Annotated in this window: 42 protein-coding genes and 1 pseudogene (1 of these 43 cut by a window edge); 30 read left to right on the top strand and 13 right to left on the bottom strand. The window is 63.5% G+C overall.

Translation table 11 applies throughout. The annotated features are described in order from the left end of the window. Positions 1-238 carry the final stretch of a dicarboxylate/amino acid:cation symporter gene (locus UP10_RS19860; protein ID WP_044588977.1) on the top strand. The gene continues 1,028 nt to the left of window position 1, outside the view, so the window shows 238 of its 1,266 coding nt (coding positions 1,029-1,266); its start codon lies off the left edge, out of view; it ends in the stop codon at positions 236-238. Then, complete coding sequence (locus tag UP10_RS19865; RefSeq protein ID WP_245321793.1) at positions 235-1,308, top strand: GntG family PLP-dependent aldolase; 1,074 nt, start codon at positions 235-237, stop codon at positions 1,306-1,308. Before UP10_RS19860 ends, UP10_RS19865 begins: the two co-directional genes overlap by 4 nt. A gap of 209 nt (positions 1,309-1,517) precedes the next feature. Here UP10_RS19865 and UP10_RS19870 read toward each other — a convergent pair whose 3' ends face one another. Together UP10_RS19870 and UP10_RS19875 are read right to left on the bottom strand one after the other, a co-directional pair. Further along, a complete protein-coding gene (locus UP10_RS19870; RefSeq protein ID WP_044588979.1) occupies positions 1,518-2,609 on the bottom strand; it encodes an AbrB family transcriptional regulator in 1,092 nt (363 codons plus the stop codon). Between the two features lie 14 nt (positions 2,610-2,623). Continuing rightward, positions 2,624-3,196 carry a hydrolase gene (locus tag UP10_RS19875; protein WP_044588980.1) on the bottom strand — a complete coding sequence of 191 codons (573 nt, stop codon included), beginning with the start codon at positions 3,194-3,196 and terminating at the stop codon, positions 2,624-2,626. Positions 3,197-3,320: 124 nt separating this feature from the next. On the opposite strand from UP10_RS19875, the gene UP10_RS19880 reads away from it, so the two are divergent. From UP10_RS19880 to UP10_RS19895, 4 genes are all read left to right on the top strand, one after another. Then, the gene (locus tag UP10_RS19880) at positions 3,321-3,914 is read left to right on the top strand and encodes a TetR/AcrR family transcriptional regulator (RefSeq protein WP_050043750.1); all 594 of its coding nucleotides are present in this window, start codon (positions 3,321-3,323) and stop codon (positions 3,912-3,914) included. Positions 3,915-3,985: 71 nt separating this feature from the next. Beyond that, complete coding sequence (locus UP10_RS19885; RefSeq protein ID WP_156180175.1) at positions 3,986-4,870, top strand: helix-turn-helix domain-containing protein; 885 nt, start codon at positions 3,986-3,988, stop codon at positions 4,868-4,870. 135 nt (positions 4,871-5,005) lie between these two features. Beyond that, on the top strand, positions 5,006-5,440 hold the full coding sequence (locus UP10_RS43165) for a winged helix-turn-helix domain-containing protein (protein ID WP_082077186.1): 435 nt from the start codon (positions 5,006-5,008) through the stop codon (positions 5,438-5,440). 631 nt (positions 5,441-6,071) lie between these two features. Further along, positions 6,072-6,416 (top strand): Lin0512 family protein, encoded by a 345-nt coding sequence (locus UP10_RS19895; protein ID WP_044588983.1) that lies wholly within the window; start codon positions 6,072-6,074, stop codon positions 6,414-6,416. A 108-nt stretch (positions 6,417-6,524) separates the two neighbouring features. Here the strand turns inward: UP10_RS19895 and UP10_RS19900 are convergent, their stop codons facing one another. After that, positions 6,525-7,373, bottom strand: coding sequence for an SDR family oxidoreductase (locus UP10_RS19900; RefSeq protein ID WP_044588984.1), 849 nt, complete (start codon positions 7,371-7,373; stop codon positions 6,525-6,527). A 366-nt stretch (positions 7,374-7,739) separates the two neighbouring features. Here UP10_RS19900 and UP10_RS19905 point away from each other — a divergent pair, with 366 nt between their 5' ends. The 3 genes from UP10_RS19905 to UP10_RS19915 all read left to right on the top strand — a co-directional run bounded on the left by UP10_RS19905 (position 7,740) and on the right by UP10_RS19915 (position 12,012). Further along, positions 7,740-9,785 (top strand): phospholipase D-like domain-containing protein, encoded by a 2,046-nt coding sequence (locus tag UP10_RS19905; RefSeq protein ID WP_044588985.1) that lies wholly within the window; start codon positions 7,740-7,742, stop codon positions 9,783-9,785. Between the two features lie 152 nt (positions 9,786-9,937). Beyond that, positions 9,938-10,642: a glutathione S-transferase family protein gene (locus UP10_RS19910; RefSeq protein ID WP_044589022.1), complete on the top strand. Its 705-nt coding sequence runs from the start codon at positions 9,938-9,940 to the stop codon at positions 10,640-10,642. 44 nt (positions 10,643-10,686) lie between these two features. Further along, positions 10,687-12,012 (top strand): dicarboxylate/amino acid:cation symporter, encoded by a 1,326-nt coding sequence (locus UP10_RS19915; RefSeq protein ID WP_044536498.1) that lies wholly within the window; start codon positions 10,687-10,689, stop codon positions 12,010-12,012. A gap of 1 nt (position 12,013) precedes the next feature. Here the strand turns inward: UP10_RS19915 and UP10_RS19920 are convergent, their stop codons facing one another. After that, on the bottom strand, positions 12,014-13,564 hold the full coding sequence (locus tag UP10_RS19920; protein WP_044588986.1) for a winged helix-turn-helix domain-containing protein: 1,551 nt from the start codon (positions 13,562-13,564) through the stop codon (positions 12,014-12,016). Between the two features lie 164 nt (positions 13,565-13,728). Here UP10_RS19920 and UP10_RS19925 point away from each other — a divergent pair, with 164 nt between their 5' ends. The 3 genes from UP10_RS19925 (at position 13,729) to UP10_RS19935 (ending at position 15,769) form a co-directional block, all read left to right on the top strand. After that, on the top strand, positions 13,729-14,775 hold the full coding sequence (locus UP10_RS19925; RefSeq protein ID WP_044589023.1) for an alpha/beta fold hydrolase: 1,047 nt from the start codon (positions 13,729-13,731) through the stop codon (positions 14,773-14,775). 25 nt (positions 14,776-14,800) lie between these two features. Continuing rightward, a complete protein-coding gene (locus UP10_RS19930; RefSeq protein ID WP_044588987.1) occupies positions 14,801-15,304 on the top strand; it encodes a cytochrome P460 family protein in 504 nt (167 codons plus the stop codon). Positions 15,305-15,403: 99 nt separating this feature from the next. Next, positions 15,404-15,769 carry an ArsC family reductase gene (locus tag UP10_RS19935; RefSeq protein WP_156180177.1) on the top strand — a complete coding sequence of 122 codons (366 nt, stop codon included), beginning with the start codon at positions 15,404-15,406 and terminating at the stop codon, positions 15,767-15,769. Between the two features lie 61 nt (positions 15,770-15,830). Here the strand turns inward: UP10_RS19935 and UP10_RS19940 are convergent, their stop codons facing one another. Further along, complete coding sequence (locus UP10_RS19940; protein WP_044588989.1) at positions 15,831-16,445, bottom strand: hypothetical protein; 615 nt, start codon at positions 16,443-16,445, stop codon at positions 15,831-15,833. Positions 16,446-16,448: 3 nt separating this feature from the next. Beyond that, positions 16,449-17,051, bottom strand: coding sequence for a PAS domain-containing protein (locus UP10_RS19945; RefSeq protein WP_044588990.1), 603 nt, complete (start codon positions 17,049-17,051; stop codon positions 16,449-16,451). A gap of 339 nt (positions 17,052-17,390) precedes the next feature. Between UP10_RS19945 and UP10_RS19950 the strand changes: the two genes are divergently transcribed. The 7 genes from UP10_RS19950 (at position 17,391) to UP10_RS19980 (ending at position 23,858) form a co-directional block, all read left to right on the top strand. After that, on the top strand, positions 17,391-18,146 hold the full coding sequence (locus tag UP10_RS19950) for an ABC transporter ATP-binding protein (protein WP_044589024.1): 756 nt from the start codon (positions 17,391-17,393) through the stop codon (positions 18,144-18,146). Further along, on the top strand, positions 18,139-18,882 hold the full coding sequence (locus tag UP10_RS19955; protein WP_044588991.1) for an ABC transporter ATP-binding protein: 744 nt from the start codon (positions 18,139-18,141) through the stop codon (positions 18,880-18,882). The genes UP10_RS19950 and UP10_RS19955 overlap by 8 nt, the downstream gene beginning before the upstream one ends. A 40-nt stretch (positions 18,883-18,922) precedes the next feature. Further along, positions 18,923-20,143: an ABC transporter substrate-binding protein gene (locus UP10_RS19960; RefSeq protein ID WP_044588992.1), complete on the top strand. Its 1,221-nt coding sequence runs from the start codon at positions 18,923-18,925 to the stop codon at positions 20,141-20,143. A 64-nt stretch (positions 20,144-20,207) separates the two neighbouring features. Beyond that, a complete protein-coding gene (locus tag UP10_RS19965; protein WP_044536489.1) occupies positions 20,208-21,071 on the top strand; it encodes a branched-chain amino acid ABC transporter permease in 864 nt (287 codons plus the stop codon). A 1-nt stretch (position 21,072) separates the two neighbouring features. Then, positions 21,073-22,041: a branched-chain amino acid ABC transporter permease gene (locus tag UP10_RS19970; RefSeq protein ID WP_044536488.1), complete on the top strand. Its 969-nt coding sequence runs from the start codon at positions 21,073-21,075 to the stop codon at positions 22,039-22,041. Between the two features lie 153 nt (positions 22,042-22,194). Further along, a complete protein-coding gene (locus UP10_RS19975; protein ID WP_044589025.1) occupies positions 22,195-22,839 on the top strand; it encodes a DUF47 domain-containing protein in 645 nt (214 codons plus the stop codon). A 14-nt stretch (positions 22,840-22,853) separates the two neighbouring features. Then, positions 22,854-23,858 carry an inorganic phosphate transporter gene (locus UP10_RS19980; RefSeq protein WP_044588993.1) on the top strand — a complete coding sequence of 335 codons (1,005 nt, stop codon included), beginning with the start codon at positions 22,854-22,856 and terminating at the stop codon, positions 23,856-23,858. 62 nt (positions 23,859-23,920) lie between these two features. On the opposite strand, the gene sugE is transcribed toward UP10_RS19980, so the two are convergent. Further along, the gene (sugE, locus tag UP10_RS19985; protein ID WP_044588994.1) at positions 23,921-24,235 is read right to left on the bottom strand and encodes a quaternary ammonium compound efflux SMR transporter SugE; all 315 of its coding nucleotides are present in this window, start codon (positions 24,233-24,235) and stop codon (positions 23,921-23,923) included. A 155-nt stretch (positions 24,236-24,390) separates the two neighbouring features. Here sugE and UP10_RS19990 point away from each other — a divergent pair, with 155 nt between their 5' ends. The 9 genes from UP10_RS19990 (at position 24,391) to UP10_RS20030 (ending at position 34,160) form a co-directional block, all read left to right on the top strand. Next, entirely contained in the window at positions 24,391-26,010 is a 1,620-nt protein-coding gene (locus tag UP10_RS19990) for a peptide chain release factor 3 (RefSeq protein ID WP_044588995.1), read from the top strand. A gap of 225 nt (positions 26,011-26,235) precedes the next feature. Further along, positions 26,236-26,844: a UCP034077 family protein gene (locus tag UP10_RS19995; RefSeq protein ID WP_044588996.1), complete on the top strand. Its 609-nt coding sequence runs from the start codon at positions 26,236-26,238 to the stop codon at positions 26,842-26,844. Positions 26,845-26,924: 80 nt separating this feature from the next. Further along, entirely contained in the window at positions 26,925-27,509 is a 585-nt protein-coding gene (locus tag UP10_RS20000; RefSeq protein ID WP_044588997.1) for an NnrU family protein, read from the top strand. A gap of 1 nt (position 27,510) precedes the next feature. Then, complete coding sequence (gene panB / locus UP10_RS20005) at positions 27,511-28,332, top strand: 3-methyl-2-oxobutanoate hydroxymethyltransferase (protein WP_044588998.1); 822 nt, start codon at positions 27,511-27,513, stop codon at positions 28,330-28,332. 33 nt (positions 28,333-28,365) lie between these two features. Further along, complete coding sequence (locus UP10_RS20010; RefSeq protein WP_044588999.1) at positions 28,366-29,964, top strand: class I adenylate-forming enzyme family protein; 1,599 nt, start codon at positions 28,366-28,368, stop codon at positions 29,962-29,964. A gap of 154 nt (positions 29,965-30,118) precedes the next feature. After that, entirely contained in the window at positions 30,119-30,772 is a 654-nt protein-coding gene (locus tag UP10_RS20015) for a tetratricopeptide repeat protein (RefSeq protein ID WP_044536481.1), read from the top strand. A gap of 33 nt (positions 30,773-30,805) precedes the next feature. Continuing rightward, the gene (locus tag UP10_RS20020) at positions 30,806-31,375 is read left to right on the top strand and encodes a hypothetical protein (protein ID WP_044589000.1); all 570 of its coding nucleotides are present in this window, start codon (positions 30,806-30,808) and stop codon (positions 31,373-31,375) included. Between the two features lie 155 nt (positions 31,376-31,530). Then, positions 31,531-32,919, top strand: coding sequence for a ribosome biogenesis GTPase Der (der, locus tag UP10_RS20025; RefSeq protein ID WP_044589001.1), 1,389 nt, complete (start codon positions 31,531-31,533; stop codon positions 32,917-32,919). Continuing rightward, complete coding sequence (locus UP10_RS20030; RefSeq protein WP_044589002.1) at positions 32,916-34,160, top strand: TCR/Tet family MFS transporter; 1,245 nt, start codon at positions 32,916-32,918, stop codon at positions 34,158-34,160. Before der ends, UP10_RS20030 begins: the two co-directional genes overlap by 4 nt. A gap of 102 nt (positions 34,161-34,262) precedes the next feature. Here the strand turns inward: UP10_RS20030 and UP10_RS20035 are convergent, their stop codons facing one another. Then, positions 34,263-34,652 (bottom strand): YybH family protein, encoded by a 390-nt coding sequence (locus UP10_RS20035; protein WP_044589003.1) that lies wholly within the window; start codon positions 34,650-34,652, stop codon positions 34,263-34,265. 264 nt (positions 34,653-34,916) lie between these two features. On the opposite strand from UP10_RS20035, the gene UP10_RS20040 reads away from it, so the two are divergent. Both UP10_RS20040 and UP10_RS20045 read left to right on the top strand, forming a co-directional pair. Further along, entirely contained in the window at positions 34,917-35,576 is a 660-nt protein-coding gene (locus UP10_RS20040; RefSeq protein WP_044589004.1) for an outer membrane protein, read from the top strand. Between the two features lie 72 nt (positions 35,577-35,648). Continuing rightward, entirely contained in the window at positions 35,649-36,242 is a 594-nt protein-coding gene (locus UP10_RS20045; RefSeq protein WP_044589005.1) for a TetR/AcrR family transcriptional regulator, read from the top strand. A 153-nt stretch (positions 36,243-36,395) separates the two neighbouring features. Here the strand turns inward: UP10_RS20045 and UP10_RS20050 are convergent, their stop codons facing one another. The 5 genes and pseudogenes from UP10_RS20050 to UP10_RS20070 all read right to left on the bottom strand — a co-directional run. Then, the gene (locus UP10_RS20050) at positions 36,396-37,631 is read right to left on the bottom strand and encodes an ABC transporter substrate-binding protein (protein ID WP_044589006.1); all 1,236 of its coding nucleotides are present in this window, start codon (positions 37,629-37,631) and stop codon (positions 36,396-36,398) included. Positions 37,632-37,773: 142 nt separating this feature from the next. Further along, positions 37,774-38,730: a helix-turn-helix transcriptional regulator gene (locus UP10_RS20055; protein ID WP_197086858.1), complete on the bottom strand. Its 957-nt coding sequence runs from the start codon at positions 38,728-38,730 to the stop codon at positions 37,774-37,776. Between the two features lie 252 nt (positions 38,731-38,982). After that, on the bottom strand, positions 38,983-39,807 hold the full coding sequence (locus UP10_RS20060) for an outer membrane protein (RefSeq protein ID WP_044589008.1): 825 nt from the start codon (positions 39,805-39,807) through the stop codon (positions 38,983-38,985). Between the two features lie 156 nt (positions 39,808-39,963). Next, a pseudogene (locus UP10_RS20065) lies at positions 39,964-41,102 on the bottom strand (NHL repeat-containing protein). Between the two features lie 141 nt (positions 41,103-41,243). After that, positions 41,244-42,343, bottom strand: a 1,100-nt coding sequence (locus tag UP10_RS20070; protein ID WP_044585443.1) for an IS4 family transposase, incomplete at its 5' end; no start/stop codon positions are given.

Raw genomic sequence — 42,343 nt, forward strand, 5'->3', positions numbered from 1 at the left:
CGCCAATGTTCCCTCCGGCGGGCTCGTCGCCATCGCCATGGTGCTGTCGGCGATCGGGCTGCCGGTCGAGGCGCTGGCGATCATCGCCGGTGTCGACGCCTTCCTCGACATGGGTCGCACCGCGATCAACGTGTTCGGCAACACGGTTGCGGTGAAGCTGGTCCAGCGTTTTGGCGGCGAGTTTGCGGCGGCGGCGCCGGAGACCGCCGCGCTCGCACTGAAGACCCAGGACGCATGATGGACGCCAGACAGACCCCACCGGCCGCGACCGACATCGTCGATCTGCGCAGCGACACCGTGACGTTGCCGACCGAGGCGATGTATGAGGCGATGCGTAGCGCGCCGCTCGGTGACGACAGCCGTGACGGCGACCCGACCGTGCGCGCGCTGGAGGCGCGGGCGGCGTCGCTGACCGGCAAGGCGGCGGCACTGTTCGTGCCGAGCGGCACGATGGGCAATCTCTTGGCGATGCTTGCGCATGGCGAGCGGGGCGGCGAGGTCTTCGCCGACGGCGGCGCGCATCTGTTCAATTCGGAGATCGGCAGCATGGTGACGGTGGCGGGTCTGGTGCCGCGATCGGTCCCGAGCCGCCGCGGCGCGATGGATGAAGCGGCGCTCGAGCAGGCGATCCGCGCGACGCTTGGGGCGGGACGGCCGCGGCCGGCGCTGATCTGGATGGAGACCAGTCACAACGGCGCCGGCGGCACCGTGCTGCCATTGGCGCATATGGCGTGCATCCACGCGATCGGCCGCGACAACGGCATTGCCGTGCATGTCGACGGCGCGCGTCTGTTCAATGCCGCCGTGGCGCTCGGCGTCAGCGCGCGCGAGATTGCCGCGCACGCCGACAGCCTGATGTTCTGCGTCTCCAAGGGACTCAGTGCGCCGGTCGGCAGCCTGCTGGTCGGCGACGATGCTTTCATCGCGCGGGCGCGGGCGTTCCGGCGCATCGTCGGCGGCAATATGCGGCAGGCCGGCGTGATCGCCGCCGCCGGCCTGGTCGCGCTCGACACCATGATCGAGCGTCTGCGCGAGGATCACGATGCCGCGCAGCACCTGGCACACGGGCTGGCATGGCTGGATCCGGCGCTTGCCGAGCCGGATCATGTGCAAACCAACATCCTGCGCATCGATGTCGCGAATAGCACGCATGATGCCGCCGGCTGGGCGTCCGCGCTGAAGGCAAGCGGAATTCTGGTGCAGGCCAGCGGAGCAGGGCAGCTTCGCCTGGTCACGCATCGCCATATCGATCGTGCCACGGTCGAGCGGACGCTCGCGGCGTTTTCGGCGGTAGCCCCGGCGGCGTGACGCAGCGCCACGAAGATCCTCAGGGGAAAGCAAAATCCGGCGTGAACCCGAACAAGTGGTCTACCGGCAACGGAAATGTCGGTGTCGGTTGATGGCACTTTTCCGGAAGCGCCGAAATGCCCACCAAAGCTGACGTTCGCCGACGCCCCTGAATTTATCGGTTCACGCTCTAAATGGAGTCACGTTCTAATCTTCTGCGACCAACTCACTCAGGTGGGAGTTTTGTCGGAAATATTTGGAACATTCATGGCTATTTGATCCGCAACGAATCGGGACAAAGCCGGACCAACGATAAGGACGAGCATAAAACGAGCGATCTGCTGCGCCATAACAAACCCGACATCGACGTTGGTGGATGCCGCAATAATGGCGACCGAGTCTGCCCCGCCCGGGCTGGTGGCAAGATAGGCCGTCAGAGGATCGATATCGAAAATTTCGACGAGAGCGAAGGCCAAGCCGCCGCAAAATGCGATCAGCATCAGAATTGATACCATCATTTTCGGCAAAGCCCGGATGGCATACACAAGAATGTCTCGGGTAAACCGCAACCCAATCGTCCAGCCAAGAAGCAGATAGCTGAGCGCCAGCAGCCAGCTTGGCAATTCGATTTCGACAAGACCGTTGGATTGCAGAACCGCACCGAGGAACATGGGTATCAGCAATATTCCCGCCGGAATGCTGGAAACAGGCCCTAGAATGACTCCTCCAAGAACGAGGACCAGCGTTTCAAGAAAAGGCAGTGCGTGGATCGGCGCAAACCAGACCGCAGGCGCTGCGGCCGCAACCGCCGGTGCGTGAACCCAGAAACGGGCAATGATGGAGGCGACGAGAGCGACCATGACGACACGCACATATTGCATGAAGACAACCAGCCGGGCATCGGCGCCGTAAGCATCGGCCATCAGCATCATGGCTGACGCCGCGCCAGGCAATAATCCCCAAATGGCCGTCGTCTCGGGCAAAATGCGCAACTTGCTGATGATCCAGCCCAACACGCAACTGGCAGCGATGACCAGCAGACTGATGCCGAGAAACAGCGGCCACTGATGCAGAAAGGAATGAAGAATGGTGGAGGTAAGAACGCGTGCTATCATGCAGCCGACGACCGCTTGCGCGAAGCCAAAAGGCAGTTGTGGCACGAGGATGCCGGCTCCGCCATTTTCGACGAGGATGCCGGCCAACATCGCGCCAAGCAGCAGGGCTGCCGGCAGCCGGGCCCATGTCAGCAAGGCGGCAAACAGAACCGAAAGAGCGATCAGAACTCCCCAACGAGCGACGACTGGCAGCGTGGATAAAGACATCGACGGCTACACGGTCAGGCTTGAGAGAGCGTGAGATCAGAACTTTTGACGACTCGGCTGATCCTTGGAAAGATGTTGCCGAAAGTAAAGTCGTGCATTTGGGCGGACAAGCCGCTCGTGGCATCTTCGGCAAGAACGACGGCATAGCCGTGTTCCCATGCCTGTCGTGCCGTCGACTCGACGCCGATGTTCGTTGCGACGCCTCCCAGGACGATTGTCTGGATACCGCGGCGGCGCAGTTGCAGGTCCAGTTCCGTGCCGTGGAAGGCGCCCCATTGGTGCTTGGTGACGAGAATGTCGCCAGGCTTTGCCAATCCATCGATCAACTCGCTGAAATTTTCGGGAAAGCCGCCCGGCGGTGCGGCGAAGGGCTGATCGACAGGCTGCCTCAAGGCGTCTTTGAAATCCTTGGCGAAGCCTACATTCACGAGAACGACCGGCGCGCCTGCTTTGCGGAAGGTGTCCGCGAGCGTGCCGCCGGCCTTCGCGACCCGGTCTGCCGGGTGAGGCTTCAGTTCGTGCCCCAGGATGCCTTTTTGGAGATCGATGAGGACCAGAGCGGTCGTCTTGGGATCGAGTTCAAGCATGCGTTTTCGCCTGTTGGATTGACGTTCGGTGTTTCACCGCGTTAATTGAGTTCATACTCACATAACGCGATAATTGAGCATGTCCTCAACTATGTCAAGACCCGGCGAAGTTCCACAAGCGAGGATGCCGCAACGGCGCAACGGAAAGCTGCGGGTCGCCGCCATATTGAAGGCGGGCGAAGCCGTCATCGCCGAGAAGGGCTATGAGGCGGCGACGATGGCCGAGATCGCGGCGAGATCGAACACCAAGATAGGTTCGCTCTATCGCTTCTTTCCCAGCAAGGAAGTCCTGGCAAACGCGCTGATCGCGCACTACCACGAAGGCGTTCACAACGCCTTCGACGAACTTGATTCCAAAATCCAATCGCTATCCATCGCGTCGCTCGCTGATTTCCTGCTGGATCTGATGGTCGATCTCCATAAGGGCGCCGGGCCGACGATGAAACGATTGTTGGAAATCCCTGAAGTTTTGTCGGTGAAGCGCGGTGAATTCAGCAGATCCATCCACAAGCACATCGTCCGGACATTGACGCTGCGCAGCCCGAGCCTGACCGCCAACAAGGCGCAGGACATGGCCGTCGTGATCCTCGGCAACATGAAGACGATGGCCGCCTTCTCGGACGCCGCTGACCAAAGCGTTCGTCCGGGCGCCATCGAGGAGTTGCGCGAGATGACCCGGATTTATCTGAAAAGCAGGCTGAAGACGAAGCCAATTTGATTGGTCTCGTGATCTCCTTACTAGACCGCGGAAATTACGATAGTCGTCTGCGATGGTCGCGGAGGAACAGCGTGCAAAAAGCGCAAGATCAGCGATACGACGTGCTGCAGTCGTCGTCTGAGTTGGGTTGGTCGAATCTTTTCGCCGAGGTCCGTTCCTATGGTCGCGGAGGAGGGACGCACCCCGCTGACCCGGAGACCAAAATCGCAATCTTGCTTGATGGATCGGAAGGCATCTCCGTCTGCAGAATCGGTGGAAGCTGGCGGTTGTCGGAGCACATACCGGGCAACGTCTGGGTCAAACCAATGGGCGGCAAGTATGATGAGGGCTACACCGCTACTGCCACAACGATTCGAGTCTTGAACTTACACTTGACCGCCAGCGTCTTTACGCAACTTGGCGATTACTACGGTCTTCCTGCAGCGCTCGCTCGGTCTGTTCGCTACGTGTGCGGCGAGCAGGACGAAGTCGTTAATCAGGTTGGCTTGTCGGTGCTGTCAGAGATGATCACCCCTACGGCTGCTGGACGCATGTTCGCGGAAACGGCCTCTCTGCTGCTTGCTGCAAGATTGCTACACGCGCATTGGGATGCTGGTTCCGTCCGCTTGCCGATTGAACGACGTCACCGGCTCGATGAGCGACGCCTGAGGCGTGTTCTTGATTATGTCGAGGAGCATCTTGCTGACGATATCGCGGTTGCCGATCTCGCCAACGTCGCGTCTCTCAGCATCTTTTACTTCACGCGCGCGTTTTCTGCCGCAGTAGGCATGCCTCCGCATCGCTACGTCAGCCAAAGGCGGCTGGAGTGGGCAAAGACAATGATCGCGGCGGGGGGCACATCGATTGCAGAAATGGCCTTCGTGTGCGGATTTTCCTCGCAATCGAGCTTTACCCGTGCGTTCCGGCGGGCCACGGGTTTGACCCCCGCGATGTATCGCCGCGAGTTCGGTTCGTAGTTGTCAGCCCAGCCAAGGGGGTTGAGCAAAAGCGGTCTAAACAACGGCAGACACGGTGCATACGGCGCAATTACTTGACATTATAGTGCGCTATAGAGGATGGAAGTTGCGATGCCCGGTTGCTCTAGACTAGCCATGGTCCATAGAACGCTGAGATTTGGTCCGTTTGAGCTTTCGGGTAGCAAGAGGGTGCTATGGTGCAACGGTGTCACGCTTCCCCTTGGTGGTCGCGCGTTCGATATTTTGGTCTATCTCGCCGAACGTCCAGGCGAGGTCATCGGTAAGAACGAGCTCATTAATCATGTCTGGTCGAACGTCACCGTGGAGGAGGGCAGCCTCCGGGTCCACGTGGCCGCCATCCGCAAGGCGCTCAGGGACGGCGAGTGCGGCAACAGATATATCGCCAACGTTAAAGGACGAGGCTACTCGTTCGTAGGATCGGTCGTTCGTCTCGAAGACAGCACGGAACACGTCAGCGACTGGCACATGAAAGCCAGACTGCGCTATGCGCCTGTTTCGCCGAACATCCATCGACGGTCGTCAAAGCTTCGGAGCGTGGGTTTGCGCTGAACATGCGACGCCGCGATTCGGGCGATCACAGCCTTCGACCCATCCTGAAGGGCTCCGTTATCGCTGTGTGACTGACTATGTGACTGCCCGACGGCGCAAGCCCCTCGCGCAAAATATTTCGCTTTATCAGAAGGGTAACTCAGTGTATGAATCCCCCGTCCCACCCGATTGAGGGGCGAGCGCACGTCACGAACGCGCGGTGGGATGCGGTGGACGCCGATGTCACGACTGACGAGCGTGGCAGAGGCGGACGGTGAAATCGTGTGTTCCCGACGCCCCAGTGGCAGGCAAAAGTTTGCGAGACGCATCCGCGTCTGGCGGACGACGGTGACAAACAAGCCCGGTCCTCGCCGGGGAGAGCACGTATAAGCCGTAAGCCATCGCGCAGGGAAAGCCGGAGTGCCTCCGCTGAACCTGTATGCTCGTGTGCGTTTCTATTCCACCCTTGCACACGAGACCGCGGGTGCAGCGTGCACCCGGCTTTCCCTGCGCCCTTGTTCCAAGAGAGGGCAAACGAAATGCAAACCTCGGGCTCACACTGCCGCGAGATCGCGAGCGCATGACTTGACGACGTGGCCGCCACGGACGATTGAAGTTGATATCTCCGCGCCAACGACGACAGGGAATTTTCATGACACGCGTGCGCTGTATCACCGAAATGGGCATGGGCGTCGACGTCCACGGCCGCGACGCTACCAAGGCCGCCAAGCGTGCGGTTTCGGATGCGATCCGCCACTCCAGTCTCGGCTTCTTCCGCATGCTCGGCAAGACCGCGAACGACATGTTCGTCGATGTCACTATCGCCGTGCCGAATCCGCAGGACGTGGATACCGATGCGGTTGCAAAAGAACTGCCCTACGGCACCAAGACGGTGAAGGCGATCGCGGGCGGGCTCGAAATCCCGTCGGACCTCGGCAATGACCCGATCCTTATCGCGAATGCCGCGGTGATTGTCAGCTTCGATGATGGGAAATGATCCGTAGGGTGGGCAAAGCGAGGCGTGCCCACCACTTCTTGCGCTGCTTGTGATGGTGGGCACGGCGCGAAGGGCGCCTTTGCCCACCCTTGCGCACGGTGCGAGAACCTAGTCGCCGCCTTTGAAATAATCCGGCTTCCCCGTCGTCCAGGTCTCGCCCCAATGCTGGCCGCCGCCGTCGACGGTCAGCGTTTCGCCGGTGACGAACTTGCCGGAGGGGCCGGCGAGATAGACGCTGGCTTCCGCGATATCCCAGGGCGAACCCGGCCGCATCATCGGGTTGGAGCGCGGATAGGCGGCGCGCGCCTGCTCGGTATAGACGTTCCAGCCCTCGGTTTCGATCGCGCCGGGGGCGATGCAGTTGACCCGGATGTTGAGCGGCGCCCACTCGACCGCAAGCGCGCGCGACAGCCCGATCACGCCGGACCGCGCCGCGATCGTGTGTGCGATGCCGTAAAGGCCATGGGTCGTGACGACGACGATGTTGACGATGCTGCCGGGATGTTTGCGGTCGCGCCAGCGCTGCGCTGCAGCCTGCATCATGTACCAGGTGCCGTTGAGGTTGGTGTTGATGACCGCGTTCCAGCCCTTGCTGGAAAAATCGATCGCGGGCTGCGGGAACTGGCCGCCGGCGCTGTTGACGAGGATATCGACACGGCCATGTGCGGCCCAGACCGCATCGAACATTGCGTTGACGGCGTCGACGTCCTTGATGTCGGCGACAAGGGCGGATGCTTTCAAGCCGCGGCGTCCGAGAGTGTCGATGAGAGCATCGAGCCTGTCGTTGTTGCGGCCGACCGCGACGACATGGGCGCCGAGCCGCGCGAACAGAAAGGCGATCGCGCGTCCGATGCCGCCGGCGGCGCCGGAGACGACGACCACCTGACCGGCCAGCGCATCGGCCGCGAACACGGTCTTGTGGGTTGCGAGCTCGTCGTCAGAGAGACCGAGGGGCATGTGTTGTCCAAGTTCGTTGTCCAATTCCGATAAGACGCCGTGGGCCGCCAATCTGTCCTACACAGCGCCGAGCGACAAGGGCAGGTGCGGTGCTGCGCCACCGGGGCAATGTGAATCAGTTCACATCTTTTGGTAGCAAAATCAGGCAATATCGCGTGCGGGGCGGCCCGTTTACGTGTATAACTTCAAGTCGCTCGACACGTTTATTGCAACTTTTAACTGATTTTAATCACCAATCGTGGCGGCCTTCTTCGCCACATCCTGCAGCTCATCATTTTCGATCCGTATTTTCGAACCGTTTTTTCGATCCTGCGTCACATCCGAGATTTATCGTCCCATCCGGGATTCAAGATTTAAGGAGGCGTCATGAAAGCCGTCGCATTCTCCAACAACGATATGGCAGTGGTCGCCTGGACCTTCGGCGGCAAGCTCGCGAATTGTCTCGGATTCGCTGTCCATCGGATCGACGTCAAGGCGGGAACCGAAACCGTGCTGCCGGCGCTGGCGACGTTCAAGGGCGAGACGGCGACGCCGGGCCGCACCACCGCCAACGACCCCGTGCAGAAGTTTTTCTGGAAGGATGTCTACGGCAAGCGCGGCGGCACCTACAAATACAAGATCGTGCCGATGAGCGGCACGCCCGGCGCCCTGCAGCCGATGCCGTTTGGGCCGCTGATCTCGAATCAGGTGCAGCTCAGCCCGAACTACGGCACGCTGTCGGCTTATTTCAACCGCGGCATCCTGGCCACGCAGGCGACCGCGCACAAGCTCACCGACGGCTCGCCGGCGGGCGGGATGGTCGACGTCTTGAAGGCGCGGATCGTCACGATCGGCGATCAACTGCGGATGGATCTCGCCGGAGAGATGATCGAGGCGCTCACCACGCTTCCCGACGAAGCCTTGAGCTCCAACGGCGAATTGCTGCTCGCGCTTTACGAATTCCAGGATCCGGAGCTGATCCAGCACTTTGCCGCGCTGCGCAGCCGGGGCAGCCTGATTCTATCAAACATGCCAGGTGGCACCAAGAAGGGCGGCGATTTCACCAACGACACCTATGCCCAGGAGCGCCAGCAGATCAAGGCGGCCGGGTTGACCGTGATCGACCGCTTCATGCCGAGCAACAGCATCGGCCACAACAAGTTCCAGGTGCTGGTCAACGGCACGCCGCAGGCGGTGCTGTTCGGGTCGACCAATTGCACGTCGAACGCGCTGTGTGCACAGACCAACAACACGATCATCGCGCGTTCGCCGACGATGGCGCAGGCCTATGCCGACTACTGGCAGCGGCTGAAGGACGATACCGTGCCGCCGGGCAACAACGGCAAGGCGGAGCAGGGCCCGGCGCTTCGCGAGGCCGATAACAAGGGACTTCCGACGATCACGCTGGAGGACAACAGCGGTACGGTCGACCTCTGGTTCTCGCCGAATACGTCGAAGCGCAGGGCCGCCAAGCCCGGACCCGGCGAGGAGACGCCGCCCGACCTGAAGATGGTGTTCGACGCGATCGCGGGCGCAAAGCAGGCGATCCTGTTCCTTGTGTTCGAGCCGGGCTCGCCGAGCATCATCGACGCGATTACGGACGCCCTCAAGGCGAAGCCCTCGTTGTTCGTGCGCGGCGCAGTCACCGCGCCTCAGGCGTCAGGCGCGTTCGCCGTCGGAATCACCGGGGGCGACTCCAGCGCCAAGCAGCCGAAGCGCCAGAAGGGCGACCCGCCGCTGCCGGAGGATTTCCGTGTCATCCATACCCGCGGCGTGACCAAGGACGACGCGTTCGGTCAGTGGGAGGCCGAGCTGAACCAGGCGGGCCATGCCGTGATCCACGACAAGATCGTGGTGATCGATCCTTTCGCCGACGATTGCATCGTGATCACCGGCAGTCACAATCTCGGTTACAAGGCGTCCTACAACAACGACGAGAACCTGGTGATCATCCGCGCCCACCGGGCGGTCGCGGAGGCCTATGCCGCGCATTGTCTCGACGTCTATGATCACTACGCCTGGCGCTACTGGTTGCAGACCAACCCCAACACGGCCTGGCATTCCCTTGCGAGCGACGACAGCTGGCAGAACAGCTATTTCTCGGCCGACAACCAGGTCAAATCAGCCGAACTGGCGTTCTGGCTGTCCGCGACATCAGCGGCCGACGCGTTGCCGACGCCGGTCGGTCAGGCCAGCGCCAGCACGCGGGCGCGCCCGGGCCTGCAGAGTGCAGTCGGCGGAGTTGCGCCCGCGGTTGGTCCGCACTCGCTGGTTCCAACAGGACAAACAGGTACGAGCAAGAAAGCGACTGCGAAGAAGAGGGCTGCGAAGACCGGGATGACAAAAGCCAAGGCGGCTAAAACCAAGGCGCGGCCGGCGAAAGCTCGTCCTGCCAAGAAGGCAAAGGCAGCACGCGTGAAGAAGGCCAAGTGAACTGCGAGAAGTGAACTGCGGGAGGTGCGGTGCGGGAGGCACAAGGCGAATAGCAGGTTGAACGTTGGATGATCGCAGAGGGCTTCAATCGGCGCGTCGGATCGCCTAAGTTCAGACCGACCGCCACCGCCCGCCTGCTGATGAGCCAATCCATGCCCGACCTGTCTGCCTTTCCGATCACCCGCCGCTGGCCTGCCCAGCACCCCGACCGCCTGCAGCTCTATTCGCTGCCGACGCCGAACGGGGTCAAGGTCTCGATCATGCTCGAGGAGATCGGGCTGCCCTACGAGGTGCATCTTGTCGACTTCAACAAGGACGACCAGAAAACGCCGGAGTTCCTCTCGCTGAACCCGAACGGCAAGATCCCGGCCATCCTCGATCCCGACGGGCCCGGCGGCAAACCGCTGCCATTGTTCGAATCCGGCGCCATCCTGCAATACCTCGCCGAGAAGACCGGCAAGCTGTTGCCGGCGGACCCGGCGCGCCGTTACGAAACCATCCAGTGGGTTCATTTCCAGATGGGCGGCATCGGGCCGATGTTCGGCCAGCTCGGCTTCTTCCACAAATTCGCCGGCAAGGACTATGAGGACAAGCGGCCGCTGCAGCGTTACGTCGCCGAATCCAGCCGCCTGCTCGGCGTGATGGAGACGCACCTTGCCGGACGGCAGTGGTTCATGGACGACGACTACACCATCGCCGACATCTCGATGCTCGGCTGGGTGCGCAACCTGATCGGCTTCTACGGCGCGCGGGAGCTGGTCGAGTTCGACCGGTTCAAGCATGTCGCGGCCTGGCTCGAACGCGGCCTCGAGCGGCCGGCGGTGGAGCGCGGCCTGAATATTCCGAAGCGGCCGTGACTACGAAACTGTAAAAATAATAACTGTCAGTCGGGGGGGGCTTCATGACCACAGATGCGATCCAACCGGTCGTCCGGCCACATCATCCCTGGTACAAGATCCTTTACATCCAGGTGCTGATCGCGATCTTCGCGGGGGTCCTGATCGGGCATTTCTATCCCGACCTCGGCAAGGAACTGAAGCCGCTCGGCGACGGCTTCATCGCGCTGATCAAGATGATGATCGCGCCTGTGATCTTCTGCACGGTGGTGCACGGCATCTCCTCGATGGGCGATCTCAAGCGCGTCGGCCGGGTCGGGCTGAAGGCGCTGGTCTATTTCGAGATGGTATCGACGGTCGCACTCGCGTTCGGCCTTGTGGTCGGCGAGGTGCTGCAGCCCGGTCGCGGCTTCAACATCGATCCGTCCACGATCGATCCGAAGTCGGTCGCGACCTACGTCACCCAGGCGAAGGAACAGGGCATCGTCGCCCATCTGATGGCGATCATTCCGGACAGCTATTTCGGCGCGCTTGCGCGCGGCGACCTGTTGCAGGTGCTGCTGATCTCGATTCTCTCGGGGTTTGCGATCGCGCTCATGGGCAAAACCGGCGAACCGATCGCGGCGGCGATCGACAAGGCCGCCAAGATGTTCTTCGGCATCATCCGCATGATCGTCCGCGTCGCGCCGCTCGGCGCGTTCGGCGCGATGGCCTTCACGGTCGGCGCCTACGGCCTCGGCTCGCTAGTGAACCTGGCCGCGCTGATCGGCACCTTCTATCTCACCAGCATCCTGTTCGTGCTGATCGTGCTCGGTGCCATCGCGCGGCTGGCAGGCTTCTCGATCATCCGCTTCATCGCCTATATCAAGGATGAGCTGTTGATCGTGCTCGGCACCTCGTCGTCCGAGACCGTGCTGCCGCAGATGATCCAGAAGATGGAGCATCTCGGAGCCTCGCGCTCGGTGGTCGGCCTCGTGATCCCGACCGGCTACAGCTTCAACCTCGACGGCACCAACATCTACATGACGCTGGCGACGTTGTTCCTGGCTCAGGCCACCAACACCCATCTGACGATCTGGCAGGAGCTCGGCATTCTCGGCGTCGCCATGATCACCTCGAAGGGCGCCTCCGGCGTCACCGGTGCGGGCTTCATCACGCTCGCCGCGACGCTGTCGATCGTGCCTGACATTCCGATCCAATCGATTGCCATTCTGGTCGGCATCGACAAGTTCATGAGCGAGTGCCGCGCGCTGACCAACCTGGTCGGCAATGGCGTCGCCTGCGTGGTGATCAGCCTGTCCGAAGGCGAACTCGACAAGGACGCGCTGCACCAGGCCATGGCGCATCCGATCGAACTCGGCGAGGCGCTGGAGCCGGGCGGGGGAGGCTGAATTAATCCGGAACGCCGGCGGCCTTCAGCGTCTCGACATAGGTTTTGGACATCGACTCGACGGGAAACGGAATCCGCGCCAGGAACCTTGAAATCGTGAACTCCGGCTCGACCTTGAGCAACTCGCGGGCGACCTGCGTCGCGCGCTCGCGGTCGCCGTTCCTGACCAGCGCCACGATCAGCACGCGCAGCGCCACCGCGAAACGGCGGTTCTGCGCCAGTGCCTTGTCGGCCCAGGTCACCGCCTCGGCAAAGTTCTGGTCGAGCACCGCGCAGATCGCGAGCGCCGCGGAGGCGAACCAGCCGCGCGGGTCGCGCGGGTTCAGCCGCTGCGCGCGCTCGATCATGGCGCGGCCGGCCGCCTGGTTGCCGCGCATCGCCTCGATCCAGCCACCGAGCACCAGCGCCATCGCCGAATTCGGATTGATCGCGAGCGAGCGCTCGAACAATTCGCGCGCCGGCTCGATCTCGTCGGCCATGTTCCAGATCGCGAACGCCGCCATCCACAACACCTGCGCATCGCCAGGCGCAAGCTCGACGGCGCGCCAGGCGCGCGCGACCGCGCGCTCCCGATATGGATCGGTCGGCGACAGCCAGCCCTGGAAGTGGCGCAGCGCATGGCAATAGGCCGAAGCGGCCATCGCCGGCGCGTAGTCGGGATCGAGCGCAAGCGCCCGGTCGAGGCAATCCAGCGCCGCTTCCATGCTCGCGGGCGTGAATTGGTAGCGCAGGCTGTAGGCGCGCAACAGCAGGTCGTAGGCATCGAGCTTGCCGGGCGGTGCCGCCCGGCGGCGTTCGGCTTCCGCGACATGCAAAGTCGGCTCGATCGCGCCGACCACGCTTTCGGTGATGCGGTCCTGCAGGTCGAAGACCTCGTTGGCCGCGCCGTCGAAACGGTCGGCCCACAGATGCGCGCCGGAGACCGCGTCGATCAACTGCCCGGTGATCCGCAGCCGATCGCCGCCGCGGCGGACACTGCCCTCGAGCACATAGCCGACGCCCAGATCGCGTCCGATCTGGCGGATATCGACCGTCTTGCCCTTGTAGGTGAAGGCGGAGTTGCGCGCGATGACTGTCAGCCCGCCGCAGCGGGAGAGGGCGGTGGTGATATCCTCGGCGATGCCGTCGGCGAAATAGTCCTGCTCGGCGTCGCCGCTCATGTTGGTGAAAGGCAGCACCGCGATTGCCGGCCCTTCGCTCGGGCGAGCGCCGGCGCTCGCCGCGGCGGTCTGGGTGGAGACGGCGCCTTCCCGGACCTCGCCGACAAATCGGAGCCCCTTGCGGGGCAGGGTGCGGATCAGGCGCTGCTCCCCGCCATTGTCGCCGAGCGCCATCCGCGCCGCATTGACCCGGCTGCCAAGCGTCGCTTCCGAGACGATCCGGCCGTGCCAGACGGCGGCGAGGACGTCGTCACGGCTAACGACGCGATCACGTGCCCGAATGAGGAACTCGATCAGATCGAAGACCTGCGGCTCGACAGCCACCAGCGCATCGCCGCGGCGCAGCTCGCGGCGATCAGGATCGAGGGTGAAGTCATTGAAATGGTAAGGCAAAGTCAAAAGTCCGGCGACCGGGGCCCGTGCTGCTGGCGGAACCTAGCACAGGGTGGCTGGAGCCAAAATCAAGACAGTCTGAACGACAAATCCACGCTGTCTGAATGCGGGCCAGTTCGGGCTCTGTCATGCTGATAAGTGACACGCACATCCGGGAGATCGCCATGTCGCAATCCATCAATCAGCAACGCCGTCACTTCCTTGGTATCGCCGGTGGGACGCTCGCCGCCGCCGGCTTCGGCATCATCGCCCCGGCGCACGCGCAGTCGGCCGCCAAGGCTAAATTGCCCGCGATCAAGGCCGGTGCGCATCCTGCGCTCGGTCCGGTCAAGCAGATCGATGCCGGAGTGTTGAATGTTGGTTACGTCGAGATGGGGCCGGCCTCCGGTCCCGCCGTGATCCTGCTGCACGGCTGGCCCTACGATATCAACGCCTACGCCGACGTCGCGCCGGCGCTGGCGGAGGCCGGCTACCGCGTTATCATCCCTCATCTGCGCGGCTATGGCACGACGCGGTTTCTCTCCCGCGACACGAAGCGCAGCGGTCAGCCGGTCGCGGTTGCCGCCGACATCATCGCGCTGATGGATGCGTTGAAGATCGAGAAGGCGACGCTTGCCGGCTTCGATTGGGGGGCGCGCACCGCCAATATCATGGCGGTGCTCTGGCCCGAGCGCTGCAAGGCGATGGTGTCGGTGAGCGGCTACCTGATCGGCGGGCAGCAGGCTGGCAAGATGCCGCTGCCGCCGAAGGCCGAGCTGCAATGGTGGTACCAGTTCTATTTCGCCACCGAGCGTGGCCGCGAGGGCTATGCCAAGAACCGGCATGACTTCAACAAACTGATCTGGCAGCTCGCTTCGCCGAAGTGGAAGTTCGACGACGCCACCTTCGACCGCAGCGCTGTCGCCTTCGACAATCCTGACCATGTCGACATCGTCGTGCACAATTATCGCTGGAGGCTCGACCTCGCCGAGGGCGAAACGAAGTACGACGCCTTCGAAAAGACGCTGGCGCAGGCGCCGGTCATCGCTGTGCCGACGATTACGATGGAAGGCGATGCCAACGGCGCGCCGCATCCGGAACCTGAAGTCTACGCCAAGAAGTTCTCCGGACACTATGAGCACCGGCTCTCAACCGGCGGCATCGGTCACAATGTGCCGCAGGAGGCACCACAAGCGTTCGCGCAGGCTGTCATCGATGTCAGCCGGGCCTGAGCGTGGAACGTACGGGTCGCGGACAATGAGACAGGTCCTGAAGTGGGCGGTTGCCGCGATCGCGGTATCGTGCATCACCGCGTCATTGCCCTTTGCGGTCGGACATGCCGACGATGCGGCATCGCCGATCTTCGGGGTGACAATTCCAGCCGGGTACCGCGACTGGAAGCTGATCGCGCCGGGAGAAGAGACCGGGCTCGACGAGTTGAGGAGCGTCCTCGGCAACGCCACCGCCGTGAAGGCGTACCAGGACGGTGCGGCTCGGTTTCCGGACGGCACCGAGCTGGTCAAGCTGGCCTGGAAGCGCAAGCCGGTGGCCGGCCTCAAGGGCGCCTTCGTCACGGGGCCGGCGACCACCGTCCAGGTCATGGTCAAGGACTCCGCCAGATACGCATCGACCGGCGGATGGGGCTTCGGCCGCTTCATCGACGGCAAGCCGGTGGATGCGGCCCAGCACGAGACCTGCTTTGCCTGCCATCAGGCGCATGCCAGCGACTATGACTTCGTCTTCACGCACTACGCGCACTGAGGCCGCCGGCAATATCGGTGTGGAGACTGATCCGATCCGATCTGGCGCAGGCGTTGCCGCGGGGCTAATTTCCCGCAGCAACGCATGCGGGGAACGGCATTGACCATCACGATCTACGGAATCAAGAACTGTGACACCATGAAGAAGGCGCGCGCCTGGCTCGACGATCATGGCGTCGCCTACGACTTCCACGACTACAAGGCCTCAGGCATCGCCAAGGACAAGCTCAAACAGTGGAGCGACGAGGTCGGCTGGGAGACGCTGCTCAACCGCGCCGGCACCACCTTCAAGAAGCTGCCTGATGGCGACAAGGAGGGATTGAACGAGCGCAAGGCCTTGGCGCTGATGGCCGACCAGCCATCGATGATCAAGCGTCCGGTGCTCGATCTCGGGCCTAAGCGCGTCGTCGGCTTCAAGCCGGATATCTACGCCAAGGAAGTGCCGGCGAAAGCGCGGAAGAGCTAAAGCGTTTTCGAGCGAAGTGGGCACCGGTTCGCGTGAAGAAAACGCGTCAAAACAAGAAAGACTAAATCAGCTCGACGGAATCATGTGCTGCCGGGCGTGCCGGAACGAAGCTGCGGTCGATCACGGCCCTGATGACGACGACCGGAACGGCCTTTGGCATCACGCCCATCAGATTGTTGAGCTTGAAGCGGCCTTCGATGCTGATCGCCTTGTAGGAGCCGATCAACTGCTCGACGGTGTCGCCGCGTCCGAACGGCAGCAGCAGCCGTTCATACGAGACGTCCTTGCCGTCGGCGTCGTCGACGGTCGAGACCGTGTAGCTCGGTCGCTTGTGCGCCAGGCACGAGCGATAGGATGGGATGACGTGCGCATATCGGTCCGGGCCGATCGCATCATCCAGAAAGCGGTTGGTCCGGCGTGCCGGATCGACGTACTCGTTGCCATAGGCGGTGGTCAGACGGGCGCCCTCCTGTGTGATCAGGAAGCGAGCGGCATCGCCGCTGCCGACCACGTCGAACCCCATCATGTCGGCCCGCTCTTCCGCGGCGCCGGCGGCATGAAAGTCGGAGAGCAGGGGAAGCACATTCGGCTGCCGCAATGCGCGCAGCCAGGCGTTCAGCAGCACGCGTTGCGTGATCGATTTGATCACCGATGGATCGGCACTTGCGAAGTCCATCGTCTAGCCGAACTCGAGCACGTCGCCGCGCGGGATGCGGCCGGGGGCACGATGGAACAGGTCGCGATCGATGATGGCGCGCAGCCGGGGCTCCGGCAGCCTGTCGTTGCCGCGCATCAGATTGCGGATTTCGAAGCTGCCGTCCGCGCTGATCGTCTTCAGCGACGCGATCAGATGCGTGACCGGACCGCCATCCGAGAATGGCAGCAGCAGCCGCTCATAGGCGACGACGCGGCCGTAGACGTCATCGATATCGGCGATGGTGTAGGCCGGCAGGCGGCGGGCGATGCATTCATGGTAGACCGGCACCACGATCGGCGCGAGCCGCGGTCCGAGATACTCGTCGAGCTGGCGGCCCTTGCCGGTGTGTCCGTAGGCATTCGCCATGCGCGTGCCGTCGCTCTGGATCGTCAGCCGCGGCTCTTGCGCCGTCATGTCGACGCTGAAGAAGACCAGATCCGGCAGATCTTCCTCGATCCGCTCCGGCTGATACTCGTCTATCCGCGGAATGACCTGGCCGCGGGCATAGAGTCGCAGCCAATTGTTCAGGAAATCGCGTTGCCTGATCGATTTGACGACCGACGGATTGGCGCTCTCGAACTGCAAGGGTGGGGCCCGCTCTCTGTCCAACCGCCAGAGCCTCCGCCACAGACGGAAATATTCTATGAAAGCGCGGAATCCGGGCAAAACACCGTTAACGACCGCTTTCCGACGTGCAAAGTGCGACCGAACGCTATTCGACTAAGGATGAACCGAAACCGGTCTTGCTGATGCCGCACTGCACAGCTTTCCACCTTGCCTAACCACCGCGGATGACGGCATATTCCGGCCCGGAGGCGGCAGGCCCGGGACGGTTTCCAAGACGGTTCGGGCAACCTGTCGGACGTGAAAAAACTGGCTACGCGGCGAGAGGCCTCGCATCGATAGCGCATGGGGGAAATCTATTTGGCCGATGAGTTCATTCTCGAAACCAGCGGACTAACCAAGGAATTCGCTGGTTTCTTCGCCGTTCGCGACGTCGCGCTGAAGGTGCGTCGCGGCAGTATCCATGCGTTGATCGGGCCCAATGGCGCCGGCAAGACGACCTGTTTCAACCTGCTGACCAAATTCCTGAAGCCGTCGGCGGGCCAGATCCGTTACAAGGGTCACGACATCACCGCGATGGCGCCGGCCGACGTGGCGCGCCTCGGGCTGGTCCGGTCATTCCAGATCTCAGCCGTGTTTCCGCATCTGACTGCGCTCGAAAACGTCCGCGTGGCGCTGCAGCGCCAGCACGGCTCGTCGTTCGACTTCTGGCGCTCCAAGAGCGTGCTGGACCGTTATAACGGCCGCGCCCACGAGCTTTTGAGCGACGTCGGCTTGAGCGAATTCGCCAACACGCCGGCGGTCGAGATGCCCTATGGCCGCAAGCGCGCACTTGAAATTGCAACGACGTTGGCGCTCGACCCCGAGATGATGCTGCTCGACGAGCCGATGGCCGGCATGGGCCACGAGGACATCGACAAGATCGCCGCCCTGATCAAGCGCATCTCGGCCAAGTACACCATCCTGATGGTCGAACATAACCTCTCGGTCGTGGCCAATCTCTCCGACATCATTACCGTGCTGACGCGGGGGCAGGTGCTGGCGGAGGGCAGTTACGCCGACCTCTCCAAGGACGAGCGCGTGAAGGAAGCCTATCTGGGAGCGGGTCATGGCTGAGGCGAAACTGGCGGAAGCTCCCGCGACTGCCGCGGGCATCGAGGTGCTGTCGGTCAAGGATCTGCAGGCCTGGTACGGTGAATCCCACATCCTTCACGGCATCAATTTCAGTGTGAAGGCCGGCGAGGTGGTGACGCTGCTCGGTCGCAACGGCGCCGGCAAGACCACCACGCTGAAGTCGGTGATGGGCATCATCGGCAAGCGCACCGGCTCGATCCGCTTCGACAATCAGGAGATCATCCGCACCTCGTCCGACCGGATCGCGCGGATGGGCATCGCATTCTGTCCCGAGGAGCGGGGCATTTTCTCAAGCCTCGACGTGCGCGAGAACCTGCTGCTGCCGCCGGTGGTGCGCGCCGGAGGCCTGTCGCTCGATCAGATCTTCACGCTGTTTCCGAACCTGAAGGAGCGGCTCTCCAGCCAGGGCACCAAGCTCTCGGGCGGCGAGCAGCAGATGCTCGCGATCGCGCGCATCCTGCGCACCGGCGCGCGCTTCCTGATGCTGGACGAGCCGACCGAAGGGCTCGCGCCCGTCATCATCCAGCAGATTGGCCACACCATTGCACGGCTGAAGTCGGAGGGATTCACGATCCTACTGGTCGAGCAGAATTTCCGTTTCGCCTCGACTGTTGCCGACCGCTATTACATCGTCGAGCATGGCAAGGTGATCGACGGCTTCGCGAATTCGGAACTGTCGGCCAACATGGACAAGCTCCATACCTATCTCGGCGTTTGAAATCGCCGGAACCAGAAGATTTAAGAAGAGGAAACACGATATGAGGCATACGATTTCAGCGCTCCTGCTCGGCACTGCGTTGACGCTCGCGTCCGCGAGTCTGGCATCCGCGGACGACAAGACGGTCAAGATCGGTGCGCTGTCCGATCAGTCCGGCCTCTACGCCGACCTCGGCGGCCCCGGCTCGACGCTGGCGGCGCAGATGGCGATCGAGGATTCCGGCCTGAAGGCGAAGGGCTGGACGATCGACCTGATCTCCGGCGACCACCAGAACAAGCCCGATATCGGCACCACCATCGCTCGGCAATGGTTCGACGTCGACAAGGTCGACGTGGTCGTCGACGTGCCGAACTCCGGCGTCGCGCTCGCAGTCAATAACGTGGTGAAGGAAAAGAACGGCGTCTACATCAATTCGGGCGCCGCGACCTCCGATCTGACCAACGCGCAGTGCTCGCCGAACACGGTGCACTGGACCTACGACACCTATATGCTCGCCCACACCACTGGCCAGGCGCTGGTGAAGGCCGGCGGCGACACCTGGTTCTTCCTGACCGCGGATTACGCGTTCGGCGCCGCGCTCGAGCGCGACACCACGGCCGTGATCACCGCCAACGGCGGCAAGGTGGTCGGCGGCGTCAAGCATCCGCTCAACACCTCGGACTTCTCGTCCTTCCTGCTGCAGGCGCAATCGTCGAAGGCCAAGATCATCGGGCTGGCCAATGCCGGCGGCGACACCACCAACTCGATCAAGCAGGCCGCCGAGTTCGGCATCGTCAAGGGCGGCCAGAAGCTCGCCGCGCTGCTGCTCTTCCTCACCGACGTCAAGGCGATCGGGCTCGAGACGGCGCAGGGTCTCAACTTCACCGAGACGTTCTACTGGGACATGAACGACCAGACCCGTGCGTTCTCCAAGCGGTTCTCGGAGAAGATGAAGAACGGGGCGATGCCGACCATGGTGCAGGCCGGCGTCTATTCCGGCCTCTTGCATTACTTCAAGGCGCTCGACGCGCTCGGCAGCAATCCGCATGACGGCGTCAAGGTGGTCGACAAGATGAAGTCGATCCCGACCGACGACCCGCTGTTCGGCAAGGGTGAAGTCCAGGCCAACGGCCGCGTCACCCACAATGCCTATCTGTTCGAAGTGAAGAAGCCCTCGGAGTCCAAGGGCCCGTGGGATTTCTACAAGCTGGTTGGCACCGTGTCCGGCGACCAGGCCTTCACGCCGCTCGCCCAGAGCACATGTCCATTGCTGAAGAAGTGACGATCATGCCCGCCGGTCAACGCATGACCGGCGGGTTTCATCTAGCTCGCGAAAGCTAAAATCGATGCAGGCTCTCTACGCACAGCTTCTGGTGGGACTGATCAACGGCTCGTTCTACGCGCTGCTCAGTCTGGGGCTCGCCGTGATCTTCGGCATGCTCAACATCATCAATTTCGCGCATGGCGCGCTCTACATGATGGGCGCCTTCGTGGCGTATTTCCTGCTCAATCTGGGCGGCATCAATTACTGGTGGGCGCTGCTTATCGCGCCTGTTATCGTCGGCATCTTCGGCATGATCCTGGAGCGGACCATGCTGCAATGGCTGGCCGGCCTCGATCATCTCTACGGACTGCTCCTGACCTTCGGGCTGGCGCTGATCATCCAGGGCGTGTTTCAGAATTACTTCGGCTCCTCCGGTCTGCCCTATTCGATCCCCGATGTACTCAAGGGCGGCATGAACCTTGGCTTCATGTACCTGCCGATCTATCGCGCCTGGGTCGTGATCTTCTCGCTCATTGTCTGTATCGGGACCTGGTACCTGATCGAACGCACCCGGCTCGGCGCCTACCTGCGCGCCGCGACCGAAAATCCGACGCTGGTTCGCGCCTTCGGCATCAACGTGCCGCGCATGATCACGCTGACCTACGGGCTCGGCGTTGGGCTCGCCGCGCTGGCCGGCGTGCTGTCGGCGCCGATCAACCAGGTGCGGCCGCTGATGGGCGAAAACGTCATCATTGTGGTGTTCGCGGTGGTGGTGATCGGCGGCATGGGCTCGATCATGGGATCGATCATCACCGGCTTTGCGCTCGGCGTGATCGAGGGACTGACGAAATACTTCTATCCGGAAGCCTCCAACACCGTGGTCTTCGTGCTGATGGTGCTGGTGCTGCTGGTGAAGCCCACAGGACTAACGGGACGGGCGGCCTGACATGACGGCGATGACTGACGATTCAATTCCGGCGACCTCGCGCGCCGTCCATGACGAGATGATCGCGTTTGGCGTCATGACCGCGATGCTCGCGATCGTGCCGTTGACCGGCATCTACCCGTTCTTCGTCATGCAGGCGCTGTGCTTTGCGCTGCTCGCCTGCGCCTTCAATCTCCTGATCGGCTACGGCGGATTGTTGTCGTTCGGCCATGCCATGTTTCTCGGTACCGCCGGCTATGTCACGGCGCACGCCCTGAAAGTCTGGGGTCTTTCGCCCGAACTTGGAATATTGGCCGGTGCGGCGGCCGCCGCAGCACTTGGCGTCATCACTGGGCTGGTAGCCATTCGCCGCCAGGGCATCTACTTTGCGATGATCACGCTGGCGCTGTCGCAGCTGCTGTACTTCATCTATCTGCAGGCGCCCTTCACCCACGGCGAAGACGGCATCCAGGGCATCCCGCAGGGCCGTCTGTTCGGCGTCTTCGACCTCTCCAAGCCGACGGTGCTCTACTACGTCGTGTTGGCGGGATTCCTCGGCGGCTTCCTCCTGATCTATCGGACCATCAACTCGCCGTTTGGCGAAGTCCTCAAATCGATCCGGGAGAATGAACCGCGCGCGGTCTCGCTCGGCTACAAGACCGATCAGTACAAGCTGCTCGCCTATATCCTATCGGGAACGCTGGCAGGATTGGCCGGCTCGCTGAAGGTATTCGTCGCACAAAATGCATCGTTGACCGACGTTGAAGTGGCGATGTCCGGGCAGATCGTGCTGATGACGCTGGTCGGCGGGCTCGGCACCGTGTTTGGCCCGGTGGTTGGCGCTTTCATCATTGTCGCCATGCAGCAATACCTGTCCGGCCTCGGGCAATGGGTGACGGTGATCCAGGGGGCGGTCTTCGTGGTCTGCGTGCTGACCTTCCGCCGTGGCATCATCGGCGAGATCGCACATTTCTTCCGGCGGTCGCTGTAGGGCAGGGCCCGGCCGGCGGGTCATTGAGGGACTGACAAAGCGGTGGATGCCGCCCGTTCCGGCGGGCGGCATGGGATGTTTCCCTCCCGAAATGTTCTATGACAGTTCTGTGACGGCGTTGGACGCCATCCCGGAACAATGGAACTCATCCCCATGCTGCGCTGGTTTCGCTCCTTTCTGCCCAAAGAAGAGCGGTTTTTCGACCTGTTCGCCCGGCACGCCCAAACCGCTTTGCAGTGCTCGCTGGCGCTGCAGGGGATGCTGAAGGGTGGCGAGGACACGCCGGTGTATTGCCAGCGCGTCAACCAGTTCGAGAACGACGCCGACAACATCACCCGCGAGGTTTTGACCGCGGTCCGCCGCACCTTCATCACGCCGTTCGACCGCATCGACATCAAGAACCTGATCACTGCGATGGACGATGCCGTCGACCAGATGCAGCAGAGCGCGAAGGCGGTCGTGCTGTTCGAGGTGCGGACGTTCGAACCGCCGATGCGCGAGATGGGCAGCCTGATCGTCGAATGCGCCAACCTGGTCGTCCGCGCGCTGCCACTGATGCAGTCGATCGGCCAGAACGTCACGGTGCTGACCCAGATCACCGAGGAACTGACCAAGCTCGAGGGCCGGGTCGATGACCTCCACGACATCGGATTGAAGGAACTGTTCCTGAAGCACCGTGACGCCAACACGATGGATTTCATCGTCGGCGCGGAGATCTACGATCATCTCGAGAAGGTGGCCGATCGCTTCGACGACGTCGCCAACGAAATCAATTCCATCGTCATTGAACAAGTCTAGGGCAGGGCCATCAATTGGACGCCACGCTGGGTCTTCCGGTCCTGGTCATCCTGATCGCGGTCGCGCTGCTGTTCGATTTCCTGAACGGCCTGCACGACGCCGCGAACTCGATTGCGACCATCGTCTCGACCCGGGTGCTGCGGCCGCAATATGCGGTGTTCTGGGCCGCGTTCTTCAATTTCGTCGCCTTCGCGGTGTTCGGAACCCACGTCGCCAACACCATCGGCACCGGGATCATCGACCCGGCGGTCGTGGACTCGGCCGTGATCTTCGCGGCACTGGTCGGCGCGATCGTCTGGAATCTGATCACCTGGGCGCTCGGCATCCCCTCGTCGAGTTCGCACGCGCTGATCGGCGGACTGGTCGGGGCCGGCATGGCGAAGGCGGGGATTTCAGCGGCGGTGTGGAGCGGGCTCACCTTGACGCTGCTCGCGATCGTACTGTCGCCGGTGGTAGGGTTCCTGCTGGCGCTGGTGCTGGTCGCGATCGTGTCATGGCTGTCGGTGCGCTCGACGCCGTTCGCGGTCGACCGCGCCTTCCGGATCCTGCAATTCGCCTCCGCCTCGCTCTATTCGCTCGGCCATGGCGGCAACGACGCGCAGAAGACAATGGGCATCATCGCCGTGCTGCTCTATTCGCAGGGCCATATCGGCGGTACCTTCTATATCCCGTTCTGGGTGGTGCTGGCCTGCCAGAGCGCGATGGCGCTCGGCACCCTGATGGGTGGCTGGCGCATCGTTCGCACCATGGGGCTGCGGATTACCAAACTGACGCCGATGCAGGGTTTCTGCGCCGAGACCGGCGGCGCCGCGACCCTGTTCATCGCCACCTTTCTCGGGGTTCCCGTCTCGACCACCCACACCATCACCGGCGCCATCGTCGGCGTCGGCGCGGCACGGCGGCTGTCCGCCGTGCGCTGGAACGTGGCGAGCTCGATCGTCTACGCCTGGGTGATCACGATCCCAGCGTCCGCTGCGGTCGCCGCGCTGACCTATTGGGCCGTCCGGATCCTGCGCTGATCATAGCGTTTTCGAGCGAAGTGGAGGCCGGTTCGCGTTAAGAAAACGCGTCCAACTAAAGATCAGCCGACGAGCTTCAGCCCGGCGATTCCGGCGACGATCAGTCCGATACTGGCCATACGCATCGCGGTGGCCGGTTCGCCGAACAGGATGATGCCAAGCGCCGCGGTGCCGACCGCACCGATCCCGGTCCAGACCGCATAGGCGGTGCCGATCGGCAGGGTTTTGAGCGCGACGCCGAGCAGGATGACGCTGCCGGCCATCGCTGTCAGCGTCAGCACCGACGGCACCAGCCGCGAGAAACCTTCGGTGTATTTCAGCCCAATTGCCCAGCCGATCTCGAGCAGACCCGCGACGAACAAGATGGCCCACGCCATGACGACCCCTCCCTATAGAGCAGGGTCGTCCCCGCGGATGATGTCATGAATGGAAGGTCGTCCTTCCCATACTTATATGGGGGTTGCCTGGCCATTCCGCCTTGCGACAAAACGCCCTTGATTGGGCCCGTTTTCCCTGTCAAACGCTGCCCATCATGTCCGACACCGCTGTGACAGCCGAATCGCCGCCCCGTTCGCCGCTTGCCGAGGAAGTGGCGCGGCGCCGCACCTTTGCGATCATCTCGCATCCGGACGCAGGCAAAACCACGCTGACCGAAAAGCTGCTGCTGTTCGGCGGCGCGATCAATCTCGCCGGCCAGGTCAAGGCCAAGGGCGAGCGGCGCAACACCCGCTCGGACTGGATGAAGATCGAGCGTGAGCGCGGTATCTCGGTCGTCACCTCGGTGATGACCTTCGAGTTCAACGACCTCGTGTTCAACCTGTTGGACACGCCGGGCCATGAGGACTTTTCGGAAGACACCTATCGTACGCTGACCGCGGTCGATTCCGCGGTGATGGTGATCGACGCCGCCAAGGGCATCGAGGCACGCACGCGAAAACTGTTCGAGGTGTGTCGTCTCCGGGATATCCCGATCATCACCTTTATCAACAAGATGGACCGCGAGAGCCGCGACACGTTCGATCTGCTGGACGAGATCGAGAAGACGCTGGCGCTCGACACCACGCCGATGACCTGGCCGGTCGGCCGCGGCCGCGACTTCCTCGGCACCTATGACGTCATCAGCGGTGGCGTGCGGCTGCTCGAGGGTGGCGGCGCCAAGACCGGCGCTACCGAGCAGATCGATATCGCCGATCTCGCCCAGCGCAACCCCAATCTCGACGTCGCCGAGGTGAGGGAAGAACTCGCGCTGGCCTCGGAGGCCTGCAAGCCGTTCGAGCTCGATGCGTTCCGCGAGGGCCATCTGACGCCGGTCTATTTCGGCAGCGCGCTGCGCAATTTCGGCGTCGGCGATTTGCTCGAGGGCCTCGGCAAATTCGCGCCGCCGCCGCGCGCGCAGGAATCTGATCTGCGCAAGGTCGAGGCGGCGGAGCCGCAGATGAGCGCCTTCGTCTTCAAGATCCAGGCCAACATGGATCCGAACCACCGCGACCGCATCGCGTTTGCGCGGCTGTGCTCGGGCAAGCTTGTTCGCGGCATGAAGGCCAAGCTGGTGCGCACCGGTAAGAACATGAGCCTGTCGAGCCCGCAGTTCTTCTTCGCCCAGGACCGCTCGGTGGCGGACGAGGCCTTTGCCGGAGACGTCGTCGGCATTCCCAATCACGGCACGCTGCGGATCGGCGACACCCTGACCGAGGGTGAGGATCTGACCTTCGTCGGCGTGCCGAGCTTTGCCCCCGAAATCGTCCGCCGCGTGCGCCTGACGGATGCAATGAAGGCCAAGAAGCTGAAGGAAGCCCTGCAGCAGATGTCGGAAGAGGGCGTCGTGCAGGTGTTCCGCCCGCGCGACGGCGCGCCGGCGCTGGTCGGCGTGGTCGGTCCGCTGCAGCTCGATGTGCTCAAGGCGCGGCTCGACGCCGAATATTCGCTGCCGGTTGAGTTCGAAGTCTCGGAATTCCAGCTCGCGCGCTGGGTCTCGTCCGACGACAAGAAGAAGCTCGAGGCATTCATCGGCGCCAACAATTCCGGCATCGCCGACGATGTCGACGGCGATCCTGTCTTCATGGCGAAGAACGAGTTCTATCTCGGCTACACCCGCGAGCGCGCCGAAGGCATCACCTTCTCCAACGTCAAGGACGTGAAGAAGAAGGCGTGAGGCGCCGCGCACTCGGTGTCGTCCCCCGCGAAGGCGGGGGACCCAGTACGCCGCGGCTTCTCCATCGCTCACCGCTTTCTCTGGAATACTGGGTCGCCCGGACAAGCCGGGCGATGACATCGGAATTTGAGGCGCCGACCGAACGCGAGGAAGTGAACGCGGTCCCGCTTGATGCGATCCGGTCGCGGTACCATTCTCCTTGGAATGCATTCAGAGTTCGCTTGCATGCTCCGACGCCTTGCCATCTGCCTCGCCTTTGTCCTGCTGGCCGTCGGCCTCTTCGCCAGCGCCGACGCGCGGCAGCGCCAGAACAATCCGGTGCCGTTTTCGCACGAGCCCTGCAGCGTGCTCGATCACGGGCCCTGCACGCCATCCTATTGCAGCGTGTTCAATCACGGGCCCTGTCTCCCCGAGATCGATTATCCGTACGGCGAAAATCTGCAGCTTACGATCCTGACCGTGCCGCCGGAGGATCAGGCCGCGAAGTACCAGAAGCCGGATCATGACCTCGATACCATCGGCGATCTCTTCGCCGCGCTGCGCACCTGCTGGTCGCCGCCGCCGGCCGACAGCGCACGTGAGGGCATGCAGATGTCGGTGCGGTTCAGCTTCAAGCGGTCCGGCGAAATGATCGGTGCGCCGCGGATGACGTTCGCCACCTCAGGCGTGCCGGCGGACACCCGTACGACCTATCTGAACGCGATCAATGCCTCGCTCGACGCCTGCCTGCCACTGAAATTCACCGGCGGCCTCGGCGGCGCGATCGCCGGCCGCCCGATCATGATCCGCTATGTCGACAATCGCGAGCTCGCCAAGCAAGCTGAAAAGCCGTGACTGGAACGCGAGCGAGCGCATTGCGCTCCGTCGCCTGAAGGTGGTACGCGAAGACAGCAAGGACATAGGGGAGGAATATCGTGGGACTGCTGGTCATGATCCTGGGCCTCGTGCTGTTCCTCGGCGTCCATGTGCTCACCACAAAGCGCGCGCTGCGCGCGAGCTTCGTGCGTGCGATGGGCGAGGGCGGCTACAAGATCGTCTACTCGCTGGTGTCGGCGGCAGGGCTCGCGTTGATCGTCTGGGGCTTTGCGGACTACCGCGCCACCGGCTGGATCGACGTCTGGACGCCGCCGACCGCGATGAAGCACATCACCGTGGCGCTGATGCTGCCGGCCGTCATCCTCGTCGTCGCGTCCTATATCCGGGGCCGCATCTACACCACGCTGAAGCATCCGATGCTGGCCGGCGTGAAGCTGTGGGCCGTCGCGCACTTGCTCGCCAATGGCGACCTCGGCTCGATCATCTTATTCGGCTCGTTTCTCGGCTGGGCGGTCTATGACCGCATCTCGCTGAAGCGCCGTGCGGATGCCGGGGCGCCGCCGATCCCGGTGGGCGGCCCGACCAACGATCTGATTGCGATCGCGGTCGGTGTCATCGCCTATCTGGCGCTGGCGTTTGCGTTCCATCCAGTCGTGATCGGCGTGCCCGTGATGGGAGCCTGAATTGTCCGTCCAATCCGCCATCAGGCGCAAGACCGCGCCCGATCTGCGCGCCCGCAAGAACGGCGAGCCGATCGTGATGCTGACCTCGTATCACGCGCACACCGCGGCGCTGGTCGACCGTCACTGCGACGCCATCCTGGTCGGCGATTCCCTCGGCAACGTCATGCACGGCTTCGAGACCACCGTTCCTGTTACCCTCGACATGATGATCCTGCAGGGCAGCGCGGTGATGCGTGGTTCGCAGCAGGCGCTCGTAGTCGTCGACATGCCGTTCGGCTCCTATGAAGCCTCGAAGGAGCAGGCGTTTCACTCCGCGGTGCGGATCATGAAGGAAACGCTGTGCGGCGCCGTCAAGCTCGAGGGTGGCGTGCGGATGGCGGAGACGGTGGCGTTCCTGACCGGGCGCGGCATTCCTGTGATGGGCCATATCGGGCTGACGCCGCAATCGATCAACACACTCGGCTCGTTCCGCGCACAGGGCCGCGAGGAAGCGAATTGGGCGCCGATCGAGAATGACGCTCACGCGATCGCCGACGCCGGCGCGTTCTCGATCGTGGTCGAGGCGGTCGCGGAGCCGCTGGCGCGCAAGATCACGCAGTCGATCGCGGTGCCGACCATCGGCATCGGCGCCAGCGTGGCCTGCGACGGCCAGGTGCTGGTGCTGGAGGACATGCTCGGCCTGTCGCCGCGGGCGCCGAAATTCGTCCGCCGTTACGGCAATCTCGGTCCGGCGATCGAGGAGGCGATTGCAGGCTATTCGCGCGACGTGAAGAGCCGCGCCTTTCCGGGGCCGGAGCACGTCTACGACATGAAGAAGAGCTGACGGGGCAAGGGGCGGGGCAGGGACGGAGCAAGGATGGACTGGTCGCAACATTCCCTTCCGCCGATGCGGCTCGAGCCGCGCTTTGGCGACCGCGTCGTACCGGCTTTCGTGGAGCGGCCGGGGAGCCTGTGGGCGATGATCGCGCAAGCCGTCGCGCAGAATGGCGACGGCGAGGCGCTGGTCTGCGGTGACATCAGGATGACCTGGCGCGAGGTCGCGCGGCAATCGTCCAAGGTTGCAGCGGGCTTCGACAAGCTCGGGCTCGCGCGCGGCGACCGCGTCGCAATCCTGCTCGGCAACCGCATCGAATTCGTGCTGACGATGTTCGCCGCCGCGCATGCCGGGCTGGTGACGGTGCTGCTGTCGACACGCCAGCAGAAGCCCGAGATCGCCTATGTGCTGGCCGATTGCGGCGCGAAGCTGCTGGTCCACGAGGCGTCGCTTGCCGACCGCCTGCCAGATGTTGTCGACATTCCCGAGCTGAAGCATCGCATCTCCGTCAGTGATGATGCTGCCTCGCAGTTCGCCGGACTGCTCGACAATGCCCCCGCGTCGGCGCCTGCGGAGGTGAGGGAGGAGGACACCGCGATGATCCTCTACACGTCAGGCACGACCGGCCGGCCGAAGGGCGCGATGCTCGCCCATTGCAACATCATCCATTCGTCAATGGTGTTCGTGTCCTGTCTGATGCTGACGACATCGGATCGCTCGATCGCCGCGGTGCCGCTCGCCCATGTCACCGGCGCAGTTGCCAACATCACGACCATGGTTGCTTGCGCCGGCGCGCTGATCGTCATGCCCGAGTTCAAGGCGGCAGAATATCTGAAGGTCGCCGCGCGCGAGCGCGTCACCTACACGGTGATGGTGCCGGCGATGTACAATCTCTGCCTGTTGCAGCCTGATTTCGACAGCTATGATTTGTCGAGCTGGCGGATCGGCGGCTTCGGCGGCGCGCCGATGCCGGTCGCCACCATCGAGAGGCTCGACGCCAAGATTCCCGGGCTCAAGCTTGCCAACTGCTACGGCGCGACCGAGACCACGTCGCCCTCGACCATCATGCCGGGCGAATTGACATCAGCCCATATCGACAGCGTCGGCCTGCCGTGCCCGGGCGCCGAGATCATCGTGATGGGAGCTGATGGCCGCGAGGTGCCGCGCGGCGAGATCGGCGAACTCTGGATCCGCAGCGCCTCCGTCATCAAGGGCTACTGGAACAACCCGAAGGCATCAGCGGAAAGTTTCACGGCCGGCTTCTGGCATTCCGGCGATCTCGGCGCGGTCGATGCGCAAAACTTCGTCCGCGTGCTCGACCGCCAGAAGGACATGATCAACCGCGGCGGGCTGAAGATCTACTCGGCCGAGGTCGAGTCGGTGCTTGCAGGCCATCCCGCCGTGATCGAGAGCGCGATCATCGCAAAGCCGTGCCCGGTGCTGGGCGAGCGGGTGCACGCGGTGATCGTGACGCGGTCCGAGGTGAATGCGGAGGGCTTACGCGCCTGGTGCGCCGAGCGGCTGTCGGACTACAAGGTGCCGGAGACGATGGCGCTGACGACGGACCCGCTGCCGCGCAACGCCAACGGCAAGGTGATCAAGCGGCAGCTGCGGGACACCCTCGCTGCGGCGGGCGCGTGAGCGCGGCGGCAGGTTCTCCCCGTTAACGCTTTGATCCGCCTCGCTTTGCCTTGCCACCGCCATATCGTTAGGGTAACGCCGCCGCGATGTGGGGATCGGGTGCGTGCCGGGCCCAGCCGATAGCGTCGGCCCTGTGGGGATGGGATAGCCTTAAGTGTCTGAATTATTTGATGAAGTCGACGAGGATGTCCGTCGCGATCAGCTCAAGAAGCTGTGGGACAAATACTCGCTTTTGATCATCGCCCTGGCGATCCTGGTCGTCGCGGGCGTCGGTGGCTGGCGCGGCTACCAGTATGTCGAGGGCAAGAAGGCCGCGGAAGCCGGTGCGGCGTTCGACCGCGCGTCCGAATTGTCCGAGCAGAACAAGCATGCCGAGGCCGAAGCCGCCTTTGCCGACCTCGCCGCCAAGGCGCCATCCGGCTATCGCATTCTGGCCCGGCTGCGCGCGGCCGCCGAGATCGCAACGCGCGACCCGCAGGCCGCGGCGAAGGCATATGACGACATCGCAGCCGACCGCAGCGTCGGCGTCGCCGAGCAGGATCTGGCGCGGATCCGCGCAGCCCAGCTCGTGATCGATACCACCACCTATCCGAACATGCTGCAGCGGCTCGAGCCGGCCACTGCGCAGGGCTCGACCTTCCGCCACACCGCGCGTGAAATGCTGGCGCTGTCGGCCTGGCACGCCAACGATGCCACTGCCACGCGGCAGTGGCTCGACCAGATTGCCAATGACGGCGACACGCCGCCGAGCCTGCGCTCGCGCGCCGAGGCGCTGCAGGCCTTGTTGCCGCCGGTCGCCAAGAGCTAGTCGGCGAAACCCGAGTTGAGTGAGAGATCGACCATGCGCCGCTCGCAACGCCTGATCGCAGCCGCTATCCTCGTCTCGCTTTGCAGCGTGCTGGCGGGCTGTGGTGGTGGCGGCATGGCCAATTTCGATCCCTCCGATCTGCTCGACTTCCTCGACACCAAGAAGAAGCTGGCCGGCGACCGCAAGCCGGTGTTCCCCGACGGCGTGCCGGGCCTCGAGCAGGGCGTACCGAAGGATCTGTACAAGGGCTCGCAGCAGGAGCAGCTCGACCGGCAGAACGCCGCGGCAGCAGCTCCGGCAACGCCGCCGCCCGAGTCGCCGCAATCGGCCAAGAAGCGCGGCAAGGGCAAGCCGGCCCCGGCGACTGCGGCCACCGCACCGGCCGCGGATCAGGCCGCCGCTCCCGATGCGGCGCCATCCGAGGAGGGCGCTCCCGCTGCCCTGCCGCCGGAGCCGAAGCAGAAGAAAAAGATCGTGCGCCGCCGGACCACCGCGCCGCCCGCCGACGACCAGGCGCAGCAGCCGGCCGCACCGGCACAGACCACGCAACAATCCGGCGCGGCGTTCCCTGCGCCGATGCCGAGCGGCACGTTTAACCGCTAAAGCGCGATGAGATTGGGTTGAATCGTCATCGCGCTTTAGCTCCTTGTTTGAGCATGATCTTTTCGGAAAACCACTTCACACTTTTCCGGATCATGCTCTAGGATTCTGTTTCAATTCGTTTGACGCGCGCTGCCGACGCAGCGCCTGGATGATCCATGTCTTTCACCATTGCCATTATCGGCCGGCCCAATGTCGGCAAATCGACGCTGTTCAACCGGCTGGTCGGGCAGAAGCTCGCGCTGGTCGATGACGAGCCCGGCGTGACCCGCGACCGCCGCGAGGGACAGGCGCAGCTCTATGATCTCGAATTCACCATCATCGATACCGCCGGCCTCGACGAGGGCGCCAAGGGCTCGCTGACGGCGCGGATGCAGGAGCAGACCGAGATCGCAATCGAACTCGCCGACGCGCTGATGTTCGTGATCGACGCCCGCCAGGGCCTGACACCGAACGACCGCACTTTTGCCGACTTCGCCCGCCGCGCCAACAAGCCGGTGGTGCTGGTCGCCAACAAGGCCGAAGGCAGACATGGCGAGATCGGCGCCATGGAGTCTTACGCGCTGGGCCTTGGCGATCCCGTCCAGATCTCCGCCGAGCATGGCGAGGGCCTGGTCGATCTCCGCGATGCGCTCAGCGCGCTGATGCCGGAGCCGGTCGAGGAGGACGAGGAAGAGGAGATCGAGGGCGTCGAGGATTGGACGGACGAGGAGATCGCGCAGCGCCCGATCCGTGTCGCCATCGTCGGGCGGCCCAATGCCGGCAAGTCGACGCTGATCAACCATCTGCTCGGCGAGGAACGGCTGCTGACCAGCCCCGAGGCCGGTACCACGCGCGATTCCATCGCGGTCGAGATTGTCTGGAAGGGCCGCCAGTTCCGCGTGTTCGATACCGCCGGTCTGCGCCGCCGGTCGCGCATCGAGGAGAAGCTGGAAAAGCTCTCGGTCGCCGACGCGCTGCGCGCGGTGCGGTTCGCCGAGGTGGTCGTGATGATGATGGACTCGCAGAACAAGTTCGAGGAGCAGGATCTGCGCATCGCCGATCTGATCGAGCGCGAGGGCCGCGCGATCGTGCTCGCGGCCAATAAGTGGGATTTGATGGAGCGCAAGGGCAGTCTGGTTTCCGCGCTGCGCACCGACGTCGACCACTGGCTGCCGCAGGTCAAGGGCGCGCCTGTCGTCGCGGTGTCCGGCCTGATGGGCGAGGGCATCGACCGGCTGATGACGGCGATCCAGGAGGCTTACGCGGTCTGGAACAAGCGCGTGCCGACCGCGGCGCTCAATCGCTGGTTCGAGGAGGCGGTCCAGGCCAGTCCGCCGCCCGCGGTTTCGGGCCGCCGGCTGAAGCTGAACTACATCACCCAGAACAAGGCGCGGCCGCCGAGCTTTGTGCTGTTCTGCTCGCGCGCCGACGCCGTCCCGCAATCCTATCTGCGCTATCTCACCAATTCGATGCGCGAGGCATTCGATCTGCCGGGGACGCCGATCAGGATCACGCTGCGCGAGAAGGCCAATCCGTTCGCCCACAAGCGCAAACGGCCATCATGAGCGGAGAGGCTGAAGTCGACGCTGCGGCCGTGCCGCAGGCGCGCGGCGGCGCGGTCATCTTCATCTTCGTCACGCTGCTGCTCGATATGCTGGCGCTCGGCATCATCATTCCGATCCTGCCGAAATTGATCGAGGGCTTCGTCGACAACGACACCGCGAACGCGGCGCGCGTCTTCGGCCTGTTCGGCACGATCTGGGCGCTGATGCAGTTTGTCTTCTCGCCGGTCCTGGGCGCGGTGTCGGACCGCTTCGGCCGCCGGCCTGTTGTGCTGCTGTCGAATTTCGGCCTCGCCGCCGACTATGTCGTGATGGCCTTGGCGCCGACACTGGGCTGGCTGTTCATCGGGCGGATGATCTCCGGCATCACCTCGGCGAGCATCTCGACGGCGTTCGCCTATGTTGCCGACGTCACCGCGCCGGAGCAGCGCGCCGCGATGTTCGGCAAGGTCGGCGTCGCCTTCGGCGCCGGCTTCATCCTGGGGCCGGCGCTCGGCGGCGTGCTCGGCGAGATCGATCCGCGGCTGCCGTTCTGGGTCGCCGGCGGCTTGAGCTTCGCCAATGGTCTCTATGGCCTGCTGATCCTGCCGGAGTCGCTGCCGCCGGAGCGCCGCTCGGCGTTCAAGTGGAAGAGCGCCAACCCGATCGGCGCGCTGCGTCTGTTGCGCTCGAACCGGATGCTCGCCGGCCTGTCGCTGGCGACTTTCTTCGCCCAGCTCGCCCATGTCGTGCTGCCCTCGGTGTTCGTGCTCTACGCCACCTACCGCTATGGCTGGACCACCGCCGCGGTCGGCGGGACGCTGGCGCTGGTCGGCCTTTGCGCGATGATCGTGCAGGGCGCGGCGATCGGCCCGATCGTCAAGCGCCTGGGCGAGCGCAAGGCATTGTTCCTCGGCCTCATCTGCGGCGCGGCCGGCTTCCTGATCTTCGGCGCGGCGCCATCAGGCCATCTGTTCTGGATCGGCATTCCCGTGATGGCGCTGTGGGGCCTCTCGGGCGCGGCGACCCAGGCACTGACCACGCAACTCGTCGCACCGGATCAGCAGGGCCAACTGCAGGGCGCCACCGCCAGCGTGCAGAGTGTCTCGGAGCTGATCGGCCCGTTCCTGTTCACGCTGACCTTTGCCTGGTTCATCGGCGACAACGCGCCCGTGAGGCTACCCGGCGCGCCGTTCTATCTGGCAGGGGCGTTGCTGCTGCTGGCGCTCGTCATCGCGTGGCGCGCGACGTCACAGAAATCTTAGGGTGGGCAAAGCGTAAGCGTGCCCACCATCACGAGCACGCCGCGAATGGTGGGCACGGCGCAAGCGCGCCTTTGCCCACCCTACGCATTTAATTCGACCCGCCTATTCCGTCGCCGGCACCGAATGGTGCTCGCGCGTGATGCGCCAGTCGCCGTCGATCTTGCGCAATCCGATGGTCAGCCTGAACTGGAACTCGCTGTCTGGAGGGCCACAGCGCATCACCGCGACGGCGAAGGCGACGTCATTTCCGGCCGTGATCGAGATGTCCTCTATATCGAAGGCGTCCGAAGGCCTATTACATCCGAAATACAGATCCCACGTCTCCTTGTATTCATCCAGTCCGCGTGACTGGAACGGCGGCGGAACGTCGAACATCACAATATCAGGGTCGTGGTCGGCGAGGATGGCGGAGAGATCCTGCCGGCGAACGGCATCCGCCCATGCTTCGACAAGCGCTCTGATCTGACTCTCGGCCGCATGGTCCGGCTGCATCGTGGCTCTCGCTCTGGTGTTGGCTGATGTCTGCTCCGAGGACGCGTGCGATGGCGTCGATCCGACACGCGACGCAGATTTATTCTGCGGGGCAGGTGGCGGCGTCGGTTCCTCGAGGAGCCGGGACCGCGCGTCCCTGCGCAGCTCCAGGCCGTTCAACTTTGCTATTTACAAACCATCTGGTTGGTTTGTATAGGTTCAAGCACCCGATATGGGCTGGAGAGGTGCGGCTCACCAAGCCGCCGCACGAGGGTAGGGACCACGATGAGCAAAGCCGCGACGCATTCCACGATCTACGCAGCCGCCCTGACGGCGATTTTGGCTTCCGGCAGAGCGCCCGCCGCGGATCTTTCGCCGCGTTACGCGGCGCCGTCCTATACCTCGGCGCAACCGGTGTTTTCCTGGACCGGCCTCTATGGCGGATTCAATGTCGGCGCAGGCTCCAGCGGCGACGGCGCTTTCAGCAATGTCCTGGGCGCGGATGCCGGCAAGGTTCGCGGCGCGCTGGGAGGTCTGCAGGTTGGTTACAATTACCAGGTCTCGCCGATGTTCGTGGTCGGCATCGAAAATGATCTGGTCGGCACCGGTCTCTCAAACCACGACGCGGTGAACAGCGCCGCCGTGAGCGTGCCCTGGTTGATGACCGGACGGGCCCGCGCGGGCGTCGCGCTGCTGGACTCGCGCCTGTTGCTGTACGGAACCGCGGGCCTGGCGTCCGGCGAACTGAAGGATGGGCCGATCAACAAGATGAAGATGGGCTGGACCGCGGGCAGCGGTGCCGAGTGGGCCTTTTCGCCGCAATGGTCGGCCAAGTTCGAATATCTCTATGTCGATCTGAAGCACGACAATCTGCCGGACTGGAACGCAGCCAAATTCCACACCGTCCGCGTCGGCGTGAACTACCATTTCGATCTGTTTCGTTGATCTGTGGGCTGATCAAGAACCGGGGCGCCGCTCCGGTTCTTGATCGCCCGGTGGCGTCCGCGTTGAGTACCCATGGACAATTCTTCTCGCTCGGAACGCTCCCGCAATGCCGCGCTCGAGGCTGCGATCACCATCGTGTCGCGTGATGGTCCCGGCCGCCCGACGCTGGACGCGATCGCGCGCGAATGCGGCCTCAGCAAGGGCGGCCTCATGCATCAGTTCCGGACCAAGGAAGCGGTGCTGAAGGCGCTGCTTGAGCAGCAGATGGCCTATTTTGAGGCGTTCTCGATCCGGGCTCACGCGAAGGCGCGCGATCGCACGGCGCAACCCGAACTCGCGGCGCAGCTCGTCACCATGCAGGAGGCGATCAAAACGCCGCGGACGGGGGCGTTCGCGCTGCTCGCGGCGATGAACGAGAATCCCGAATTGATGGCGTTGCCGCGCGAAGCCGACGCCGAAAAGATTGCGGCCATCAAGGCCGAGGCCTGCGATCCCGAACTCGCGCTGTTGCGCTGGGCGGCGGCGAGGGGACTGCTGTTGAGCTCGATGTTCGGCCTGTCTCCGCTGGCGGATGCGGAGCGCGATCGTCTGTTCGAACGCTTGTTCGACGACAGCCTGTGGACGGTGATCGGGCAGGCCGGCGAGGTCGGCGGCATGGTTTCGTAGGGTGGGCAAAGCGCAAGCGTGCCCACCATCACGAGCAGGCCGCGAATGGTGGGCACGGCGCAAGCGCGCCCTTTGCCCACCCTACGGCACCACGTCTTTTGAAGCGTCATTCCGGGTTCGCGCTTCGCGCGCCCCGGAATGACTGCTACGCAGTTACTTCTTCACCAGCGGGCATTCGCTGGCTTCCAGCGGCTTGGCCGCGTCGTCCGGCGCGATCGTGGCGATCAGCTTGTAGTAGTCCCAGGGATATTTGGACTCTTCCGGCTTCTTCACCTCGAACAGATAGGCCGGAATGATGCGGCGGCCGTCGATCCGCAACGGTCCCTTGCCGAACAAGGGATCGTCGGTCGGAATCTCCTTCATCTTGACGACGACCTTGGCGCCGTCATGCGGATTGCCGCCCATCGCCTCCAGCGCCTTCAGATAGTGCAGGACGCCGGCATAGACGCCGGCGACCGTCATCGAGGGCATGCTGCCCTTCGGCGAGACCTTCTGGAATCGCTTGGACCAGGCGCGGGTCTGGTCGTTCATGTCCCAGTAGAACGATTCCGTGAAGGTGAGGCCCTGCGCGATCTTCAGGCCGAGCGCATGCACGTCGTTGATGAACAGCAGGAGCGCGGCGAGCTTCTGGCCGCCCGCGGTGACGCCGAATTCGGAGGCCTGCTTGATCGAGTTGGTGGTGTCGCCGCCGGCATTGGCAAGGCCGATGATCTTGGCCTTCGAGGCCTGCGCCTGCAGCAGGAACGAGGAGAAGTCCGCGGTGTTGAGCGGATGCTTGACGCCGCCGAGCACCTTGCCGCCATTTGCGGTGACGACCGCCGAGGTGTCGCGCTCCAGCGCATGGCCGAAGGCGTAGTCGGCGGTGAGGAAGAACCAGCTGTCGCCGCCGGCCTTGGTCAGCGCCTTGCCGGTGCCGTTGGCGAGCATGTAGGTGTCGAAAGTGTAGGAGATCGTGTTGGCGTTGCAGGCCTTGCCGGTGAGGTCGGCGGTTGCGGCGCCCGAGTTGAGCACGATCGAATTCTTCTCCTTGGCGAGGTTGCTTACCGCCAGGGCAACGCCGGAGTTCGGCGTATCGGTGATCAGGTCGACCTTCTCGTTGTCGATCCACTGGCGTGCGATGTTGACGCCGACGTCGGGCTTGTTCTGGTGATCGCCGCTGACGACCTCGATCTTCCAGCCCTTGGCGAGCAGGCCGGAGTCTTCCACCGCCATGTTGGCTGCGGCCACCGAGTTCGGGCCGCCGATGTCGGCATAGAGGCCCGACATGTCGTTCAGCACACCGATCTTGACGTTCTTGTCCTTCTTGTCTTGGGCAAACGCAGGGGTTGCAAGGCTAAGGCCAGCGCAAGCGAGAAGCACGGCGTAGCGCCGCGCGAGCGTCGTCGTCATGGGAAATTCCCTCCACTGTCAAAGGTCCGGACGGCTCTCTTGGGGATGAAGCCTTGGTACCGGTCGATCGGGTTCCCGCATACCCTGTCTTTGATCCAGCGGCAATCCGCCAAAAGCCGCACCGGCGGCCCGGAGCCGAGGCCTATTCGCCGTCGGCGCGCGGCGCGCCCATCCGAACGTCGGTCGGGGTGGCGCCGTAGCGGCGCCGGAAGGTGCGGTTGAAATAGGAGAGATCGCCGAACCCCGCCTCGAAGGCCACCGCGCTGATGCTGCGGTCGGCGTGCCGAGGATCGATCAGCATGCGGTGGGCGCGGGCCAATCGTCCGGCCAGCACGAAATCGGTGAAGGTCGTGCCGCCGTCCGCAAGCAGCTGACGGAGATAGCTCTCCGAGATCTGCTGGCTTCGCGCGACGTTGGCAACCGTGAGGTCATGGTGGCCGATCCGCGCGCGAATATGCTCCTTGATCGCCCGCAGCCGCACCGCCCGCAGCCCCTGCTCGTGTGCGCCGCGGCCGCCACTGCCGCCAAGCAGCAGGGCCGCCATATCATGCAGGTGCGATGCGACCATGTTGCGGAGATCAGGCGTCGCCAGCGCGGCCTGATCGTTGAGCATGGTCGCGTAACCAGCCAGAAACTGCAGCACGCGATTGTCGCGGGGGATCGGCCGCGCCACCAGATCGTCGATCTCGGCGACGTGGGACGACAGCAGGCTCCGGCTCAGACGCAGATTGATGACGCGCGTCGCGGTCCGGCCAATGAAGGTGGCTTCGGCGCCGTTGGCGGTGAGAACGGCTTCGCCCTCATTGACCGTCGCAACCCGGCCGTACTGGCTCACTTCGCCGACGCCGTTTTGCATCACCACGAGCACGACGTCATCATTGTCGAGCAGCGCCGAAGTGTGCCGGTTGCGCATCGGCGACAGCGTGCCCGCCGCCATCGCCACGCCCGGCAGCGATCGCAGCGTGAGATTGATGTCGAGCCGATGACCGTCGAGTGGATCGATTTCGATACCGAGAATCTCGCGGCCGAAGATCTCGCGAAAAGCGTCGATTCCGTCTGCACCCTGGAAGGCTTCGGTGGTGACTCGGAGCGTCTTCATCTCGTCGTCCGTCATGCGTTTCAAATCCGCTCACCGGTCATTCCGCGCGGATTTGTCGCATGGTTGCAGAAAGCGGTTCGAATTGCGAACAACCGGCAGCAAGCTTTCCAAAATTTAATCCAGAGTGAAAAAGAGAATAGCCGCGCCTGCACTGCGCGATGCAAGCGCGCAATGCTGGACGCGGCCGATGGTTGTCGTGATGTCAGCAGAAGGAAAGCGGCGGCGCGATCACGTCGCCGATTGATAAGCGGATCAGTACTTCGCGATCACCGGACCGCTGAACTTGTAGTTCAAGCCGACGCGCAGAACGTTGTCTGATATGCGCGAGCTGGCGTTGCTGGAGAGCGTGCCGCCGCCGAGCGCTGGAATCGTGGTCGCTGATGTGCCGGAGACCCGGCCGAGATCGACATAGAGATATTCGAGCTTCGCAGTCCAGTTGCCGCCGATCGCGCCTTCGATGCCGACACCGACCGTGTAGCCGGCCTTGGTATCGGTCGCGGAGAACGGCGTCAGCGCAGCGCCGATCGTGCCGTTTGATGCGACTTCGCCATAGGCGAGACCGCCGGTGACGTAGAGCAGGACCCTCGGTGTCGCCAGAACGCCAACGCGGCCGCGAACCGTTCCGAACCAGTCGATCTTTTGATTCAAGGTCACCGGAACGGCCGGGCCGGGGAGGACCAGCGCGAGGAAGCCGCCCAACGGGGGCGTGCAGACCGAGACGCCGCAGGTAAATCCGCGGCTGCCCTTCTCGTCGGTGCCCTGGATGTCGGCCTCGAGGCCCCACACCCAGTTCTGCATCTGCCAATTGTAGCCGATCTGTCCGCCGCCGACGACGCCATCCAGGTTGGAGCTGCCGGCGCTGGTGAACAGCACCGTTCCGACGCCATTGCTCAGGCTGGAGGTGTCGCTCGACCGGCCCCAGCTGTAACCGATGTTGCCGCCGACATAGAAGCCGGTCCAGTTGTAGCCGGGATCAACGTAAGCGGGCGCTTTCGTGTAGACGGGCGCGGGAAGGTCGGCCGCCAGGGCCGAGGTGGCGCCAAGCACTGCAGCCAACGCCGCAACAACAAATCTCATGGTACAGCCCTCGCAAGAATCTGGACCGTAGTTTTAGAGTTTTGCAGAAAATCGGCTTGGACTGGGCGTCACCCGCCTTGGACTGGGCGCCACCGCCGCTCGATTGAGCGGCGCTGTTGCCGATGGGAGACGGCTGCCGGCCTGGCACGACCGCGTTTAGCGCAGCGCGTCCGACGTCAGCGTGAATTTCTGGATGCGCTTTCCGGTGTCGACTTCGGCGGTATAGACGTTGCCCTTGGCGTCGACCGCCATCGCGTGCACCCAGTGGAATTGCCCGGCGTTGCGCCCGTTGCGGCCAAAGCTGCCGACCACGGTGCCGTCGTCGCGCCTGATGATGCGGATTTCGTTGTTCTCGCCGTCGGCACTCAGGAGATAGGTCTGCTTCGGATCGGGCCAAAGCGCGAGGTCCCAGACCGCGCCGTTGCCGAGCGTGGTCTTCTCGTAGAAGAACTCCTTCACGAAGCTGCCGTCTTTCTTGAACACCTGGATGCGATCGTTGATGCGGTCGCAGACATAGACCAGTCCGTCATTGGCGATCTTCACGCAATGCACGGGATTGCCGAATTGCTGCGACACGGGCGCCTTTGGATCGTAGGGCGGCTGCTTGGCGTCATCAGGCTTGTTGCCATAGGGCCCCAGTGCCGCTTGTAGGCGCCTGACGTGGCGTCGAACACGATGACGCGGTGGTTGCCATAGCCGTCGGCGACGTAGATTTCATTCGCTTCCTTGTCGACGGCGGTCTCGGCGGGCTTGCCGAGCTGCGTGGTGTCGCTGGACCCCTTGCTCGGCGCGATGGTGCCGATCTGCGAGACGAACTTGCCGTCGAGCGTGAACTTCAGGATCGCGTTGTCGTTGTCGGCGTTGCCGCCGATCCAGACGAAGCCGCGTTCGTCGACCTCGATGCCATGCTCGCGACCGACCCATTGATAGCCGTCGCCAGGGCCGCCCCAGGCGCGCAACAGATTGCCGTCGACATCGAACTCGAGCACCGGCGGCGCCGAGATGCAGCATTTCGAGCGCGGCGGATTGAGCGCTGCACCTTTCTCGTCATCGGTCAGCGAGCGCGGCCGATGGATCATCCAGATATGGCCCTGCCAATCCACCGTGATGCCGCCGACCTGGCCGAGGATCCAGTTGTTCGGCAGCGGTTTCGGCCATGACGGGTCGACGGCGAAGGTCGGGATTTCGCCGGCTTGTGCCGGCGCGTGCGCGCCAAGCAAGGCTGCCGATGCGACGCAGGCGGAGAAAATCAATCCGGACAGAGTGGAGCGCGCACGATTGAATGTCGGCGTCATTGATTGTCTCCCGTGATTTTTCTTGGCGGTTGTGCCGCTGGGGAGGGCAGTCAATCGTGGGGCAGGAGTGGAGTCAATTGTGTGGAACGCAAAGTGGAGGCGTAAAAAATGGTGTCATCGCCCGGCTCGACCCTACGAGATTCACACATCTGCTCGGAGTTTCCAGCCGCGAAGCATGGCCTTGAGAGCTTGCAGCCCTTGCATCATTACGATTGGTCCTGGTTTGCCGTAGTAACCGGTCCATCCACCAAGTCGCGCGCACACCCAACTGGCATACGCGAGCGATCCTTTGGGATGAGGGTTCTTCTGTTTCTCGGTCTTGCCTTCGAGGCTTTGGCAAATCGCCTCCAGCGCGGGCTGGTCCTCGGGGTCGAGCGCATCGTGCAACGGCCGCCCAGCCGTACCATCGCGCTCGCGCACCATTTGCAGCACTTGGATGGCGGCGATCAGCGTCGCGGTGGTCAGGTTCTCGAACGGCCCATCCTCAGCGATACGCACCGCCTCGATATCGAAGCCCTTGGTTTTCATCACTCGGAACACCTGCTCGATGGTCCAACGCTGACGGTAGAAGTGCGTGATCTGGAGCGCATCCGCGAGCGTGGCCACCTTATGCGTTGTCAGCAACCGCCAATGCACCGGCGTTATGCCATCCGGCGGATCAACTTCACGCGCTTCGACCAAAGTGAGCGTGACCGTCTTCGGCAGTTTTGCCGCTTCGGCGGGATGGTTGCGTTTCGGCCGCTTCAGGATGATCTCACGTGCGCGCAGCGCCAGCACCGCCTGACGGGCAGGCCGGCCCGGATTGGCCGGCAGATCAATCGTCTCGCGGCCCAGTTCAGCGACACCTTCCATGCAGTTATAGAGCGTGCCCCCACCTTCCAGCACGCGATCATGATGAGCGCGGATCAGCAGCTCGGTCTCAGTGGGACGGCAGGCGAATTCCTCGTAGATATCTCCTTCCCGGTCGGCCACGACGGTGACGCAGGCAGCTCCAGAGGTGACCAAGCTGGCCGCTGTATTTGTCGCGTCGAGCCAACGGCTGCTCTCCTTTTCAGCGAAAGGCCGCTTCTTACAGAGGTGCTTCTTGCCGCCAACGTGATTGAGGAACACCGCATCCACAAGTCCGAGCAAGCCGCCATCGTGGGCGTCTACCGCAATCATTGGATGCAGGTTCAAACTGCGCTGCTTACCATCGTCGCGCAGGGTCGTCGTATCCTGGATCGCGAGGATATGACGCTCCT

Origin of the sequence: Bradyrhizobium sp. LTSPM299, assembly GCF_000938235.1 — a bacterium.
Lineage (GTDB): Bacteria > Pseudomonadota > Alphaproteobacteria > Rhizobiales > Xanthobacteraceae > Bradyrhizobium.

Bases quoted from the DNA above. Each gene is read 5' to 3' on its own strand.
- UP10_RS20055 (WP_197086858.1), bottom strand. From the start codon at position 38,730: ATGAAGACGCTCCGAGTCACCACCGAAGCCTTCCAGGGTGCAGACGGA.
- UP10_RS20020 (WP_044589000.1), top strand. From the start codon at position 30,806: ATGCGCCGCTCGCAACGCCTGATCGCAGCCGCTATCCTCGTCTCGCTT.
- UP10_RS20060 (WP_044589008.1), bottom strand. From the start codon at position 39,807: ATGAGATTTGTTGTTGCGGCGTTGGCTGCAGTGCTTGGCGCCACCTCG.
- UP10_RS20045 (WP_044589005.1), top strand. From the start codon at position 35,649: ATGGACAATTCTTCTCGCTCGGAACGCTCCCGCAATGCCGCGCTCGAG.
- UP10_RS19940 (WP_044588989.1), bottom strand. From the start codon at position 16,445: ATGGACTTCGCAAGTGCCGATCCATCGGTGATCAAATCGATCACGCAA.
- UP10_RS20010 (WP_044588999.1), top strand. From the start codon at position 28,366: ATGGACTGGTCGCAACATTCCCTTCCGCCGATGCGGCTCGAGCCGCGC.
- UP10_RS19905 (WP_044588985.1), top strand. From the start codon at position 7,740: ATGAAAGCCGTCGCATTCTCCAACAACGATATGGCAGTGGTCGCCTGG.
- UP10_RS19865 (WP_245321793.1), top strand. From the start codon at position 235: ATGATGGACGCCAGACAGACCCCACCGGCCGCGACCGACATCGTCGAT.
- UP10_RS19895 (WP_044588983.1), top strand. From the start codon at position 6,072: ATGACACGCGTGCGCTGTATCACCGAAATGGGCATGGGCGTCGACGTC.
- UP10_RS19910 (WP_044589022.1), top strand. From the start codon at position 9,938: ATGCCCGACCTGTCTGCCTTTCCGATCACCCGCCGCTGGCCTGCCCAG.
- UP10_RS19955 (WP_044588991.1), top strand. From the start codon at position 18,139: ATGGCTGAGGCGAAACTGGCGGAAGCTCCCGCGACTGCCGCGGGCATC.
- UP10_RS20040 (WP_044589004.1), top strand. From the start codon at position 34,917: ATGAGCAAAGCCGCGACGCATTCCACGATCTACGCAGCCGCCCTGACG.
- UP10_RS19915 (WP_044536498.1), top strand. From the start codon at position 10,687: ATGACCACAGATGCGATCCAACCGGTCGTCCGGCCACATCATCCCTGG.
- UP10_RS19880 (WP_050043750.1), top strand. From the start codon at position 3,321: ATGCCGCAACGGCGCAACGGAAAGCTGCGGGTCGCCGCCATATTGAAG.
- UP10_RS20030 (WP_044589002.1), top strand. From the start codon at position 32,916: ATGAGCGGAGAGGCTGAAGTCGACGCTGCGGCCGTGCCGCAGGCGCGC.
- UP10_RS19925 (WP_044589023.1), top strand. From the start codon at position 13,729: ATGTCGCAATCCATCAATCAGCAACGCCGTCACTTCCTTGGTATCGCC.
- UP10_RS19930 (WP_044588987.1), top strand. From the start codon at position 14,801: ATGAGACAGGTCCTGAAGTGGGCGGTTGCCGCGATCGCGGTATCGTGC.
- UP10_RS19970 (WP_044536488.1), top strand. From the start codon at position 21,073: ATGACGGCGATGACTGACGATTCAATTCCGGCGACCTCGCGCGCCGTC.
- UP10_RS19900 (WP_044588984.1), bottom strand. From the start codon at position 7,373: ATGCCCCTCGGTCTCTCTGACGACGAGCTCGCAACCCACAAGACCGTG.
- der (WP_044589001.1), top strand. From the start codon at position 31,531: ATGTCTTTCACCATTGCCATTATCGGCCGGCCCAATGTCGGCAAATCG.
- UP10_RS19975 (WP_044589025.1), top strand. From the start codon at position 22,195: ATGCTGCGCTGGTTTCGCTCCTTTCTGCCCAAAGAAGAGCGGTTTTTC.
- UP10_RS19875 (WP_044588980.1), bottom strand. From the start codon at position 3,196: ATGCTTGAACTCGATCCCAAGACGACCGCTCTGGTCCTCATCGATCTC.
- UP10_RS20035 (WP_044589003.1), bottom strand. From the start codon at position 34,652: ATGCAGCCGGACCATGCGGCCGAGAGTCAGATCAGAGCGCTTGTCGAA.
- UP10_RS19995 (WP_044588996.1), top strand. From the start codon at position 26,236: ATGCTCCGACGCCTTGCCATCTGCCTCGCCTTTGTCCTGCTGGCCGTC.
- UP10_RS20050 (WP_044589006.1), bottom strand. From the start codon at position 37,631: ATGACGACGACGCTCGCGCGGCGCTACGCCGTGCTTCTCGCTTGCGCT.
- UP10_RS43165 (WP_082077186.1), top strand. From the start codon at position 5,006: ATGGTCCATAGAACGCTGAGATTTGGTCCGTTTGAGCTTTCGGGTAGC.
- sugE (WP_044588994.1), bottom strand. From the start codon at position 24,235: ATGGCGTGGGCCATCTTGTTCGTCGCGGGTCTGCTCGAGATCGGCTGG.
- UP10_RS19870 (WP_044588979.1), bottom strand. From the start codon at position 2,609: ATGTCTTTATCCACGCTGCCAGTCGTCGCTCGTTGGGGAGTTCTGATC.
- UP10_RS19990 (WP_044588995.1), top strand. From the start codon at position 24,391: ATGTCCGACACCGCTGTGACAGCCGAATCGCCGCCCCGTTCGCCGCTT.
- UP10_RS19960 (WP_044588992.1), top strand. From the start codon at position 18,923: ATGAGGCATACGATTTCAGCGCTCCTGCTCGGCACTGCGTTGACGCTC.
- UP10_RS19965 (WP_044536489.1), top strand. From the start codon at position 20,208: ATGCAGGCTCTCTACGCACAGCTTCTGGTGGGACTGATCAACGGCTCG.